Source organism: Limnohabitans sp. JirII-31, from assembly GCF_002778315.1.
Taxonomy (GTDB): domain Bacteria; phylum Pseudomonadota; class Gammaproteobacteria; order Burkholderiales; family Burkholderiaceae_C; genus Limnohabitans.
The window spans coordinates 1-57,671 of the sequence record NZ_NESA01000007.1; the positions used below are offsets into that span (position 1 = coordinate 1).

Annotated in this window: 52 protein-coding genes, 2 pseudogenes and 1 riboswitch (1 of these 55 running past the window's edge); of the genes and pseudogenes, 20 read left to right on the plus strand and 34 right to left on the minus strand. The window is 48.1% G+C overall.

Annotated elements, in window-relative coordinates; all coding sequences use genetic code 11:
* Positions 1-209 precede the first annotated feature (209 nt).
* Genes B9Z41_RS09820 through arsB form a run of 3 tightly spaced genes read left to right on the plus strand, consistent with a single transcriptional unit; the run spans position 210 to position 2,116 of the window.
* Positions 210-533 (plus strand): helix-turn-helix transcriptional regulator, encoded by a 324-nt coding sequence (locus B9Z41_RS09820; RefSeq protein WP_100146900.1) that lies wholly within the window; start codon positions 210-212, stop codon positions 531-533.
* A 4-nt stretch (positions 534-537) separates the two neighbouring features.
* A complete protein-coding gene (locus tag B9Z41_RS09825; RefSeq protein ID WP_100146901.1) occupies positions 538-1,062 on the plus strand; it encodes an arsenate reductase ArsC in 525 nt (174 codons plus the stop codon).
* Positions 1,055-2,116, plus strand: coding sequence for an ACR3 family arsenite efflux transporter (gene arsB / locus B9Z41_RS09830; protein WP_100146902.1), 1,062 nt, complete (start codon positions 1,055-1,057; stop codon positions 2,114-2,116). The genes B9Z41_RS09825 and arsB overlap by 8 nt, the downstream gene beginning before the upstream one ends.
* A gap of 16 nt (positions 2,117-2,132) precedes the next feature.
* Here the strand turns inward: arsB and B9Z41_RS09835 are convergent, their stop codons facing one another.
* The 16 genes from B9Z41_RS09835 to B9Z41_RS09915 form a co-directional block, all read right to left on the minus strand.
* Entirely contained in the window at positions 2,133-2,609 is a 477-nt protein-coding gene (locus tag B9Z41_RS09835) for a DUF2721 domain-containing protein (protein ID WP_158236164.1), read from the minus strand.
* Between the two features lie 916 nt (positions 2,610-3,525).
* Complete coding sequence (locus B9Z41_RS09840) at positions 3,526-4,197, minus strand: hypothetical protein (RefSeq protein WP_143474179.1); 672 nt, start codon at positions 4,195-4,197, stop codon at positions 3,526-3,528.
* A 328-nt stretch (positions 4,198-4,525) separates the two neighbouring features.
* Positions 4,526-5,044, minus strand: coding sequence for a thermonuclease family protein (locus B9Z41_RS09850; protein WP_233202627.1), 519 nt, complete (start codon positions 5,042-5,044; stop codon positions 4,526-4,528).
* Between the two features lie 14 nt (positions 5,045-5,058).
* Complete coding sequence (locus tag B9Z41_RS09855; RefSeq protein WP_143474180.1) at positions 5,059-7,236, minus strand: DUF2779 domain-containing protein; 2,178 nt, start codon at positions 7,234-7,236, stop codon at positions 5,059-5,061.
* A complete protein-coding gene (locus B9Z41_RS17145; protein WP_199172973.1) occupies positions 7,233-8,000 on the minus strand; it encodes a hypothetical protein in 768 nt (255 codons plus the stop codon). Before B9Z41_RS17145 ends, B9Z41_RS09855 begins: the two co-directional genes overlap by 4 nt.
* A gap of 14 nt (positions 8,001-8,014) precedes the next feature.
* Positions 8,015-8,266, minus strand: a complete 252-nt coding sequence (locus tag B9Z41_RS09865) for a hypothetical protein (RefSeq protein ID WP_100146907.1) — start codon at positions 8,264-8,266, stop codon at positions 8,015-8,017.
* A gap of 172 nt (positions 8,267-8,438) precedes the next feature.
* Positions 8,439-9,005: an HD domain-containing protein gene (locus B9Z41_RS09870; RefSeq protein WP_100146908.1), complete on the minus strand. Its 567-nt coding sequence runs from the start codon at positions 9,003-9,005 to the stop codon at positions 8,439-8,441.
* 35 nt (positions 9,006-9,040) lie between these two features.
* A complete protein-coding gene (locus B9Z41_RS09875) occupies positions 9,041-9,301 on the minus strand; it encodes a hypothetical protein (RefSeq protein WP_100146909.1) in 261 nt (86 codons plus the stop codon).
* Positions 9,294-9,926 (minus strand): hypothetical protein, encoded by a 633-nt coding sequence (locus B9Z41_RS09880; protein WP_100146910.1) that lies wholly within the window; start codon positions 9,924-9,926, stop codon positions 9,294-9,296. The genes B9Z41_RS09875 and B9Z41_RS09880 overlap by 8 nt, the downstream gene beginning before the upstream one ends.
* Positions 9,927-10,227: 301 nt before the next feature.
* Complete coding sequence (locus B9Z41_RS09885; protein WP_100146911.1) at positions 10,228-10,710, minus strand: hypothetical protein; 483 nt, start codon at positions 10,708-10,710, stop codon at positions 10,228-10,230.
* 198 nt (positions 10,711-10,908) lie between these two features.
* On the minus strand, positions 10,909-11,337 hold the full coding sequence (locus B9Z41_RS09890) for a DUF3293 domain-containing protein (protein ID WP_100146912.1): 429 nt from the start codon (positions 11,335-11,337) through the stop codon (positions 10,909-10,911).
* 29 nt (positions 11,338-11,366) lie between these two features.
* Positions 11,367-11,472, minus strand: a riboswitch (SAM-I-IV-variant riboswitch).
* A 26-nt stretch (positions 11,473-11,498) separates the two neighbouring features.
* On the minus strand, positions 11,499-11,978 hold the full coding sequence (locus tag B9Z41_RS09895) for a hypothetical protein (protein WP_100146913.1): 480 nt from the start codon (positions 11,976-11,978) through the stop codon (positions 11,499-11,501).
* Positions 11,972-12,490, minus strand: a complete 519-nt coding sequence (locus tag B9Z41_RS09900; RefSeq protein ID WP_100146914.1) for a macro domain-containing protein — start codon at positions 12,488-12,490, stop codon at positions 11,972-11,974. Before B9Z41_RS09900 ends, B9Z41_RS09895 begins: the two co-directional genes overlap by 7 nt.
* 6 nt (positions 12,491-12,496) lie before the next feature.
* Entirely contained in the window at positions 12,497-14,347 is a 1,851-nt protein-coding gene (locus B9Z41_RS09905; protein ID WP_100146915.1) for a DUF3857 and transglutaminase domain-containing protein, read from the minus strand.
* Position 14,348: 1 nt separating this feature from the next.
* Positions 14,349-14,957: a hypothetical protein gene (locus B9Z41_RS09910; protein ID WP_100146916.1), complete on the minus strand. Its 609-nt coding sequence runs from the start codon at positions 14,955-14,957 to the stop codon at positions 14,349-14,351.
* Positions 14,958-15,014: 57 nt separating this feature from the next.
* Complete coding sequence (locus B9Z41_RS09915) at positions 15,015-15,497, minus strand: hypothetical protein (RefSeq protein WP_100146917.1); 483 nt, start codon at positions 15,495-15,497, stop codon at positions 15,015-15,017.
* A gap of 180 nt (positions 15,498-15,677) precedes the next feature.
* On the opposite strand from B9Z41_RS09915, the gene B9Z41_RS09920 reads away from it, so the two are divergent.
* The 6 genes from B9Z41_RS09920 (at position 15,678) to B9Z41_RS09945 (ending at position 24,143) form a co-directional block, all read left to right on the plus strand.
* Entirely contained in the window at positions 15,678-16,265 is a 588-nt protein-coding gene (locus B9Z41_RS09920; RefSeq protein ID WP_100146918.1) for a SprT-like domain-containing protein, read from the plus strand.
* A gap of 252 nt (positions 16,266-16,517) precedes the next feature.
* Complete coding sequence (locus tag B9Z41_RS09925; RefSeq protein ID WP_158236165.1) at positions 16,518-17,486, plus strand: YafY family protein; 969 nt, start codon at positions 16,518-16,520, stop codon at positions 17,484-17,486.
* Positions 17,487-17,549: 63 nt separating this feature from the next.
* Complete coding sequence (locus B9Z41_RS09930) at positions 17,550-19,175, plus strand: hypothetical protein (RefSeq protein WP_143474181.1); 1,626 nt, start codon at positions 17,550-17,552, stop codon at positions 19,173-19,175.
* A gap of 11 nt (positions 19,176-19,186) precedes the next feature.
* A complete protein-coding gene (locus B9Z41_RS09935; RefSeq protein WP_100146921.1) occupies positions 19,187-19,948 on the plus strand; it encodes an OmpA family protein in 762 nt (253 codons plus the stop codon).
* The gene (locus tag B9Z41_RS09940; protein ID WP_100146922.1) at positions 19,945-21,309 is read left to right on the plus strand and encodes an EH signature domain-containing protein; all 1,365 of its coding nucleotides are present in this window, start codon (positions 19,945-19,947) and stop codon (positions 21,307-21,309) included. Before B9Z41_RS09935 ends, B9Z41_RS09940 begins: the two co-directional genes overlap by 4 nt.
* Positions 21,306-24,143: a DEAD/DEAH box helicase gene (locus tag B9Z41_RS09945; RefSeq protein WP_100146923.1), complete on the plus strand. Its 2,838-nt coding sequence runs from the start codon at positions 21,306-21,308 to the stop codon at positions 24,141-24,143. Before B9Z41_RS09940 ends, B9Z41_RS09945 begins: the two co-directional genes overlap by 4 nt.
* 64 nt (positions 24,144-24,207) lie before the next feature.
* Here the strand turns inward: B9Z41_RS09945 and B9Z41_RS09950 are convergent, their stop codons facing one another.
* Complete coding sequence (locus B9Z41_RS09950; RefSeq protein WP_100146924.1) at positions 24,208-24,405, minus strand: hypothetical protein; 198 nt, start codon at positions 24,403-24,405, stop codon at positions 24,208-24,210.
* 321 nt (positions 24,406-24,726) lie between these two features.
* Between B9Z41_RS09950 and B9Z41_RS09955 the strand changes: the two genes are divergently transcribed.
* The 11 genes and pseudogenes from B9Z41_RS09955 (at position 24,727) to dndE (ending at position 36,987) form a co-directional block, all read left to right on the plus strand.
* Positions 24,727-25,143 carry a helix-turn-helix domain-containing protein gene (locus B9Z41_RS09955; RefSeq protein WP_100146925.1) on the plus strand — a complete coding sequence of 139 codons (417 nt, stop codon included), beginning with the start codon at positions 24,727-24,729 and terminating at the stop codon, positions 25,141-25,143.
* A gap of 175 nt (positions 25,144-25,318) precedes the next feature.
* Positions 25,319-26,545: pseudogene (locus B9Z41_RS17220) on the plus strand (VIT domain-containing protein); the annotation flags it as partial.
* Positions 26,546-27,674: 1,129 nt separating this feature from the next.
* The gene (locus B9Z41_RS09965; protein ID WP_100146927.1) at positions 27,675-28,055 is read left to right on the plus strand and encodes a sel1 repeat family protein; all 381 of its coding nucleotides are present in this window, start codon (positions 27,675-27,677) and stop codon (positions 28,053-28,055) included.
* Between the two features lie 35 nt (positions 28,056-28,090).
* Positions 28,091-28,369, plus strand: coding sequence for a hypothetical protein (locus B9Z41_RS09970; RefSeq protein ID WP_143474182.1), 279 nt, complete (start codon positions 28,091-28,093; stop codon positions 28,367-28,369).
* A 64-nt stretch (positions 28,370-28,433) separates the two neighbouring features.
* The gene (locus B9Z41_RS09975) at positions 28,434-28,877 is read left to right on the plus strand and encodes a hypothetical protein (protein ID WP_100146929.1); all 444 of its coding nucleotides are present in this window, start codon (positions 28,434-28,436) and stop codon (positions 28,875-28,877) included.
* 1 nt (position 28,878) lies between these two features.
* A pseudogene (locus tag B9Z41_RS09980) lies at positions 28,879-29,220 on the plus strand (integrase core domain-containing protein); the annotation flags it as partial.
* A 111-nt stretch (positions 29,221-29,331) separates the two neighbouring features.
* Complete coding sequence (locus B9Z41_RS09985) at positions 29,332-31,944, plus strand: DNA phosphorothioation-associated putative methyltransferase (protein WP_100146930.1); 2,613 nt, start codon at positions 29,332-29,334, stop codon at positions 31,942-31,944.
* An 83-nt stretch (positions 31,945-32,027) separates the two neighbouring features.
* Positions 32,028-33,125: a DNA sulfur modification protein DndB gene (dndB, locus tag B9Z41_RS09990; protein WP_100146931.1), complete on the plus strand. Its 1,098-nt coding sequence runs from the start codon at positions 32,028-32,030 to the stop codon at positions 33,123-33,125.
* 3 nt (positions 33,126-33,128) lie between these two features.
* Positions 33,129-34,643: a DNA phosphorothioation system sulfurtransferase DndC gene (gene dndC, locus B9Z41_RS09995; protein WP_100146932.1), complete on the plus strand. Its 1,515-nt coding sequence runs from the start codon at positions 33,129-33,131 to the stop codon at positions 34,641-34,643.
* Complete coding sequence (gene dndD / locus B9Z41_RS10000; RefSeq protein ID WP_100146933.1) at positions 34,640-36,619, plus strand: DNA sulfur modification protein DndD; 1,980 nt, start codon at positions 34,640-34,642, stop codon at positions 36,617-36,619. Before dndC ends, dndD begins: the two co-directional genes overlap by 4 nt.
* The gene (gene dndE, locus B9Z41_RS10005; protein WP_100146934.1) at positions 36,616-36,987 is read left to right on the plus strand and encodes a DNA sulfur modification protein DndE; all 372 of its coding nucleotides are present in this window, start codon (positions 36,616-36,618) and stop codon (positions 36,985-36,987) included. The genes dndD and dndE overlap by 4 nt, the downstream gene beginning before the upstream one ends.
* Before the next feature lie 20 nt (positions 36,988-37,007).
* Here dndE and dptH read toward each other — a convergent pair whose 3' ends face one another.
* The 17 genes from dptH to B9Z41_RS10090 all read right to left on the minus strand — a co-directional run.
* A complete protein-coding gene (dptH, locus tag B9Z41_RS10010; RefSeq protein ID WP_100147082.1) occupies positions 37,008-42,095 on the minus strand; it encodes a DNA phosphorothioation-dependent restriction protein DptH in 5,088 nt (1,695 codons plus the stop codon).
* Positions 42,076-43,389, minus strand: coding sequence for a DNA phosphorothioation-dependent restriction protein DptG (gene dptG / locus B9Z41_RS10015; protein WP_100146935.1), 1,314 nt, complete (start codon positions 43,387-43,389; stop codon positions 42,076-42,078). The genes dptH and dptG overlap by 20 nt, the downstream gene beginning before the upstream one ends.
* On the minus strand, positions 43,390-45,036 hold the full coding sequence (gene dptF, locus B9Z41_RS10020; RefSeq protein ID WP_100146936.1) for a DNA phosphorothioation-dependent restriction protein DptF: 1,647 nt from the start codon (positions 45,034-45,036) through the stop codon (positions 43,390-43,392). It lies immediately after the preceding gene.
* 357 nt (positions 45,037-45,393) lie between these two features.
* On the minus strand, positions 45,394-45,885 hold the full coding sequence (locus B9Z41_RS10025) for a hypothetical protein (protein WP_100146937.1): 492 nt from the start codon (positions 45,883-45,885) through the stop codon (positions 45,394-45,396).
* Complete coding sequence (locus tag B9Z41_RS10030) at positions 45,882-46,346, minus strand: glycoside hydrolase family 73 protein (protein ID WP_100146938.1); 465 nt, start codon at positions 46,344-46,346, stop codon at positions 45,882-45,884. Before B9Z41_RS10030 ends, B9Z41_RS10025 begins: the two co-directional genes overlap by 4 nt.
* The gene (locus tag B9Z41_RS10035; protein ID WP_199172974.1) at positions 46,343-46,726 is read right to left on the minus strand and encodes a hypothetical protein; all 384 of its coding nucleotides are present in this window, start codon (positions 46,724-46,726) and stop codon (positions 46,343-46,345) included. Before B9Z41_RS10035 ends, B9Z41_RS10030 begins: the two co-directional genes overlap by 4 nt.
* A gap of 65 nt (positions 46,727-46,791) precedes the next feature.
* Complete coding sequence (locus B9Z41_RS10040; RefSeq protein WP_100146939.1) at positions 46,792-49,071, minus strand: host specificity factor TipJ family phage tail protein; 2,280 nt, start codon at positions 49,069-49,071, stop codon at positions 46,792-46,794.
* Complete coding sequence (locus B9Z41_RS10045) at positions 49,044-49,487, minus strand: NlpC/P60 family protein (protein ID WP_100146940.1); 444 nt, start codon at positions 49,485-49,487, stop codon at positions 49,044-49,046. Before B9Z41_RS10045 ends, B9Z41_RS10040 begins: the two co-directional genes overlap by 28 nt.
* A gap of 10 nt (positions 49,488-49,497) precedes the next feature.
* Complete coding sequence (locus B9Z41_RS10050; protein ID WP_100146941.1) at positions 49,498-50,040, minus strand: DUF1833 family protein; 543 nt, start codon at positions 50,038-50,040, stop codon at positions 49,498-49,500.
* Positions 50,033-51,397: a radical SAM protein gene (locus B9Z41_RS10055; RefSeq protein ID WP_143474183.1), complete on the minus strand. Its 1,365-nt coding sequence runs from the start codon at positions 51,395-51,397 to the stop codon at positions 50,033-50,035. The genes B9Z41_RS10050 and B9Z41_RS10055 overlap by 8 nt, the downstream gene beginning before the upstream one ends.
* Positions 51,398-51,577: 180 nt before the next feature.
* On the minus strand, positions 51,578-52,252 hold the full coding sequence (locus tag B9Z41_RS10060) for a hypothetical protein (protein WP_158236166.1): 675 nt from the start codon (positions 52,250-52,252) through the stop codon (positions 51,578-51,580).
* A gap of 19 nt (positions 52,253-52,271) precedes the next feature.
* Positions 52,272-52,853, minus strand: coding sequence for a 2OG-Fe(II) oxygenase (locus B9Z41_RS10065; protein WP_100146943.1), 582 nt, complete (start codon positions 52,851-52,853; stop codon positions 52,272-52,274).
* Entirely contained in the window at positions 52,850-53,437 is a 588-nt protein-coding gene (locus B9Z41_RS10070; RefSeq protein WP_100146944.1) for a putative 2OG-Fe(II) oxygenase, read from the minus strand. The genes B9Z41_RS10065 and B9Z41_RS10070 overlap by 4 nt, the downstream gene beginning before the upstream one ends.
* Positions 53,434-54,261 carry a hypothetical protein gene (locus B9Z41_RS10075; protein ID WP_100146945.1) on the minus strand — a complete coding sequence of 276 codons (828 nt, stop codon included), beginning with the start codon at positions 54,259-54,261 and terminating at the stop codon, positions 53,434-53,436. Before B9Z41_RS10075 ends, B9Z41_RS10070 begins: the two co-directional genes overlap by 4 nt.
* Before the next feature lie 9 nt (positions 54,262-54,270).
* The gene (locus tag B9Z41_RS16970; protein ID WP_143474186.1) at positions 54,271-54,831 is read right to left on the minus strand and encodes a hypothetical protein; all 561 of its coding nucleotides are present in this window, start codon (positions 54,829-54,831) and stop codon (positions 54,271-54,273) included.
* Between the two features lie 12 nt (positions 54,832-54,843).
* The gene (locus B9Z41_RS16975; RefSeq protein WP_143474187.1) at positions 54,844-57,501 is read right to left on the minus strand and encodes a hypothetical protein; all 2,658 of its coding nucleotides are present in this window, start codon (positions 57,499-57,501) and stop codon (positions 54,844-54,846) included.
* A gap of 13 nt (positions 57,502-57,514) precedes the next feature.
* Positions 57,515-57,671: the end of a hypothetical protein gene (locus B9Z41_RS10090; protein ID WP_100146948.1), read on the minus strand. Its footprint extends 323 nt past the window's final position; the window shows 157 of its 480 coding nt (coding positions 324-480); its start codon lies off the right edge, out of view; its stop codon occupies positions 57,515-57,517.

The following is a 57,671-nucleotide window of genomic DNA, read 5'->3' on the forward strand; positions in this document are numbered from 1 at the left end:
AACAGTTCGACTCAGGGAAATAAGGAGGGAAAACAGAGAAAATCAAAACAGGAGCTCTAAAAAGCACAAATCGGGTGGGTCAATATTCGATGCAAATCCCGGGTCAGATTTGGATGCAATTCAACACTGCAAGCACGCACAACAGTCAGCAGCAGCCAATTGGGAACCTTTGTCACAATTTTTTCACATATTTCAATTAATATCGAAGTATGGAATCAAAAGCGGTGATCAAAGCATTGGGCGCCTTGGCTCAGCCTTCGCGTTTGCAAATTTTCAGGGCACTCGTTGTGGCAGGAGAGACAGGACTCACACCCAGCGCTCTGAGCGAGTCATTGCATGTCGCCGCGAACACTCTTTCTTTTCATCTGAAGGAACTCGCACATGCTGACTTGGTCACACAAGAGCGTGTAGGCCGCAATCTCATCTACCGTGCGCAATTTGACCGAATGAACCAAGTGCTCTCGTACCTGACGCAAAACTGTTGTGAAGGTCAAGCGTGTCTGACAACTGCTGCCACTGAATGCAAGTGCTAAAAAAATGAACATCGATATCCAACCATTCAACGTGCTCTTTCTATGCACACACAACTCCGCACGGAGTATCTTGGCTGAGGCGATGCTGAATCACCTGGGACGAGGTCGGTTCAAAGCTTATTCAGCCGGCAGCAGTCCACGCGAAAACCAAAAACCCAACCCTATTGCCTTGGACACTTTGCGCATGGCTGGTGTTTCAATCGAAGGTTTATCTAGTAAAAGCTGGGATGTGTTCGCCAAGCCCGACGCCCCTCATATGGACTTGGTCATCACAGTCTGCGACAACGCAGCGGGAGAAGTATGCCCTTATTGGCCTGGGCAACCTGCCACAGCGCACTGGGGGTATGCAGATCCTTCCACAGTTGAGGGTGAAGACGAGAAGAAGCGTGAAGCGTTTGTTCAAACGCTGCATCTCATTCGCAAACGCTTAGAAATTTTTGTGAACCTGCCAGCATCCAGTCTGACACGTCTTGCCATCGAACAAACAGCACGTGATTTGACCCAATTGGATAAAGCATTCCATGAATAAGCAACCCGAAATAACCGCCAACATCGCGGCTCCAATGAGCGTATTCGAGCGTTACCTGACCGTTTGGGTCCTCCTGTGCATCGTCATTGGCATTGCCGTCGGTCAATGGCTTCCTGGCACATTTCAAATTATTGGTCGCATGGAGATTGCACATGTCAACCTGCCAGTCGGTTTGTTAATTTGGATCATGATCATTCCGATGTTGGTCAAAGTGGACTTCCATGCATTGGGGGAGGTGCGCCAACATATCAAAGGTATCGGAGTGACTTTGTTTGTCAATTGGATGGTCAAACCATTTTCAATGGCCTTGCTTGCTTGGTTGTTCATCCGTCATTGGTTTGCACCTTATTTGCCCTCAGATCAACTCGACAGCTATGTTGCTGGACTGATCTTGTTGGCTGCAGCACCTTGCACTGCGATGGTTTTTGTCTGGAGCAGGCTGACAGCCGGTGACCCTTTGTTCACGCTGTCACAAGTCGCTTTGAACGACAGCATCATGATCATCGCGTTTGCACCGCTGGTGGGCCTACTCCTAGGCATCTCTGCAATAGCGGTGCCATGGGACACGCTCTTAACATCCGTTGTGCTTTACATCTTGATTCCGGTGGTATTGGCTCAGGCTTGGCGGCAATCATTGCTGACAAAAGGTCAGGCCGCTTTTGACGCCGCCATGGAACGTATCAGTCCATGGTCTATCACAGCACTGCTCGCCACGCTGGTTTTACTTTTCGCGTTTCAAGGCGAAGCTATTTTGAGCCAACCTTTGGTCATTGGCTTGCTGGCGATTCCTATCTTGATCCAAGTTTTCTTCAACTCGGGCTTGGCATATTGGCTCAATCGCACTGTGGGAGAAAAGCACAACATCGCTTGCCCATCAGCATTGATTGGCGCGTCCAATTTCTTTGAACTTGCCGTTGCTGCGGCAATCAGCTTGTTTGGTTTTCACTCGGGGGCAGCACTGGCAACTGTCGTCGGCGTATTGATCGAGGTACCCGCCATGCTGTTGGTTGTCTCTGTGGTGAACAATTCCAAAAAATGGTACGAATGCAAGTGATACCTATCAGCCCTGTTCAGTCGACTCGATCAATTTGTGACAACGGTTTAAAACTGATGGTGTGTGACGCATACAAGATCTCAACCAGGTACAAGACACATGAACTGACAAGCGCCAAAAAACTGCCAATGAAGGTGATCGCAACCCAGTTGGACAAGTGAAGCTTGCCGGGCTCAATACTGACTGAAAAAAACAACTCAATCACAGTCAAGGCAATCAGCACAGCGCTAAAAACCAAGAAGGCTGTTGCGATGTTGATGATTAATTTTCGATACTCTAATGACGCCAGTTCAAGGTGATATTGCTCAATGCGCCTTGAGACAACGCCTCGACTGTCCGTGGAATCGTCGATCAGATTCTGTACTTTTCTGGCTCGATCAATGACTCGACCAAGTCGGTTACCCAACACGTTGAGAATACCCCCGACTCCAGTCAATAGAAACACAGGTGCGGTTGCCAATCGAATCGCTTCAGAAATTACACTCATATCCATCAAATCTATCCAAGCTATCGTTTTAGGGCTTTTATCACTGGGTATTGTTTGTAACATGTAACTTGGTCGTGAAATGGTGCAAAGCATCACATCAGATGCCCAGCGATCCGAAGCTGCGATAACGGAAGAAAAGCTTTAGCTTTTGGAGACCTTCGGAAATTTCCTTTTTCTGCTCTTTGGCATTGGAATGTCAAATTGGCGTAAAAATAATGAACCACGTAAGCCAAGCCCAACCAAGCCTACAAACGCTACAAGAACAACAAATAGTTTAATTACTTCAGTCATAAGGCCATTAGAAATAAAACTTAAAGTTTAATTTTAATACCTGATTCAGAATATGTATATGTCAATCATCGAGCAACAATGATTGCACCTCATGATGAAAAAAGCCGCTAAATATTGCTATCTAGCGGCTTTCGTCTTTACGGATGGTGGTGAATGGTTGACCAATTACGAACTCGCTATTTCGACTACTTAGCAATTAAAAGTAAATGAGAGGAAATGCGCGGCAAGAACTTAACAGCTAAATTGCACCAATCTGATGCATTTACCATTTCTGGATTTGAACCCAAGTCCACTATAGCTTTTAAGGTCTACGCCGCAGCGAAAGCGGTCAGTACTCGTCGCAAGTAGATGTTAATCTTGTAAAACTCCTCAATGCACAGGCATAGTGCGTTGGCATCCTTTTGATCTCGAAGTAATGCTCGGGGGACAGCACTCACAGGAGCCAAGGGATGTAATGAACCAGGCTCGTTGCGGGCATTGATCTCATCGGCAAATGACACGAGGTTTTCTTTTTCGATGCAAAAGCTCTTCGTACGTTCATTGAGCGGTGCAAAGCCCTACTCAGCGTATGTAAGGACATGAAATTCATGGCGCTGTGGCCATACTGAGCCTATGTGCGCTTTCTTGAGGATCACAGTGCTTTACTTTTGACAGCATTGAGACTTACAACCAATCGATCAGATTTGATCTTGAAATCACCCAATGAAATGCGCATTGATCTGATGGCATCATCCTTTTGATAGGTGACCTGTAGATCATCTCCACGCTCTCTGTGTTCCATGATTTCATCAGCCTCAGATACAAGAGTCGTCAACTTTGAGCCATCTGTCCTCACAAGACTAAGTGTCACTTTAGAATTATTTGAAGTGCCGCCCGCTGGAGCCCTAAGCTTACTCTCAAGGTAGATGACTCTGGTGTTGTTACTGGATCTGTCCAATGGAAGTATTCGGCTTAGGATTTGATTTTGATCCGGGAAGAGCCATTGAGCCTTCTCTTTATCGGTTGATACAAAGAGAAGATTTCGCGTCTCATTGTCACGGCCCTCGTACCCAGTCTTTTCCCCATTTGCATTCACCAGAAGTACCAGATTGTCCGCACCCCCATCGAAATGCGCCAAATGGACACGGAGGACGTCTTCGGCAGGTACAGCTGCACCTGCAGGTGGAATGATTGGTTTGCCTCGCGAGATTCCTTGATCTGAAATAAATGCCCAGCCAACCAGGCAAATTATCAGGAGGATGCATCCCGCTGGAATAAGGGTATTGAAGCGGTGGAGGTATTGAAAGAATTTTTCGGAGTTCATGTGCATCCCTGTTTTCATTACTGATTTAGCTCATGCAAACTCTATCCACCGTGAGGCTCATCGGATGAGCTCGGATGGTTCATGGCTCACCTCTGAAATTGTTCACAGCGAACCGCCGTGTACGCTTGACGCGTAATTGGGATTTCGTTTTGCCCAGGGTCGTTGATATCGAATCGTGAGAACAATATCTGACCGTTCTCAAATACACGCTTCAGATAGACCCACTCACCATCGGACGACCACTTGCAATACTCCTCGCTAGGGAAGTCGTACATATTGTCATGATCTATCGTCTGCATTGTGGAGACGTTGTTCTTTGATGATTTTCTCATCTGGCCACACCATCTTTGGTCCGTCCATGTCCATTTGCCGATACTCGTCTCCACATCCATGGAGAAGTTGGGTGGTCTTCTGCCCATAGTCCTTCATGAGCTGATCGCGCAGCTTGCTCGGCTTGCGAATATTTGAGACGATCTTTGACCATCTGCTCAGTGGCGTAATGCTTGTAATGCCAAGCCATCCCTCGAACAATTTGCTCAAAACAGGCATCGGTAATGTCACTAAGTAGCACTTTGCCGACCACACGGTCATACCGATCTCGCTTGTTCCACTGAACTTCAACGCGGCGTTGAAATACGAGCTCTGAGAGTGACTGCTTCGCTCGCTGACCAAACGGTTGAGCTTTTTCTGGCGCATCAATGCCCATCAGCCGAATGACAAACAATTTCTTGGAGTCATCGAGCACCTTGATCGTATCTCCGTCACTCACAGCGACCACCTGACCCACAATTGTTTCCGCGTGCAGCAAAGATGCACATAAACAAATGAAGGTGACGGCTATTTTCAAGTACCGCATCAATATCAATTCAACATTAAGATTGAAGATGTTTCGATCTTCATTGGCTGACCTCTCAATTCCATCAGACCTTGAACTAGCATGACCATAGCCAATGTGTCGAGTTCACAGTATCGAAGTAGCGCCTCTTCAATTTTGAGTCGCTCCTCAGGAGAAATTGAGCTGAATTGGGTGTAGTTGTACGCGGTCATCGCTAGGCCCCCTTGCGCGATCACTCCCTCTTCCTCGTCGTCTCCCGCAAGACGCATCAGCATCTCATTTAGATCTGGGTTCTCTTTCCCAAAAATGCCTGGTAGCGTTTTGTATGGATCACCACCTTTGGCCTTTTGAAGCCAAACATGGCCGCCCGCGTCCTTGAAATTCAGGCTATGGATGTCAAGACCTAAGCCGTACAGCCCAGGTCGTTCATAGAGCTGTGCAACCCCTTTGGCATCATGAAGTATGGCGGGAAGCACATATTTGAGGGAAATGCTTCCACCTGATTTTCTGGAGAAGTAGCCCTCTTGCACTAAGCGGTGCAGGTCAATCATGGATTTCGGACCAGCATATTCTCCAGATTGCCTTGCCTCTTCGGAGGTTGATTTTGTTATCAGATCAATGAATGCCAGCAGGTTCTCTGCATCTGGAGCATCAGCCCTTGAAGACTTCATGATCTCCCCCCGAAGGCTTCGCAAAACCGTGTTCTCGTGGTTGTGATACCGAAACACTGTCCCATTTAACTGCCCGTTGGGCATTAGTGCTTTTCTGAGTTGGCGGACAAATTCAATGCTTGGAAATTGACCCGAAGCTGTAGATATCCATTGGCTCGCGTGCCGGATTCGAACCTCCCCACTTTCCATTCGCTCCATCACATGGTGACTGAACTGGAAAGCCAAGGTCTGATACGGGTGCATTCCTTTGAAGAAAGGCAACGCAGGTGCTGACGTTTCAAAGTCAATCATGTGCAACGGCCAATTCCACGCATCCATCTCAGCCAGTCGAGACTCACTCAAGACAGATTCTGGCCCTGCACCTGATGCAGCATTAACCTGAGCCATTCGCCTTTCAAGCGAAGTCATACCAACTCCACTGGATGGATTTTTGGGTCGAATGTCATCTTCTTGAATATCAGACAAGAAGCCACGACCACATTTGAGGACGGAATCAGCCATACTTTTGCTACCTGACCCTCCGCCCCAGATGTCTATTGATAAGGGGTTCGATCGGTCATCCGCCTTCTGGGCTCCATGAATCAGCCCTTGGCTCAACGCCATTTGCCAACATTCATGAACACCACTTTGCAGCGGGTCTCCTTCTGAAGCCCTGTACTGGCAAGCCTTGCAATTTTTGGACAGGCCGTGAAAAACACGTTGGCGTTCGATTTGAATTTTCCCCGCCCACTGCATAAATGTGAGCATTGATTGCCTGGCAAATTGGGGAACATGTGCAGGGTTATCAATTGGTCTCTGTCTCAAATCACTCACCACATTTGAAACATTGACCTCTCGCAGAAACTTAAGGCTTCCGAGACAAGCAGGCGTGACGCCATCAGGAGTTTTGACTCTTGCACGAGCTCTACCGCTCTCTGGATCCTTCTCTGTGATGATGGGGAACATCTGGTGTAGCCCTGAAACATCGCATGCGACAGAGGAGTCCACCAAAAGCAGCTTGGGAATTACCTTGTAGCCCGGAAATGCCAAGCGGACGACTTCAGCTTGAAATGCTACGTCGTACAGGTACGGCAACCATTTCGACTCGTATTTACCCGACGCATTTCTAAATTTAGCAGCAACAGTTTCATCCGATACGCTCTTGGATTTAACTTCAATGATCTCAATGGACTTGGACTGTTCATCTCGAATCAGAATGTCAACTCTGATGAAAAATGGATGAACAAGCAAGGCTGCTTCTGCGATAACTGATCGTGATTCGGCTTCTAGCTTCTCTTGCGTTATGCGAATCGCCTCGTCGTAATCCAACGTTTCAACCGTGATCTCTTTCCCGATTGGGTCAGCATGGTACTTGTACTTGGCCAGCTCACCGATCTGATGGCCACCGTCTGCCAAGGATTGAAGGAAGTCGTTGTCGCTGTTTTTGTCGAAGTACAGCCCTCGCTGGTCTGCATAGTAAAGCTTAGTCGGACACTCTAGCGCCAGCTTGAATTTGGACTTCGTCAAATAACGAGGACGGGAAGATCGACTCAAGAAATTCTCCTCAATCCTTCATACGCGACATTCAATCCATTACCTCTGTAGATTGCTGGAATTTCATCCGAGTCAACGTTGTCCATACTGAACATTTCTGACATATCGGCAATGCCTACAGCCGCATAATTTCCATGGGCCGAGACTCTGCTAAGTTGAATTTTGATCTCTTCGATATTCTCGGTTATCCCATCATCTTCATCAGGGAATCGATAGGCTCGGACAATGACCCATTCTGGACCGTCATCCCCGGCGAACCAAATTGAGGGCTGGACTTCTGGGTTTCCATTCCACGACATTAATTCACGCCCAGCCTTTTTTAGATCATCTCGGACTACTTGCACAGCGAAGTCCTGAAGCTCCCAATCTGTCATCTCAACTTTCTCGTCAGATACAAATGAAATGGGATCCATAGCTCTACGTGTTTCTGCATCAATGAGCCCCCAACCTGGGGCTGTGGCCTGCCATCGGTCACCTTGCTTCTTCATAGGCATCAGACATGCATGACCGTTGCACCCCTTCGCAATAGTCATAAGCCCATCTGTGCTTCCAGGCACTTCAAGTAGGCCATCTTCATCCTTGATTTGGATGAAAAACAATTGATTCCCTAATCTGAACGAAAGATGCTCCAAAAAAGGCGGTGCAAGAGTTGCCTTAAGCCAACTCATGAGCTCACCATTCGCCATACGCTGGATGTGCGAACCAGCGGCATTCCAACACTGAGAAAATTCCTCAGTGAACTCGGCCATATGGATGTTATGCATTACGGTATATCTCCTCAGAAGCGATCTTCTTCGTCTTTATTGAATACTGCCCCCAACCCGCTAGCTGTGCTGCCCATTCTGGTACTGCCGTCCGAGCTGAAACTGCCCATCTGAGTGAAGACGGAGCCATCGCTGCCCACTGTTATGTTGCCCATCCGGTTGTAAACCGTCCCTTCGGATGAAATTGACGTCGTGTCAGACACCTTCTGAATTGACTCGCCCGAGTCGGAATACGCCCACTTTCCGAGGATTTGCCAGAAAGACATATTTGCTCCTTACTTCAATTGATTTTCAACATTAGAGCCATGTGCAGGCTCACACCGTGAGCCCATCCAGCCCTAACCTGCTTCCACTCCCTGTTTCCGAATTTGGTATTGGATGCAGTTGCCTTAGGAGTCTTAAAGCCCCGATTTGGGGCTTTTTTATCTCAATTCCAAGCTAGACGGCTAAAATTTTCATTTCATTAACAGCGCTTCGCAAAGCGCGAGCAACAGGTGTACCGCGTGATTCAAATATCTGCGCCAGGCTTTCGTAATACCAGAGCGTTTGATCCTTGCTCACGGAAAATCGGTCAAAGACCGTGTGCCCAATGTTCAACAGGTCTTCCACAATCGCTCGTGCGTTGTGCAGCTTGTCCGAACTTGAGACCAGCAGAACGTCACAACTGGCTGTTTTGAGGTGATCAAGGTAGGCTTGCTTTCTGGCTTGCCATGGAGGTTTTATTCCACTCTCATCGGGCACACCATCTGTGCAGCCAGCCACGATGTCCGCCACGCGGTCTCCGAATTTGGTACGGATTCGCTCGGCATACTCTGCACCTCCGTCTTCAACTGCATCGTGTAACAAAGCGGCCATTGCCTGTTCCTCATCAGCTCCATGGTCCAATGCAATTGAGGCCACGCCCATAGGGGGGGCGATGTAGGGAATGTTGGTGCCCTTGCGTTTCTGGCCATCATGGGCCTCCACGGCTAACGCTAGTGCCTGTGCGATCTTGTCTGTCATCATGATTGATCCTTCATGTCATTGTGTTTCATTCTTCTTCAGAACTGCCCGCCACCATAAGGTGATGGTGGACGCCCGGGGGTGTAGTTAAGAAAATCTAAAGCAAGGATCTTCAATCCATCCACCTCATCAACCGTGGGCAGTCCCTTTTCTCGGTCTAGGAGACGCTCCTTGAGCATTCTTCGGAAATCCCGCATTCCAGCCTCGGTCGCTTGCAGGCGATCTGTTTCAGAAAAAACCTTGTTTTCATACATATCCATCATGATCCCAAAGGCTTTCCAAATTTGGTCTTCATTCATCTTCGTTTTCCTCCTTGGTATCGAGCCACTCATCCACTTTGGCTCTGATCAGCGCACCGAACTCAGAGTAGAAACTGCTTGACGCATCGACGATGAACCAATGAACCCGGTCACGGGGATATCCGTCCCCCTCGAAATTGCAGTCAAGGCAATTGATCAGGTCCCAGCTTTTCAGAAAGAACTCAACCAACTCATCCAACTTCAATGGCTTTGTGCTGGTTCTAAGGCCTGTCCCACTGAGGGTGTCTCCACCGTATTCATCCACCACTCTGTAATGAATGCGTTGTCCCACCTGGCGGGCATAGACACAAGTCACATCCTGCGTGGTCGAAGCAATCGTGATTCGCGCAATCTCGACTTCCTGGCGCTCCCGTGTGGGCAAATACTCTCCCCCCATAAATGCGGGATGAACTCGCCCGAGCACCTGTCGATCCTCTTCGCTAAGCACCTCTTCGGTGACCTCTTGAGGTAGCAGGTCTTCCTTTCCGTCCTCCAGAGCTTTGGCGTAGATACGCCGCCGCTCTGCGCCCTTTATGTCAGAAAGCAAGGCAATTCCTCGCTCTTGCGCCCAAAAGTAAGTGGTAGGCCTGTACTTGAGATCGAGACCGTCTGTGTGGTTTCCCATGGTTTTCTCCTGTTTAGCGGCTTTATCAGATGAAGGGGGCCGCAATCTGGATCAAATCCCCCCAACCCTTTTCAAGGTTCAAATCCTCTTCATTTGCTGTTCTGGACTGGCCCAACGCCCTCGTCTGTCGATGGATCTGGCAGTACGTCCTCTGGAAGACGCCAGTTGAGGCGCGTGACCAGTTTGATCAGTCGTAGCCTGTTGTAAATCTGGATGTCTTTGACCCACTTGGGAATCGGTTCATTGAACTGATTGACATACAGCTTGCTGTGGTGCCACCAGGCCCATCCAACATTGGCACTCAATTTGCCAACTCCCGCTGGATCAGTGCTTGCAATTGTTCAAGGCCAGTTCGATCGATACAGGCCCTGAATCTGAACTGCTCATCCTCCGGGTTTGCTGATGACTTCCACTGACTCGTAATAGCCAGGAAGTAACCGCCCGCCAGAGACCGAACCTTGTCCAGAGCAACGATGTACTGGAAGTCGCCGTTATCGAACAACGTCGCCCGCGTACTCGGCTCGAACGGTTCATCATTGATCTTCTGGATTTCAAAGCGTCTCTGACGGTCCACCTCATTTAGCTTCGCGGTCAGTAGTTCACGATCCAACCCCAACGCACCAGGATCTAAATCGAACTCGCCTTCAGCATTCAGATAGCGATCCCAATCTGGATCAAAAAGGAATTCATGTCCATCTGCGCCCCGGACCCTGATCCGAGCTGAACCTGGCACGGTCTGGAGGTCAAAAACTTGCTCATCGATACGAAGGGTGAATTGCCCCATGATTTTTCTCCTACCCGCTGGATTGCGAACCTAGGCGTTCGCTGCGTGCGGGTCGGGGCGCAGACGACGCTTTAGCAGTATTTGTGAGTCGCCCTGCAAGTTGTCCTTAAATCGGCGACGCGAACTTTCGATCCGCACATTGATCATCACACGTGTGAGGCTCAATACATGAGCCTGGTAAAAATTACATCAACACGTTTACCTCAGAAAAATTAGTTGTGGTGTTCCATCAGATCCAGTCCAGATGATTGCGTTTTGGTCAAGACGAGCACCCAAGGTTTTTGCAGCCTCAAGCGTTAAACCATAAATCAAGTAACTTGGTTCACCGGGCCATTGATTCGAAGGATGTTTTCCAACGCCATCAACGAACACTAGGCTACGGGATGCAAGCTCTTTAGCCAGTGCCTTTTGTCTTTCTGTATTGGCTTCATCAGTCAGTTCTTGGCTGAAAGGATTGCACGCCGTCAGAAAGGCGCTGCACTCTACCCGCTGGCTCTTATGCGCGACAAGCAAGTCGCTACAAACTTTGCCAACCTGAAGCGTGAAAGGCTTCCCCTCCAGAACACGGAACTCGGTCTCCGTGTAGGCCTGGATGAGATCGGGATGAATATTAGATGCAGAAAACAAAAAACCCTCCGTTGTAGGAGGGTCGACGCAATTACCCGTTTGGTTGCTTCCTCAGAAGCCACATCAGCTTTCGCTAACCACCTTGCCCGAGTAGGCAGGTTGGCGTGGGCGTCGACCCATCTCCAAATGTTGCTCAAATTCTAGCAACGATTAATCACTTGTCAATCAACTACTTTTGTATAGATTGAGATTGCCTTTGATAGAGTAGTCTGGTTATCCTGGTACTTTTGCTTTTGTACTTGTTGGATAGCCAGCAATGACTGATGCGATATGCATTTGACGAAGACACCGTCTATCACCCTCTTGACTGCTAACTCCTGCAGATCTTTGATCAGGTCATGGTTTGCGAAAGTCAAATGCAAGTTCACACCGTGTAGATTTTTTATGTCGTGAGTCTTTTTTAGAAAATCGAAGGATTCTCCGTTGAAGATGAGAGTTCTCGCATAGTCTTTATTGACCAACAGTAGTGCCTCTGGGTGATTTACCGGCGTGTTGTCAGACAAAAGATCATCCACCTGAGGCAGGGGAGCTTCAGTCAATCCAAAAATGTTTTCGCTCACAACGATAAAGTCATCAAGTTGCAGGCTTGAGAGACATCGCTTTACCTCTGAAAAATTTACAACATATGACTCGATCAGCATGACGTCCTTTCGAGCTCGAGAGCAGATTCAAATAATTTACGTATCTCCTCGTTCACTACGCAAATTCGAATTAGCTCAATGTCGTGTTCACCTTTGGCAAACTCTTGCAAGCATTTGGCAGTTATTCGTGCAGCCAATACCGCCGGGAACTTAAACATGCCTGTTCCGATGGCTGGCATTGCCAAGGTTTTGATCTTGTTTTCTCTTGCCACATTCAGCATGGAAAAAATGGCAAACGCCATGTAGCGCTCTGGCTCAGTGTTGTTGATGTAGTGAGCAGAGCGAACATGAATCACCCATTTATTGGGCAAGTCAAAGCCTGGAGTGATTAGCGCAGCCCCGAGCTCTAAGGGGGCAAATGGCTGGCAGTACTCTTCTAGCTTTTTACCTGCCGCCATGTGAATTGCGCCAGCAACACCAGGCCCTAGGCGAAGGTTCGCATTTGCTGAATTTACGATGGCTTCTACGTCCGTCTGTTTGACGATATTGCCAATGACAACTTCAATCTTCATTGGTTTTCACTCCAGGAAATATTGCTGGCGCAGATCTCTCTGCAAGACTTTGGTGAATTGATCCCATTCCAAATCATCTTCTCTCCCACAAACAGATCGCCCCCTGTTAGCTTCAAATGTTCGTGTCACATGGATAGTTTTGCCTGTGATTTGATAGCTAACGAGATAACTAAGCGTTTTAGATTTGAATCTGACATCAACCGGAGCACGAGTAATACGGGACTCCTCTGGAAAATTTAATTCAATGATCTCTTTGTGAGAAGAGGATCCGCAAATGTGAGGGAACTTGCTTTTGTCTTGAGCTTTAACGCTAGCAAGCGTTTGGAATCGTCCCTGCGCCAGACCGACTGGCATAGACAAAGCGACAACGCCCGGAAGGTTTGCGACAGGGTCTAATGCGTAATCTGAATTTACTACCCAGTCAGCATTCAAATCTAAGGGGTCAGGATGCTGAATTCGTCCTGTCCCAGACTCGTTGAATCTGGCCAACATATTTCCAACCACCTCGTCCTGAAGTTTGTTCAAATTTCTGTAAATCCTAGCTCTAGACACAAGTTCAAAATATCCGAATTGCTCAACTCGTGAAGCGCCCGTGACTCGGCCATCTGGATGAAGCGTCATCTTTGTCGATGTGATGGTCTTATCTTTTTCCACATCATCAAGCGGTGTTGTGATCACTTGGCCTGTTGCGGTAATCAGCCCAGGTTTGCCAACATCTCCTTCTGGTAGCAGGCCCATTGGCGTGAACCGGGAGGTTGAATCCAAGAACAAGTTGAGCGACGGAACATACGTGATGACGTGGTCAAAAACCGCAGCGCTAGGCAGCTCTGGCAACTTGTAAGCTTTGTCTGAATTGATTAAGACCTGCGAGCTTTCAATGCCAACAGCACGCAGAAGAGCTTCAAGCAACGTTGCATGGTCTTTGCAGTCACCATACCTAGCACGGAAGATGTTTTGCGCTGGATGTGGAACATAGCCACCGGATCCAGCGAATACTCCAAGATATCGAATATTTCTCGATACCCACAGGTAGAGTCGTTTTACCTTTTCATTCTCAGTGGTTGCGTCTCCGATGACTTTGCGTGCATGAGCAACTAACTCAGGTGTCGTTGCGGACTTTGGTCGGGCACGGTCTTGATATGCCTTTGCTACATCCGCGTAGCTTTTGAAGCTACTGGCAGAGAACTGGGGTGCGTAATCCACATAGCTGACCATGTTCGATTCAGTCGGGTCTGCGGTTGGCTGGGAATATCGAAATGCATAGCGTGTCACGCCACTTTTGCCACTCGCTGTATCCCCTACTCGACCACCAGTCATACCCCGGCCACTAACGTTGATGTCTAGGGTCGATGCATGTGAAAACCTGACCTCGACGTCCTCATATTTCCTGTGGGGAGAGAAGTACTCGGACCACGTGAAGTTGTTGGGAAAATTTGGGGTGTGCTCGAAAGACTCAACGAGATAGTAGGTTTTGCTCCCGACCCTAACGTTGGGGAAAATGATGACCTTCACCTTGGACTCGCTATAGACGCCATTTGCAGCATCGTCTTGGTCATCTTGAGTACGAATGCGATCCGGTGTCACCACATCTTTAGTTCCGTCGGGATGAAGCGTATAAGCTTTGATCACTCGCACACGTTCATGTGCGCTGTTGTAGGTGATCTTCTGCTCTCCAAGCAAGGCGATGCCTTGTTCTGTCTCGACCTTGTTCACGACCTCCATCCGTTGTCGTACCGTCCAGTCCTTGTTCACATGAATCTCTACGAGAGATTTTTCAGTTGAAACCGGGGCTACGAATTCAGCCATCGAATTTGAAGCGAACCCGCAAGCAACTAAGAATGTCAAAACTTTCAGCATTTCAATTCCACTGAGTCAAAAATTCGCCAACTACTTTTCGATTTCGCACTAATGCGTAGCCAGAAATTACATCTCGCGGGCCTGCATATTGCGGGCCTCTGTGGCCTACCGCAGGGCGAGCCTGATAGCCTGCAGTTTGAAAGCTCCACATGACATCCCCAATCCTCATTTGACTTCGCAAGACTTTCCAGCCCTTATTGAGGTGACCAAATGGCAACTCTGAAACTCGTTTTTTAGGGTCAACAACTTTGCCCGCCGTCTCCACTTCGTGTGGATTGACTATCTCAACCAAGTCTTTCTCTGCACACTTGAACTTAGGCTCATCGTGATTGGCGGTTGTGGAATTTGGCTGCCCTCTCAATTCGTTGACCAGAACGGCAAAAGCAACCGGCCACACAGCGAATACCAAAGATCCTGTGGCAATGCTCTTAAAAAATTCCCGTCGTTTTTGTTGCGGCGTTTTGTCCTCTTCAAGCGCAACTAAGACGCTTTTCACAAAATCACTGCGCTTGTCCTTGTAGAAAAGTTTCACAAGCACCCGGCCAACAAGAACTAAAACTACGCCATTAACGAAGTAGCATGCCAACCAAAACCACAGGTCATAGTTCATTTCTTCGCTCCGATTAGTTCGACCATGAGAATGGTGGTGATCAATATGAACATTTGCTCACTTTCGACCAAATGTTGTCATCGCCCCAATCCGGTAGCCTTGCGGCGCATTTGGCTCTGCATGTCCGTTTGTCACTATCCGTTCGGATAGCAAGACCCCTTTGTCAATTTTCAAGAACAAGTCCATTTCGTAACGACTCTCGTATCCCCCGTGTATGTATTCGAGTAGCCCCCCCATTGGGCAGCGCAACTCTCCTGTATACCAATGTGCAAGCACGCCATCCGGATAGTCAGGAAAGATTTCCCCAAGCTCGATTTCCTTCGTACCTGAGGCTGTTTCCTTGAAACCTTTGAGCTTTACCAGATACAAACGCCCATCCTCAATCGTCCAGGTTCCTACATAACCTCGCCAGAGGGCTGTTGAGGGCGCTTGAAGCTTTAAGTCTTTGCCTATCGTTTCCATGTAGTAGTGGAGCGGCTCATCGCACAAGGAAAGCTCCTCGCCTTTGTAGATCATCTTTTCTGCAATTTGCGCGGTCATCTTTGCCTCGGTCGCGTTGTATTTAATGCACTCAGTGTTTCAGAACCGAGGCTCAATGCATGAGCCTGCCAAATAACTTTTTGAGCCACTTACTGTATAAAAACCCTCCTCCAGAGGCTCACGCAATTAGCCCCGAGCTCACCAAACTGTGAGCCTGATTAAATTTTGTTTTGAGCCCGTATGAACAAGCACACCACACGCGAAACTTGGCTGCTTGCAGCCGTTGACTTACTCCGTCCAGTCTTTCTGGCAAAACACCATCTCATCCCGGCAGATGTCATGGTCTCCTGCGGTTTCGCCAGTACTGGCACTCGCAGTCATCACATCGGGCAGTGCTGGTCTAGACAATGCAGCACCAATGACCAGAATCAAATTTTCATTTCCCCTGCGTTGCATGAGCCCGTCGAGGTCCTCGACACGCTTGTGCATGAGCTTGTCCATGCCGTGGACGATTGCAAACACAAGCACGGCAAAGAATTCAAGAAGATTGCATTTAGCCTAGGCATGAAAGGGCCAATGCGCAGCGCTGATGCCGGACCTGAGCTCAAGGAAAAGCTCACCCAACTTGCTAAGCAGCTTGGCGTCTACCACCATGGGAAGTTGCAGGTAACTCACCACAAGGCGGTTTCACGCGCCAGGGCACGCGCCAAATGCCCAGAGTGCGGGTTTCAAGTACCCATGTACCGCAAGTTTCTGGCTTATGGCCCTCCACTTTGCCCCAAAGACAAGATCGAAATGACCCCCGTGGGCGATTGGGAGGAAGCATGATCTTCGCCCTCACGTATGTTGCAGCGGTGTTTTTCTCCAACATTGGGGCGATTTCGTCAGAAATCGGCTTCGCCCATTACAGCCCCCGAACCAAACAGGCGGAGGTCGTCAGGACCGCTTCCGAGACAAATTTCATACTTTCTGACTATGGTGTGTGGTTTGAACCAAGGAAATTGGGACGGAAGGAGCGCTTGGCTCTCGCATTTACTAACTTGGCTGAAACTGGCCAATAATTGTCAAAATTGGACGCATATGAGTGAAATTGACCGGCTCTACAGCTACAGAACCCTTTTGACAGGGAGACGGGCTGTGCCACGCCATGAAATCCTATCGAAGCTTGAAATCTCATTGGCTACGTTTAAGCGTGACTTGGCCAAGTTACGAGACCGTCTGAATATCCCGATTGTCTTCGATCGGGATCTGGGTGGTTACAAGCTGGAGGTCGCGGACTCACGCGAAGAACTGCCTGGTCTGTGGTTTAGTCAGGAAGAAATCCTTGCCCTACTGACCATTCAAAACATGATCGGACAGCTCGAACCAGGCATCTTGGGGCCGAAACTCAAACCATTGCAAAAACGGCTGGATGAGATGCTGAACAGCCAAGGATTGAGCTCGCAAACCCTGGCTCAACGCGTCAAATTAGTCCATGCTGGTAAACGTCGTCTCCAACTCAAGTCCTTTGAAATCGTCGCGAAAGCTACATTGGAGAGACTCCAGCTAAAAGTCACTCACTTCAACCGTCAAAGTGGCGAGTCAGTACAGCGCGTGATCTCTCCGCAGCAACTGGTTCATTACCGAGACAACTGGTATGTGGATGCATGGTGCCACTTACGTCACGGGCTGCGAAGTTTTTCCGTCGATGCTCTTACAGACTGTGAACTGCTTGATCTTGAAGCCAAGGAGTTCGATCCTGAAATGGTTCGCGAAAGCATGCAGAGTGGGTATGGAATATTCGGAGGTCGCGTTAAGGACTGGGCCAAAATTACTTTCAATGTTGAACGAGCTCGTTGGGTTCAGCATGAGGAGTGGCATCCGGACCAGATTGGAAGCATTAACAAGGATGGCACATACACACTTGAAATTCCATATTCTGACGAGCGCGAATTGGTAGGCGACATTTTGAAATACGGATCAGATGTATCTGTCATCTCTCCGTCATCACTAGTAAAGCTAATCAAAGACCACCTTTCAGGTGCAATCAACAAGTACTCGAAGAATTAGCAATCAATGCAGTGATGCGAATTTCCGAAACAAACAAAGTATCCGAAAAATCTAGGCAAGCAAATGACCATAACAAATGAAGTTGCGAATTTCTTGAGCATTTCAAGCGATTTTGTTTTACCAATTGGAATCTCGGTTTCAATTTTGATATCGGCAGCAATGCTCTATTTCAGGTGGTCGTCAAAGATCACAGAAACAGAAGCCATCATGCGTGAACTGATCAAGTCGATTGGACAATCCGACATGAGCGGACTGGAGGCACTTGTATCAACGATCAACACAACAAAAGACCATCAGCTTAAAAGTTTGCTACTGGAAACCAGAGACAACCTAGTTGAAATTGAAGGAGATATCGGTCAAGAGTTTTACAGCTTAAGAAACTACGCCGACATCTGGACTGCGCGGGGTGTCCTGACGGGACGGATGAATTTATCTCTATTTGAGACGATGCCGAACATTTTGATCGGCGCAGGACTAATGTTCACATTCATATTTCTCTCATTAGCTCTAACTGATGCGGGTAGGGCAATGGATGACAACGCAGCGAGAGATGCAGCGATGAAGTCCCTCATCGCAAACGCAGGTGGCAAATTCATCACCTCAATCATTGGTCTTCTTTGCTCACTTTCATGGAACTGGAGAGCAAAGATAAAAATTGACGAGCTACAAAGCAGGATGTTCGAACTGCATACTGCATTAAGGAAAATCGCACCCGATACAGCAGCTCAGGCCATCGTAAAACGTCAGCATTCAATTTTCAAAGAAATGCTTGCCGAAAGTCGAGAGCAGGTTGGCCAATTAAAGCGATTTGAAACCGACATTGCAGTTGCAATCGCTAAGGCAATTGGGAATGAGCTGCAACCGTCCTTCAAGACTCTAGGAACCGAACTTGTTGATGCCATTAAAGAGTTGACAAATCGTATTGGCAATATGAACGAAGATGCGCTTCAAAAAATGATCGCTCAGTTCATCGAAGAGTTTAGAGGTACGTCTTCAGCAGAGATGCAGGAATTCAAGAATGTACTAGCGCAGCTTGCAATAAATCTTGAATCAGCCGGAACAAAAATCGGTACCGACTTGGGCAATGCGGGCGCATCCTTCGGTTCTGCAGCTGGCAACCTGGAAAGCGCAATTACTAAAACCAAGGAGACCGTTGAACAACTGGACACCAGCCTTCAGCGTGCAGGCACCGTTGTGTCAGAAGGCTCCGACAGGTTCGAAGTTGTATCAGATAAGCTCTTCACGAACCTGAGGGCAGTTGATGGGATTCTGGTCGGCGTAGATGCGTTTATCGAGAAGATTCAACAGAACATCGGAACATTGAACAACATTTCAGACTCACTCGATGACACAGTTGAGTCTCAAAAAGCAATAGCTATTGAGTTCCGAGACGCCATTCCTAAGATGTCTAAAGCGCTGTCAGATGCAGTATTGGAGATCAGTACTAGCTCGAATACTGCTGCCAATGCCCTTACCGCGATAAGAACTGAACTTGAGAAAACAACGGGGTCAATTGACCAAACCGTCGTGTCATTGAGCTCGGGAGTCGATCAATATACTGAGAAAGTAAAAGCGCTACATCTAATTTTGGATGAAAAAATTGGCGAGGCCATCTCAAAAATTGGATCAGCAGTTATGGACCTTACCGATACGATGGACGATTTAGTCGAAGCTCTACCCAAAAAGTGAGATAGCTGCGTATGCTTTTTATTCCCTCCTCGGCAAAAACTGATCAAGAAGAAGTTGAAGAAGCTGGCTATCTGGCTTCTGCAAGCGACCTCATGGTTGGTCTTCTATTTGTTTTTATCATCATGGTGGTCATTCTTTCTCAGCGAGTTGAGGAGGCTGAAAACGGAAGTAAAAACAATGACCCACTTGAATCAGCTGTCAGAGCCATCGGCAAAAAAATCCAGCAGTCTGGGGTCCCTGTAGTGATTGATCCTGCATCGGGGGTCATCACACTACCTGCCGACACGCTTTTCCCCAAAGGCCTTGCTGAGCTAAACACAGACGGGGTAGCAGTCCTAGATCGAGCGAAAGTGGCATTGAATGGGATATTGCCTTGCTACATTTACTCCGAACGCAAGAACAGAAGCAATTGCCCATCTAACCCGAACGAAGTTGAGATTGAGACCATCTTCATCGAAGGACACACAGACTCGACACCTCTGCAACGAGGTATTTATACCAACTGGCATCTTGGGCTTGATCGCGCTCATGCGGTCTACGATGTGCTCACAGTAGGTCCAATGCAAAACTTTAAAAATGAGCGTTCACTTGATGTTGTTGGCATAAGTTCTTATGCAGACAAACGGCCCAACAAAGATCAACCGAAAGACGATGCCAAAAATAGACGCGTCGAGCTGCGCTTTGTTCTTGCATTCAAGCCACAACCGAATAAGTCTGCACCAGACACCGGAAGCTTTCAAGATAAGTTTCAGAAAACGATGGGCACCAAATGAGCTTCACCGGCTTTCCAACCGAACTACCTATGATTTCAAAGGCGGTTCTTGGCCTTCTCACCGAGGCTGTTGGACCGCCGCCTGACATGCGATCTTTAGGGCAAAAAACACTCGAAGCATTTTTAAGCAATCCGAATGATTTCGACAGCATTAGAAAACGCGACTGGCGTCACGTTCCTTATGCCATCTGGATTAAAGATGCAGGAGGATTGCTCAACATCCCCGCAGCAATCGATCACTACCTGAATCGAGAATTACCCAAGGCGCTGGACGAAACACGCCGCCCTTTTAAATGGGGACGGCCTTTGGTGTTTATCTACATTGAACAGTACAACCCAAATGATGCGCTGTTCAAAACGATTTCAAAACACACCAAAGATTTCTTCAATTCGCCAAAAGTTAACAACGCCTCCAGCATAGTCGGACTAGCAAGAAGCCTAAATCTCTTTGATGTTAATGAAGGGCCAAGAAAGACTGCTGAAGCAATAGCGACTTCAAGACGAACACTACGCGAGTGGATACAAGTTCACGAGTTGTGGCCGAGCTTTGGAACCAGTCCATTCGCAGAAGCCGCCTTCAATTCCTTCCTGCAATCTGATGAAGATTTTCGACGCAGTGTTGACTTTATAAACACAATTTTCGAGTGGAGCACTACCGATCGAGGCGACCTGCGTTACTCTGCTTCTCGCACAAAATTGGCAGATGCTTTACTCTTGCCATGGCGATTCAAGCAACCTAATGATGCAATCCAAAGCAGACTCATCACCTTTTTGCTGAAACACTATGGTGATCCACGTATTGGCAAGAATCTTTGGCATGGCGTTAGTTCAGAGGCAATCAGAGTTCTGATTGGATGGATCAACGGCAGGACCCTTGAAGCATTCTTTCGCATACTGCAAGAAACTGCAGATAGCATTTGGCAGTACCGTCAGAAATTTTGGACAGCTTATTTCAAAGCTGGACACATTGACGAAGCATGGGTGGCGCTTGGCCCAGATGCTGCAGCAGTTCTAAAACGACTTGACGAAACCAAACAGCTCAAATACGCGAACCTACTTGGCTCGGAGTCATCTCAAAGCATTCTTCTCATTCGAATGGGCCAAATCATTTTTTGCGAATGGAGCCATAACGGTCGACTTCGTGCGCAGCGAATGGACTCGCCTGTTTCACCTGCAATGTACAAGACATACTACGAATCGGAGTCACTTCGATTTCAGTCCTTGGACTTCAACAATGGGATAACGCAAGACCCCGGTCTGGTGCATTTCAGCTCACAAAGCGGCGGCTGGCAAGATCGAGCTCGTCTCTTTATTCAAAAGAATATTGGGATACGCATGACTCAGGCAGAGGTAACTAGATGAACATAACAATTACGAATAATTTCATTAAATTTCAATTGCCACAGTCTTTGGACTTGTGGGCAGGCTCAGCAAATGGTGACAAGCTTGCATTGGCCGCAAGGCTACTTGCTGACTGTGAATTTGCGCAAATCGATTCCTCTGAAACAGTAATTCAACTTCCTGTAAAACTGGTTGCCGCCTGGCCTGAGGCACTCGCTGTCAGCGCTGGGTTGCCGCGAAATTGCCCATTTGGTTGCGACCTGCGCCTATCAAGTGGCCTTGGTCAAACGGGAACAACGCTTTCAGTGCGCTGGTTAAAACCTTCAACATCAGTGCCTTTGAGTCAAGCCCCTGCTATTGATGGCTTAAAGATTTCTCTAGGCACTCACACTTTTAGACTTCAGGAACCATACTTCTCGGTGCTTGAGTTAGTCGAAGAGTTTAATGAAGCGGGAAGAACTGACCCGCAGGAGCAATTCAGAATCTGGGCACAGATTAGAGCTGCGCTAGGTGAAAGTGCCGTCGGGAATGTCACCGACTCTTTTCTACGTATTTTCCGAGTCACCAGCGCTGATTCATTGACTTTTTCATTTACAACGGATGCACATGGAGATTTGCAAATTGATCCTGTGTTGCTCACATCACAATTCAATAGCGATGATGGAACGATGGGAAAGGTTCGCGCACTTCTTGAGTCTGAAGAGGCGACCTTAATTTCACGCCTAGACAATTTGTCTTCAGGAGCAAGTTCGTTTCCTCTCTCAAATGGCACATACGTGGTTGTGGACGAGCGCCTACAGAAGGCGCTTGCGGCAGTCAAAGTGCTGCGAAAAGCATCGCCCGAAGAGCGCAAGCGAGCTGTGCTTCATCCAGAAGCGGTTATCGCTGAAATGATGGGGGAAGACAACGATTCTCAATCGCTCCCTCCTGTTTTCATCGAAACAGAAACCTATTCAGAGCGTGTACTTGATGTCGCTGAATGGGTTGCCCCAATCGTCCCTTGGATAAAAGTTGAAAGTCAGCAATGGCTTCCAGCTGACACATTTGGTTTTCGTATTGGCGGCGCTGAAATTGCACTTACCGAGACAGACCTCGAGGCTGCCATTCATCAGGTGCAAGCTGCAATCGAAAAAAGTGAAAAAACTGCATTGGTCAACGGTCAGAATGTACCTGCAACCGCTGAGACTGTCTCTTCTTTGACGGAGTTGAAGGATGCAATAACGACAAGAAAAGATGCTTCCCTAAAAGGCGAAAAATCCAAAATCTCGAAAAATGTTCTGATCATCCAAACAAACTTTCAAGACTCAGATTTTGTTCACACATCAGTTTCCAGTCGCCCTGGCACTATTGGCCTTCCTGACTCTTTGAAGACCCAGCCTAAGCTGCATCAAGTTGATGGCCTCACCTGGTTGCAGTCGCATTGGACAGCAGGATCTGTAGGCGCCTTACTGGCTGACGATATGGGGTTGGGCAAAACATTCCAAGCATTAGCTTTCTTGGCATGGGTGAAGGAGCAAATGCATGCGGGGCTCATTGAAAAACGACCTATTTTGATCGTCGCACCAGTTGGCCTATTGCGCAACTGGGAAGCAGAACATGCGTTGCACCTTGCAGCACCAGGGCTAGGTGATGTAGTCCGAGCTTACGGTGATCACATCAAATTTTTGAAAAAAGGCTCGCACAAGCAAGGCAATGCTGGTTTGGACTCGGCTCAGCTTAGTACTGCCGATTGGGTGCTTGCAAATTACGAAGCAATCTCGGATTACCAATTGACGTTTGGAGCTATCAAATTTTCCTGCGCAGTCTTCGACGAAGCTCAGAAGATCAAAACGCCCTCTGCCCGAATGACCCATGCGGCCAAAGGATTGAATACTGATTTCGTTTTGGCGATGACTGGCACTCCCGTTGAGAATCGTTTGGCCGATCTCTGGTGCATTTCAGATGTCGTTCAACCCTCTTCGCTTGGATCAATCAAAGAATTTAGTGCCAAGTACGAAGGTGTGGACTCGACCGAGGCGATCAAAGGACTGAGAGAAAGAATCTGGCAGGAAGAATCAGAGATACAAAACAAGCCTCCTCTACTAATGCTTCGTAGGCTAAAAAATGAAAAGCTCAAAGGTTTGCCTGCCAAACACGAACATGTCATTCGAAAAGAGATGCCTGCTGAACAGGCACAAGCCTACAGCCACGCTATTGCACTTAAGCAAATCAAAGGCCCTCAGGGAACTTTGGGAACGATTCAGGCCTTGCGTGCTGTCTCTCTGCACCCAGACCTATACCATGGGACTTCTCAAGACCTCTCTCCAGAGAAATCAGCGCGATTTCTAGTTGCCTTGGATGTATTGGACAAGTGCTTTGAGTTAAACGAAAAGGCTTTGGTTTTTCTAGAATCACTGGAATTGCAGTCAGGCGATCAACTTCCTCTGATTCTTCAACAACGATACAAGCTATCTAAGCTACCACTCGTTATCAATGGTGAAGTCAACACATCAACTAGGCAAGATCGTGTTGATGATTTTCAAAGCCGGGACGGATTTGATGTAATGATTCTTTCTCCTAAGGCGGGCGGAGTAGGCATCACATTAACAGCAGCGAATCATGTGATTCATCTCTCTAGGTGGTGGAACCCTGCGGTTGAAGATCAATGTTCGGATCGAGCATACCGAATCGGACAAACCAAAGATGTTCATATTTACTACCCAATGGCGATCAATCCGAATGACCCAGACAGCAGTTTTGACTTGAAGCTTGATGAATTGATGACGCGAAAACGTGTATTGAGCCAACAGCTACTAGCGCCACCAACTATCACCAAACAAGACTACGAGTCTTTGCTCAACCAAGTCAAGGGCTAGCCTGCATTTGAGGTTGATTTCAAACATAGCCCGGTAGCAACGCTCAGCTGCTGTTGGCTTTTTTTCATTTCAGAACTTCGCGCACCTTCACAGCGAGTTCCATCACCTTTGGGTCGTTGCCAGATTTCGTGATCACCATTTCCAAAACAGATCCAATTGCCGTTTTCATGGTGGGGCTGTATCGCACATCCTTTAGCTTAGCCACTCGTGCGCACTCGTCTTTTGCCAGTTTGATGAGGCCGTTGATCGTTGTTGTGGTCATATTGTTCCTTTCGTCGTTGATTTCGTTTTTTCAGAAGACCACGTTTCCGGCTTGGTCGTCAACTTCTGATCTGCTTCGGCTAGCCACACCTACGGTGTGAATTTCCGACTTTTTTGAGCGGGAATTGATCCCGTCCCGGACGTCCCAAATTCTTCCGCTAGCCAGGCTCACGCCTTGAGCCCAGCCCTATCTACATTGACCCTTATTCAGTCTGCTCCTCTGGTTTGGGTGATGGTTCTGGGTAAAAGTGATCTGATTTATTGCGACAGTTTATTGTGACACTAAGAACTGTTACAATAATTCAAAACACCCCTTCTGAACATGAATACCAAGACATTTACCGCTGACGAGTTGAGCCAGTTGACGGACATCCCGAAGAGGACGATCCGCTACTACATCCAACTTGGATTGGTGGACAGACCGATCGGCGAAACCAAGGCCGCTCATTACGTTGATACCCATCTGGATCAACTCCTGCGGGTAAAGAAACTGACTGAAGCCAAGGTTCCGCTGGAACGGATTCGGCAAGTGATGGATGGGGAAGCTGAAGCCCCCCCAACCAGCACTAGGAAACCAGGCTCGATAGAAGTGAAAACGCACCTCTATGTCATGCCCGGGGTTGAGATACAGATTTCTGCTGAGGAGGCAGGTATGAGTCCAGAACAAATTCGAATGCTGCTCAAAGAAGTGATGGCAGCAACAAAAAGAGTGATGAAAAAAGACGATGGCGAAAGCTGATTGGTGGGCCTAGCGTGATGGGCAGACAGGTGATGCCTTGTAGATGTGAATCCTGTCTGTCGGTGGTACTTGCGGCCCTTAATGATTGAACAAGTACTGCCCCTTTCCAACCGCGAAACGAGGGACGCGGAATCTACATCTCCCCTCAACTAACAACACCAAGCTGGAGCGTTCAATGAAAACAAAGTCAGGTCTCGAAAACGAATATGGCCAAAGCGTTTCCCTCAAATCGGTTCACCTTGAGGGCAAGCTGGAAGGTCTATTGCTCACCATGCTTGTGAAGCAGCGTTACCTGAATGATTCAGAGGAAACGATCGAAGCCTGCTATACCTTTCCAGCAGGATGGGGCGCAAACCTGATGGGCTTCAGTGTGGAGCTCAATGGCAAGCGAATGCAGGCCGTGGCTCTTGCCAAGAAGAAGGCGGAAAAGAAATACGAAGAGGCGATAGACAGCGGTGACACCCCTGTCATGCTGGAGAAGTCTCCTCTTGGCCTATACACAGCTAACCTGGGCAACCTCAAGCCTGGCGAAGAGGCGGTGATCACCATTGAGTACGCCCAACTTTTGCGATTCGAAAAGGGCCGCGTGCGCATCACAGTGCCGACAGTGATTGGTGAACGCTACGGTGATTCAATTGCCGATGGACATATTGCCCCCCATCAAACGGTAGACACCGATCTGTTGGCCGAGTATCCGTTCACGGCAACACTCGACATCCTTGGGCAAATGGCTCATGGCTCCATTGCCTGCCCTAGCCATAGCGTAGACACAGAGCAAATTGAGGGTGGCACCCGTTTGCGGTTGGCCAAAGGCGGAATGATGGATCGAGATTTCATTGTGACCATTGAGGATGTCAAAGGCGAGTCATACGTCTCCGCAAGTGAAGATGACGGAGCCTTTGCCGTGGTCGCCAGCTTTTGCCCCAAGCTCCAAGAAAAGGAGCCCTCTCCTTTTGGACTCAAGATCCTTGTGGATTGCTCCGGCTCGATGCAAGGCGACAGCATTGAACAAGCTCAAGAGGCTATGCACGAATTGATCCTCAGGCTATCTGAACGCGACATGGTTTCGTACAGTAAGTTTGGATCAACCGTGGTGCACACATCCAATCAACTCGAAAAATGCACGCCTCGCTACATCAAGAACGTGCTTGCCAAGGCTGTTCATGAAACAGCGGCTGACTTAGGCGGCACCGAGCTGAATCAAGCACTCTCGTCCACATTCAAGATCAGCTTCGCAAAAGCCTACAGAGAGGGCTGCGATATTCTTCTCATCACAGACGGTGATGTTTGGGAAATCGAAGAGGTCGTGAAGCAAGCAAAGATCAGCAATCACCGAATTTTCGCGATTGGGGTAGGCAGTGCGCCAGCCGAAAGCTTGCTCAAGGATCTGGCAGAGCAAACTGGTGGCGCATGCGAGCTGGTTACCCCATCTGAGAGCATTGCGGAAGCCGTGTTACGTATGACTCAACGCATTCGTTCAGCTCGTACCAGCTCGATTGCCATCGAATGGGGGGGCGAAGTCTTATGGCAATCCAAGCTACCAAAGCAAGTCTTTTCGGACGAAACAATTCACGTGCATGCGCGGGTCAAAGATAAACCCACAGCAACGCCTACGTTGAAGTGGACAGTTGAAGGCGTACCAAGCCAAGATGCTGCTACTTCAATCGACTGGCATACGACTGGTGCCTTACCTCGGATGGTTGCAGGTGCAGAGATCTCCAGCATGAGTGACGAAAAGGCCGCTGAAGAACTGGCATTGAAATATCAACTGGCAAGCAAGTACACCAACCTGATTCTTATCCACGTTCGCGAGGAAGAAGACAAGTCCCTAGGTTTACCAAAGTTACAAAAAATTAAGAAAATGAGTGCAGCTGGTTGGGGGGGATTAGGAACGGTCCAGCAACCACGGGTTATGTACTCAATTTCAGCATGCAGAGTTCTTCGGACAGGAACCGATGGTGTCGCGTTCTCAGCTAGTGCATCGCCTGCTGTATTTAGGACTAATCGCACTGCTGCTGCTTCAAATGTAGATGCATTGGCTTCTGGTGGCATGGATGACTATGAAATTCCTGCCTTTTTGCGAAAGCAACCAGACTCCTCAAATTCGAAACCTGCTTTTGATGATGACAGCTTCACACCTGAGCAGCTCCTCGAGAAGTTCAACGATATGTGCCTCATCACCACAATGTTCAGCGACATCACCTGGGAACTTACTGAGTCGGTGTCTGACGGCTTTGTCTGGAAAGTCCTGTGCGATATCGCCGAGGGCAAAGACAAGATTGAACTACATTGGGCCTGCCTCATCAGATGGCTTGCAAATGAGGTCCCAGGGATCGTCTCTCTGACAAGGCACTCTCAGCGAATAATCAATGCTCAAGTTGCCAGCATTGATGCCGCCACCATTCAAGAGATTGAAGCCAAGTTTGTGAATGCATTCCCAGGTATTACGAAATCATCCTGGGGGCAAACTTCAGCCGCTGAAAAACGCTCACTACTGTCCCGCTTTAAGAAGCTGATGACTGGCGGCTGATATGCGAGGCGAGAGCATCACCCTTTCTCCTCTCTTTCAGTCTGTGCCGGAAGAGATTCAGTGGCATCAGACAGATGCGAATTTGGGATACACCAAGGCACAACACCGCCTTGGACTCCTCTATCTTGAATCTGCAATTGATGCAGGTGAGCTCTATCAAGCCTACAAGTGGCTCTTCATTTCCGTAGCTCTGGGCAACGAAACAGCTAGGTATGACCTCGTCGAAGTCAACACTCGTCTGGACTACGACCAGATCAATGAGGCATATCAACTGGCAGAAGATTGGTTCGAAGAGAAATTCGACGAGGAATTCGAGCGCGATGAAAGCTCGTGGTCGCTAGAGTTGTTGAAGTGGCGCTTTGCACTTCCATTAGTTAATTGAAAGGAAAGGCTGTGTCCTCACAACCAACTGAGATCATGTTCGACAAAGAAGCCATGAAGGCTCGTATGTCAGAAATAATTGAAAAGCTAACTCGTGATCAATGCGAGCACTTCACCTATGCGTTAGAACAGGTAGCGAGTTGCTATCTGAGCTCATCCAGTCACGGGGCATTACTCATTTCCAACGAAACGGAAGAATTTCAGTCATTGGTCGCCATCAATGCAAGCGAGATGCAGATCTCTGAGATGGTTGAATTCATGGCTGAAGCTATGCAAGGACGGCACTCCTCACCCGGTGGCATGTATGTCAATTGATCAGTAATAAACTAATCATCTTCTACCCAGATAACAACCGAACTTTTTGAAGAAGATTTAGCCTATGAGCCGTCAATTCCCAGAGCTTGAAGACATTGAGTATCTGACTGAGTGGGCCGAGCGCAAGATCATTCAAATGGCGAAAGAAGACCAAGCGTCTAATTTTGTAAATGTTGCCGAATTGGCACGCTCATTTGCTTTTTATTTGAACACCATGGAAATGGTTTGGGACTCCTCGCAAAATTGGTTGCGTCGCAGAATTTCAGACACCTACTACGCGCTGAGTGTTATGCGCCGAAACGAAGTGGGTTCGGAAGAATTTAGCCGCTCAGAAGATTTTTTGATTGATACGCTCAAACATATTTCTAGTTACTTCGAAGAAAACGGATGCTCTGATCCAAGTCTCAGCTGTGAAATTGAAATTTCATCAACTGGCGCTCAGAAAATCTGGCGTCCACCTTCAAGCTGGCTACAGCTGCACTCGGAAGATTTAGATGAGCTTGAGTAGTCCTCGATCGTTGGTATCGCCTAACGGTCCTGAGTTCACGAGCCGAGCCTTCATGGCTTGGGCCACAGCACATGGCGTGAGACATATCTTGATTCAACCAGGACGCCTCATGCAAAACGGCTACATCGAGAGCTTCAATGGGAAGTTTCGTGACGAGTGCTTGAACGAGCAATGGTTTGAGACCTTGCAGCAAGCCAGAACGTGCATCGCTGAATGGCGCAGGGACTACAACGAAGTCAGGCCACACAGCAGCTTGGGTCGGATACCACCGGCTCAATTCGCGCAGCAGCATCGGATTAATTCAAATGCTGCTGCAAATACAAACCATCAAGTTTTGGAATAACCTTGGCCCCTCGGACTAACTTCTAAATCAGTGGTACGGCTAGTGGGAGCAGGTCACACACCAGCGGACTAGTTCATCCAAATGCAAAATTAGCCTCAGGATCTTGAACTCATGAACCAATCAGCCGGAACGCAGAAAATTGGAAAACGGATCCTAGATGAAATTTATGTGCACCGCGATGCTGTTCATCTAATTGAATCCCCTACCTTTCATGAGTTATTAGAGAACACACTTGCACTAGCCACTGATGATCAAACGCTGAGGTTCAATGTCATTAAAGTGAACGAAAAAAAACAGAGAGTCTCACTACTTCACTACTTAGATTTTGATCAAGATCTATTTCCCACATTGCAAGAGTCGTGGTCTTACTCTCATGAACGAAAGGTCATCACGTACCGAGACTTCTCTAAGTCGTTCAATCCACCAATACTCCACAGGAAAGAGCTACTAGTTGGCCATTTGCATAGTTCATTTGAAAAGTGGTCACAACTAACTGCGCAGGCCGAATCAATTGGTCTTTTTGATACGCCCAATATCATTGGCTTCAAAGAAAACTGGACAAAATTAATTTTTGAAAAAGGTTTCAAACTCGAAGCAGGCAACTTTCTGCCATTAGGCAACGATGATGTAGATACAGCTGACCTAACAAAGTTCAATTCTGAAATCGGAATACAGAGACACTTAACCGCACTTAACAGGACGAATCTTTCAGCACCAATTCAACTATTGATCCGCCTAGGACTATTGAACATGGAAACTGTGGCATTTGACTACGGATGTGGGCGTGGCGATGACATTGCTGGGTTGAATGAAATTGGGATTAAATGCACGGGCTGGGATCCACATTACGCCCCAGATAATTCAATCGAAAATGCTGATGTTGTAAACCTTGGTTTCGTTGTCAACGTCATTGAAGATCCAGCGGAGAGAGTAGATGCAATTCATAAAGCATTCACTCTAACAAGGGGGGTTTTAGCAGTTTCAGTAATGCTTCACAGTGCAGAACGCACAGGAAAGCTATACCGCGATGGGTACATCACCAATCGCAATACTTTCCAAAAATATTTTACTCAGGACGAATTTAAGAATTACATCGAACAGATTCTTTCTCGTGAAGCGTTCATGGTCGGGCCCGGCATAGCCCTTGTCTTTGCGACCGAAGACGCTGAGCAAAAGTTTGTTTTTCAACGGCTAAGACGGCGTGATGTCGCAAAGCGACTCATCTATGCAAGACAGCCTATGCTTAGAGTTCGCAAACGCTTTCAATTTCAAGATAAACCGCCAAGACTTACCAAACTCGAACGAGAGTTTCAGCAAGTCAAGCCAGCTCTAGATCAACTTTGGGAGCAATCTCTTGATTTGGGACGCATTCCCGATGTAGAAGAAGTTAACTCGTTAGAAGAGCTTCAAAATCAATGCAGAACCTTTAGTAGAGCAAAGCGCCTCCTTCGAATTCACTATGATTTTTCTCTATTAGAAGCTGCCGCTGTTACACGCTCTGACGAGATTAGATTATTTTTCGCACTTCAAAAATTCTCCAAACGCGCGCCGTACAAGCAACTCGAGCCACGCCTGCAACGCGATGTAAAGTATTTTTTTGGAGATTACAAATCAGCGCAAGCCGCAGGTTTCTCGCTTCTAAAAGAATCTGCCGACACAGAAGAAATTCTCAAAGCTTGCAAAGCAGCTGAATCTAATGGAATTGGATGGCTTGAAGATGAACACTCCCTTCAACTTCATGTTTCTTTAGTCCCAAGACTTCCAGCAATCCTTCGTGTCTACGTCAGCTGCGGACTATTGCTCTGGGACAACATTAGCGACATTGATCTAGTCAAAATTCACATTGAATCAGGAAAGCTAACCTTACTTCAGTATCAAGATTTTGATGTTTCACCAATTCCTCTTTTACTGAAAAGAGTAAAGGTCAATTTGAGGAAACTTGACTATGACTTGTATGAATACGGGTCAGAAAAATATCCATCCCCTCCTCTTTACTTCAAAAGTAGGTATCTGCATGAAGACATGCATGACTACGCATCTCAAGAACAGTTTGAAAATCAGCTCGAAGCACTTATCGCAACAGTAGACGAAGCTGCCTTTCCAAGTCTTAAATCTCTTGAATCAGCATTGAACATGCAACGATTGCTTATCAAGAACTTTGAGCTCATCCCCAGTAACAGCATTCCAGAACTAGATCAACTTTGCGGTCTGAATTTCACATATAGAAACTTTATCCAATGCGGCTCTACTCAAACACGCCTGGGAATTGCCAACCTCCCACTCAAACCAGAGACTTATAACGCCTACAACGACTTAGCGAGGAACGTGATTGACCCGTTGATTGATTACTTCGGAGGAATTCGCCTGACCTACGCTTTTTGCTCCGCAATGCTAGCTAGCAAAATTACTGAACGCATTGCACCAAAGCTTGATCAACATGCTGGACACGAGCTAAATCGTGTTGGCAAACCAATATGTGAACGTCTTGGTGCCGCCGTCGACTTTATCGTTGATGACGAAGACATGGCCGAAGTAGCCCAATGGATAGTTGAGAACACGAACTTTGATCGCATTTATCTATATGGGCGAAACAAACCACTACACGTCAGTTACAGCAAAACACCCGCAAAGCAAGTAACGCTGATGCTTGCATCAGCCTCCGGGCGCTTAACTCCAAGAACTTTGACCAACAACAACAACATCTGCGAACTCATGCCCAAATAACCGTAAGTTTGTACGTTTAATAGACTTGATATGCCGTTGTTTGTATGTAAAATAACAAACAAGGACACAGAATATGCAAACGTATGTCAAACTTTGAGTACACATTTCCATCAATCAGAGGTGTACAAGCAGGCCGAGAGTACTACATCTCAATGTGCCCTCTTCGCCTCATTCCTCGAATTTTCCTGTTTGACGACGAAGAGTTAACACCGGAATTAAGGGCTCAGCGAACTCTAAACAGAAGTCGAATTCCAGAGATGTCACGATACATCCTTGAGAACAAACATGACTACGTTTTTTCTGCCATCACAGCCTCCATCAATGGCGATGTCAGGTTCACGCCAATAGGCAACAAAGCCAGCGACGATCGAATGGGCATTCTTCACGTAGACATGAAGAATCAATTCATCATTAATGATGGCCAACACCGGCGCGCTGCAATTGAACAAGCCATCAAAGAAGATCAATCACTTAGTGATGAAACTATTGCCGTAGTGTTCTTTGTCGACCAAGGCTTATCACGAAGCCAGCAAATGTTTGCTGACTTGAATCGACACGCAATTCGCCCATCCAAATCTCTCGGGCTTCTATACGATCAGAGAAACGATTTGGCCAAAGTCGGAAAACTTGTAGCTCTCAAGTCCGAAGCCTTTAGCGGCATGGTTGAACTCGAGCGAAGCACCCTGTCTGAACGCTCAAGAAAACTGTTTACGCTCAGCGCACTCTGCTCTGCAACTTCAGACTTTCTTGGTCCAAAGGAGTACAAGACACAAGAGGATGCAGCTGACGAAGCAATCAAGTTTTGGGATGAATTGGCAAAGCACATCCCCGAATGGCAACTTGTTCGTAAGTCAAAGATGACTGCTGGAGAAATTCGACGCGATTTTGTGCACTCCCATGGTGTCTTGCTACAAGCGTTTGGGAGGGTTGGCGCAGCACTTAACTCCGGCGAGAAAAGTGACTATACGGCGCTAACAAATTTGAAAAAAATCAACTGGTCTAGAGCCAATGCAAAAGACTGGGAGGGGCGCGTAATGCTCGGAGGCAGGCTGAACAAAGCAACTAACAGCGTAATTTTGGCATCCGCATTTATCAAGAAAACCATCGGCATTGAACTTTCACCCGATGAACGAAAAGCCGATGCCTCCTTCAACAAATCAAGAAAAGCAATGAGAGATTAAAAGATGGCTTCTAACCTTGCCCTAAAAATTACTTCAGCAACAAAAAATATTGCCGAGTTATATCGTGCTGACGAATTGCCCTGGATCGTTGGCTATAGCGGAGGCAAAGACTCCACAACAGTATTGCAGCTTGTTTGGCGGGCAGTTGAATCCATACCGGTAGAAGAGCGCACAAAAAAAATCTATGTGATTTCAACAGACACACTTGTTGAGAATCCAGTAGTCGCTCGATGGGTACAACTATCGCTATCAAAGATTAATGTTGCCTCACAAAAAGGCAAGATGAACATAGAAGCACGACGCTTGGTACCAAAACTAGAGGATAGATTCTGGGTTAACTTGATAGGAAAAGGCTACCCTGCACCTCGTCCAAAATTTAGATGGTGTACTAGCCGCTTAAAGATAAATGCATCTACTGACTTTGTTCGCAATGTAGCTACCGAACGCGGCGAAGCTATTCTTTTCCTCGGCACGCGGTCTGGAGAAAGCCAAGCACGTAAAAAGGTTATGGAGCGACACGAAGGAAGCACACGTGAGCTACTGAGTAGGAACTCAGATCCTCGATTAGATAGGGTTTGGATCTTCCCCCCTATCGCCGATTGGAGCAGCGATGACGTTTGGGAATACTTGATTGAGAATGAAAACGCTTGGGATCACAGCAATATCGAGTTGTTCCATCTCTATAAAGGTGCCACCCCAGATGCAGAGTGCCCATTAGTTGTTGACAGCACAACCCCAAGCTGTGGAGATAGTCGTTTTGGATGCTTTGTCTGCACGATGGTCGATAAAGACAAATCGATGATGGCGATGATTCAAAACGATGAAGACAAGAAGTGGATGATCCCGCTAGCACAACTGCGTGAGAACAAGTTGAGTACATCAGATGATTTCGTAAATCGCGACTTCAGAAGAATGGACCGGACTTTAACGGTTTACCAAAAGAAAGAAGGTCCTGGCCTGATCCATGGGCCATACAAACAGTCTTATCGAGAAGAGCTGTTGCTAGAACTTTTGAAAGCACAGAGTCAAATCAGAAAAGATGCTCCGCATGGTTTGGAAAATTTCGAACTAATCTCACTTGAAGAACTTGAAGAGATTCGGCGAATTTGGGTTGACGAAAAACATGAAATTGAGGATAGCCTTCCTCGGATTTTCAAACTCGCGACAGGAAAGAAATACCCAGCTACTGACTCTGATGAAAAACCACTTTTTTCTAAAGATGACTTAGACATCTTGAAAGAACTTGCATCTAGCGAAGATGACCCTGATGGCATTCACTACCAAATGTTGCGAGAGATGCTTCACACAGAACAAAACTATCGTGGGGCCTATCGGAGGCACGGAATTTTCGAATCACTAGAGAAAACCTTAAAACAGCACGCATTCATAAATGCAGAGGAAGCACTTGAATTTAAGTTGAGTCACACAGACCAAATTTATACCTACTCAGAAATTTCTTCTGAAGATGAGTTGAGTGGCTTAACAGAAATTGACCCCGCAGACGAGATCGTTAAATGATTCTGACAAAACTAACACTTCACAACTTCGGCATTTATGCCGGACGACATGAAATCGATATCACCCCAAAACCAGACCGCCCAATCATCTTGATTGGAGCGTTGAACGGCTCTGGAAAGACGACTCTACTTGAAGGAATTCAGTTTGCATTGTTTGGAAAATTTGCAAAATTTCTAAGCAAAAACAAATCTGCATACCTAGACTTCCTTACAAACTCGGTGAATCGTCGAAACTTGCAAGACTCAGCATCAGTAAGCGTTTCGTTTATTACGAAGCGAAGGGGACGACAACAGCAGTTTGAAGTTGTGAGAACGTGGTCTTTGAAGACTCATGGAGCATCAGCCGATACTGTTCAAGTATTCAAAAATGGAGAGCTTGACTTAGAGCTTTCTGAGCGCTGGCCGGAGCTCTCCGAAACATTTTTCCCCAGCCAACTTTCTGATCTATTCTTCTTCGACGGTGAGCGAATTGAGTCCTTGGCTCAACCTGCACGTTGCAGCGAACTAATTCGAACCGGACTGAATTCATTACTTGGCTTAGACCTTGTCACAGATCTTTCCAAAACACTACAAACCCTTGATCGAAGACTGAAGGTTGAGGGCGTAAGTGAGGAACATAAAGAAAAAATTCTCCGCTTGAACGAAAAAGTCTCGGTTCTTACCGATCAGCAGCAGAACTTAGATCATGAGATGTCTGAAATCCTAGCCAGACTAGGAGATTTGCAATCACATCTAGAAACACTCAGAGCGCAATTAAAACAACAGGGCGGCGATCTTTACGAGCAACGAGACTTGTTAGTTCAACGTCAAAGCGAGCTACTTTCCCTTGTTGCAAGCAAACGCTCAGAGCTAACAGAACTTGCATCTTCGAACCTACCTCTTACTTTACTTGAGGGGATGGTCAAACAATTAGAGGCACTAGCTAGAAATGGCCTCACTCTCGATCAAAAAGAAGTTGTTCAAGACGCGCTTTCATCATTTAGCTCTAGCGTTATTGGTGAACTTTCTGGGCGCTCGGAATTTACTGAATCACAAGTTGAATTTCTAAGAAAGATTCATTCAACTTTGATGGAAATCCAAAAGGATGATGACTCTAGGCCTGAAATCAACTTTTCTAAAGAAAGTATTTTTAGAGCTAGAACTGAAGGTACTCACAATCGCTCAATCGCCTTAAAGCAGTTGCTTGAGTTGGGAAAATTTCAAACCGAACTCGATCAAATTGATCGTCAACTTCTTGCAGTCCCAGATGCTGTCAAGCTTGAACCTCTCTTCATTGAAATTAAATCCACAGAAGATGACATCAGATCTCATGAAACAAAGCGAGATGGGTTGCAAGACCAGATTGAACGCGTTAAACGAGACCTTGAATCATCAACCAAGCAATTCAATACTGCCTCAGACGAAGTTCGAAAAAATGAAGCCGATGAAAAACAGCTGATCAAAATGCACGAACAACTTGTTCGTGGTCGTGAAGTACTAGCCAATTTTGAGGAAAAGATTAGGAACAAACACATTGCGAATTTGGAAAAACTGATCCGTGAAGGCTTTGAAATTTTGCTGAGAAAAAAATCGTTTGTTAGCTCAATTTCAATCTGCCCAGACACCTTCATGTTGACGATAAAAATCGTAGGCGAAGGCGCGGTTCCCGCCTCAAAATTATCGGCAGGAGAACGACAACTACTGGCCGTTGCAGTCCTGTGGGCACTTGCACAAGCCTCCGGTCGGAAGTTACCAACCGTAATTGACACACCTCTTGGCCGACTAGACAGCAGCCATCGCAAATCATTTGTACAAAACTACTTCCCTTACGCTGGAGAACAAGTCATCTTGCTATCTACAGACGAAGAGATCGTCGGTTCATATCACCGGTCACTGAAGAAACACACCTCACATCAGTACTTAATTGAATACGATGACAAAAAACAGTCTTCAGAAATTGTTAAGGGCTATTTCGAATACTCGAAGGAGGCTGCATGATTGATACCGTCCGCGTTTCTGAAAAAGGGAAAATTCAACTAATCACGCTCAAACGAAGAACTGGCATTCAGAACTGGAATACTTTGTGCCGTTGGGCGCTATGTATTTCGTTGAATGAGAATTCAGAGCCTCCAAATGAAGATATTCCATCAGACAGTTCAATTGAAATGACCTGGAAAACTTTCACCGGAGGAGATGAGGAAATCTATCTAGCCCTAATCAAGCTGAGAGCACACAATGCAGGAATTTCTCTTAGCAAAGAGTCCCTGACACGATATTTCCGGTTGCATTTGCATCGCGGCATTTCCTACATGTCAGGGAATCCAAAGCTGCTTAAAGTTGAAGATCTAATTAGGCTTGCAGCCTAGAAGAAGCGGGGGCTCTTCTATTAGAGCTCCCAAAACGCCTTGTCGCGCATTTTGCGAACATGCTTATCACCGTCGATGTAAAGACTGTAGTGCTTATCAAGTCGGCGGATTGTTTCCATCAAGCCTTCTTGCTCAGCCTTGTCATCCTTGTTGAAAATCGCCTTAATGTCGGCGTTTTTAATTTCGGCAACACGGTGAACAACCCACGTCAGGATGTAAGAAGCGTAGTTATTTTCTCCGGTCTTAAAGTGCGTTATATCTTGAGTTGAAAGAATCACCCCAACACCATACTCACGCCCTTCTTTCAAGATTTTCCTCAGACTCTGAAAGTCTTCTTTCATGAAGTTATCGGCTTCATCAACCAATATCATTTTAGTTATCTGACGGAAATCACCTTTAACAGTGGGCTTTCCTCTTTTTTGCATCTGGGAATAGAACAGATCAAGAGTTAGAGCAACTACTAAATTTTGAATCTGCGGTGAGTACCCCGCTAATTCGATCACCGTTACGTCGTCGAGCATGTCGTAAAGCGATTTAACCTGCTGTGCGTTCGGTTCGAAAATTTGATATGACACCAAGCTGTCCAGTGCCGCATACAAAGAGTCTTCTTCAACCTTATCTTGCTTAAGAAATAAATCCCAAACTGTAGCCAGCGTTGGAGCAGGAAGCTTCCATGTGGAACTGTCTGCTTGAACAATACCCGCGCCCTCGTATGCATCAAGAATCAGTTTTCTCAAGCGAAGTTGTTGCTTCTGACCAAGGCCAAATGCTTTAGCCATCGTTTCGGTAAAACCTGTGGCGATGTGCAATGGCAACATTGGCATGTCGCCATACAAGCTCAATGGGTTGTATGGAAGTCGATGAAGCTTTAAACGGTTAGCCTTCGTTGCACTACAAAAAGCGTCATCTACGTAGTCTGACTTGTAATCAAAAATCAACAATCCAATCGGAGCTCCATTCACATTTGAAGCCTTATTCCGCATCAACTGAGTTACCAATGACTTTGTGAATTGGGTCTTACCAGTTCCCATGGTCCCAATAATTCCAGTATTGGTATTCATGAACTTTGCTGTATTAGTTGGCTCCCAATACAGCGGTTGATTTCTGGCTGAATCATGTCCAATAAGGACCTGAAGTGGGCCCGCCTCTTCCAAAGCTTGGATAACAGGCTTACTCAAAGCTTCAACTACAGGAACTACTGGATTTTGAGACTCTTTAATAGGCTGTTCAGTGCGCACCTCTACAGCAGGAGGTTCACTTGATTCAGCTTTTGCAACAGGTTGCTTAGCCTGCAACTTTCCAAGCAACAAGTCCTCAGGAACATTACAAGTTTTAACAAGGTTGGAAAGTGCCTCGCCTGAATCTGCACTGATCAGGTCGGGTAGCAAGCCGTATGGCAGCTGGATCTGAATCAAGCTTTCTTTACGTTCGTAGACTGGAGAGAAAAACGTACTGGATTCAATATGCGCCAGAACGATTCCCTCTGCAAAATCGGACACAGAACCCAACTGATAGTCACCTTGTTGCCACCACTCTCGTCTATCAAGCAATTGATGAAGTCGTGTTTCATCCAAGACCTGATATAGCTTGAATTTTTCGACCTGCATCAGGACTTGACGAATAAATAGTGATCGATAGAGGCGTGAGGCAAGCGTGTCTGGACCGAGTACCTCTTCCTTCAGATAACGGCCTAACTCAAGCGCTTGCTGTCCAGCATAGCCAAAGTCAGGTCGCGAACCAGTTTTCACCTCTAAGGGAAGCAAATACAGTCTATCGTCTTTAAATCCTACAAAAAGTACATCATCAGAAATTGCCCCCTTTCTGTAGCCATGAACTGCACGGGAAAACTCGCTATCGCTCATTTTCAAACCGATGTTGCCCGATACGCGAATCATCTCCGCTACAGATAAAGGAACCCAACTGATATCAGAGTCACGAAGCATTGCACTGACAAACTTGTAAGCGCCAATGATTCCGTGCTTCTCTTTACGTTCAGTAGCCTGAGCTGTCAACATTTTCAACAGCCATTCACCATTGAAGGCATTGAACTCAGAAAGTAGTCTCTCAGTTGTGACACGACTATCTTTGTTTAGTAGATGTTCAAACAGATCGACCTGCTTAGTCACTGTAATTGCGTCATATCCAGAACTGCTTGTGTACTGGTCAGAGTAATGGATCAACACAACATCTTTTTGAGCCGTGAAGAAATCCAAAGTAACTTTTGGATCGATGATTGTTGTCCAGAGGGCACTGTCATAGGACCTAGTTAAAAGCTCTTTGAAATCAGAGCTAACAGCCAATCCAATTCCTAACCCATGGTACTGAGCGTTTGGAAGAATAGACGGTCCCCACAGAGATCCTATTGATTGCGCTAATCTAAGCGGTTGATTAGCCTCAACATCTACCTTTCTCAATCCGAATGATGTGAAGTAAGAGTCGCCCTGAGTTTCAGCCGCCTCACCTGATATCAAACCATTGCATAAAACGCCACTCAATGACTCACGTATTTTTACGTTAATGCACTCAACGGGCGCATTATTTCTAAAAAACGCCAGATGGGCATACTTCAGGCTTTGACCTTGATGAGGCGTTTCAAATTTACTGTAAGTGAGTCGACCGCGAATCAAATCGATCAAAAGGTCAGACTCAGCTCGGTAGTCACTCGAATTCAGTTCTAGCCAAACTTTCAGCTCGCTAAGTTTTCCTGATTCAGCAAACTTGTCGAAGTCGTTCTGCTGCAATCTATCGTCATAAAGATTCACATGTATTGGAATTGACTTCTCTTTATGCTTTTTGAAGTGATCAATCACCCCAAGGAACAATTCTTCTGCTTGCCCTTGGTGAATGGCATTGATGATCAGCGGCCCCGTGTTGCCAGCAGAAAAGATTCGCGAATAAGCATAAATGAACTCTGAAAGTTTGTCCTTCACCAAGCGACGAACAAAACTATGGCTTACATCTTTTTGAGGAATGATGTCGAGCCAGAACCTGTTGTCACGTACGGGTGACAAATAAGCATAACCGTGTACCGCGTGTGGCACAAATGGCATCAATCCAGACGCAACTAATCTATTAAGCGTAACGTCTGGCAGTTCTGAAAAGGAGAAACTATCTGAAGATTTTTTCTCTTTTTCAATTGATGACACTAAATCCAAGTGATAAGAGAGGACGAGCGGATGGATAGGCATAAGACGCTCTTTTCCATCACGTCGATGCAATCCAATTCGCATCAACATTTTTTGCTCAGTCGTCAGTACGCGATCGATCTCAATCGCATTAATCACATCTTCATAAGCATTCAACACGTCACCGACAAGCCCACGATACTCCGGCCCCCAAGCTACTAGACTAGGAAGCGTTTTGTACTTGGTGTAGTAATCAAACAAAGCCTTGTAAGACTGATACACATCAGGATGAGTTGCCAGAAGCGATTCAAGTCCAAGATCCTTATCACTATCATTAACAGCCAGCAGACCTTTGGCAACCAAGTCGGCCTCATAGTCCAACAACTGTTGGCGAACTCCAATAACAGTGTGCTCTGCATTTTCAAAAACAATTCGATGCTTGCTCCTCGAATACTCGGCATTCGCTTCATCATTAAATAATTTGATGACTCGCTCTTTTTCAAAGAGCAGTGGAACGCTAATAGTTTCCTGAGCGCTTGGCCCTTCGATGTTTATTTTTAATCGATGCTGACCAGAAAGAATGATGAACTGAATCAGTTCATTTTTAGTCGCCTGCTCTTCAAAATCAACAAGCGCAAACTTAGAGCAATCAATTTCACTTCGATCCTCTTGCAACTTAAACTCGAGGTCGCCTAGGCTTGCTATACGGAAGTAATTTTCCTCAACCTGAAGAGTCACCTGCTCTTTTGCAGGCTCAACTCTGAAGCAATTTTTTGCCTCTTCCAAGTGGAAGGTGTCTTGGTGGACGAGCAAGCATCTAAATTTGTACTCTTCAGATGTGTTCTCCCTTTTAAGCTCAACACTAAAAAACGTTGGGCTCCCAGAAAATGGGACCGCTAGTCGAACCCTAGAGTTTTTACCTCCCATGCGACTAACTGAAGGAGTCAGGGTTTGCTGAAGAAATTTGTTGTGGCGCAGAACGACTTGATTGTCTTGAAGGTCATTTCCTTGAAAGACAAACTCTAAATTAGCCAATACTTCGCCAGGAGGCACTTGAATGAGAACGCTCTGCTCTTTCTGGCCAGCCTTCGTGCCACTCTTAGCACGAGTAAATGAGCTGCCAGTTGAGATATCAATTCGATCAAATTGAAGACCTTGTGCTTTGTTACTCTCTTGTGCACTAAGGTAATCTTCAAAGGGAAGACTTTGCCAGTCTTTTCTGTCGTAGAAATGTTCTTGAATAAACTTTGGACTGAACTTGGGCAGTACAGTTTCAAGAATGTCACCGTAATGCTCTACCTGCTCTTCGATATGACGGCGAAGCTGTCTATTTGCATCAATTCGATTACGCACTTGATTGGGCTGCCCACCAAGCGTTAAGAGAATTGGATCTTTAAACAGACTCAATTCGGCGAAATTTAGTTGCCCGCTCTCTAGCGAGTGGAACAGTGGTTTGAAGCCAAAAACTGTGGCACCTTCTTCCACAATGATGTCAAGCTGATCATCAAGAAGGCACTTAAAAAGTGAAGCAGTTCCACTACCAGGTGGAATTAATGCTTTAAGTTTTTCTGAGAATGTTGCGGGGTGCCAAATTGCATCTCTTGTCGCAACGTCCATGGCGCTATTAATCAGCGTATCCAACATGCTGTTGTGAATAATGAACAAGGCCGCCGATGAAAAAGCATCATTTCGGCTGGCAATTTGATCACGCAAGTGAGAGATGTAATTTTCAGTAAACCCATTTCCATCTTCATGATGAAGCACAGGAATCAGCTTTGTCCCATTGCATTCAACATATGGATGCTGATGCTCACGGTAGGTAATAGTCTCCCCCCCCGAATGCTGGAGGAAAGCCTCGTAAAGAAGGCTTGAGTTATCGACATCAGGAGACTTGAACTGATAGCGAAAACCTGGCTGTATAGCCTCACTGGCCCATTTGATCAAACAATTGGCAAGAAATTTTTCAAACTGTTTTGAGGACATAAACCGCATCTCCGCTATCACTCATACGCTCAACATTCCCCATGCGTTCGTAAAACGCGACCAAGGCTTGCTTCGTTTGGTTATCCACATAAAAACCTCGCTGCTCAAATTCAATAAGCAACTCATGCAACCTTAGTTTTGGTCTTACACCTATGGCCAAATTAGTCATCAGGAGCAAATAGTCTTGGTTAAGTACAAGTACGCGACCTGATCGCCCCCTAGACTGGATGAAGTCAGTACAGATTTTGTCTTCGAGCTCTTTGACATACTTCTTGTTAACACTCGCTCTTTCAGTTTTGGAGTCTTCAAACTGCTCGATAGCGACTTCTTCCATTTGTCTAAAGACTTGCTCAATAGTTTCAGGGCTCGTCCGGGCTTTTAGTCGACGGTCTGCAGTGAAGTCTTCAACGTATTTTTTCAATTTAACGAAAACATCATCCTTTTCTGCTGAGTTTTCAACATCAGAATAGATTTGCCACAGTGGTCTTTTCTTATCTCCAACCTGCAACACCTCAAGCGCAGACAAGACAGGAAAGAGAAACACGCTCATTGCTGCAAATTTTTTGTACCCATCATGCTGAATCTTGTAACGCTCAAGACTTGCCTTCTCTGTGTCCAAAATGAAATAGAGAGGCTTGCTTTTGGGTTCACCATCACGCCAAGTTCTGACATTCAATGCCAACTGAGAACAATACGAGAACGCATAAAGCTTCAATGTATTACCAAACTCTTGAAGTAAATAGTTTGGATGAGCCGCAAGGAAATGCATGTCTCTCTGAAATGCTTCAGCAAGATAAGGTAAATAAGGCTGCTCTTCACCGAATGGATTCTGAGTCAGAGGCTCAATCTTCTCCTTGAGAACATCAAGCATCTCTTGCTCGATAAAGTTCAATCTATCTTGAGGTGGCGTTGGAATTGAAAACTTTGCCAACAAGCTCGTAAATAGTGTTCCCAATCTCCAATTCGCAGGGCCCAACTTGCTTTTTCCCATGTTTGCGAACTGAGCATTGAATAAAAGAAACAGCGGAGAAAATTTGAAAATATCTTGATTCTCAAAGTAAATGCGATCGAGCACATCCCAAAATTCAGGAGATTCGAGGGACGAGAGTAAGCGACGTTTGCAGTCCTCACGGAACGCTTCAAACTCATACCTACTTACTTGACTTTTGAACGCATGACTCAAGACAAGGCCTGTGACCTTGTCCCAGTCAAATTCGTTACCTTTGTTACGCAAAGGAAAGTAACTATCCAACAGGTTATTGCGGACTTTGAGCTCACTTGAAATCGGAAACATTTACGCCCCCTCGCTAACGACGATCATTCCGTCATCTTGTCTTGCGGTGTAACGCACATCGCCGTCATAGAACTTCAAGGTCATACTTGATTTCGCCATATCAGTCACTTGCTCAACAATTTCATCAAGCAACACAATTGCATTCTTGTCGTACTTGTTGGGTCGATATCCATCTTTTAATTTTTGGAGAAGTTCAAATAAATTCAAATTAATTGCAATTGGTTTTATAGATTGATCGCCCACTTTTAGATATGCCATGAAATGTGAGCTGGTGATGTGTGCTTTTTTATGAATTGCTTCGTAATCGGGCTTCAGTTCAACAGGGGCCGTCAACTTGACTTTGCCAAACGAACTAAGAAAGAGCTCGCCTTGAACATTTAGCAACTCAGGGGCATTCCTGTTTGCATATCTTTGAATTCCATGGATGAGATCAAGTGAATAAAACTTACGAAGCTCTTTCTTCTTGTCTGCGCTGTTGTCAAACTCGTTATGAAGTCGCCAAACTTGTGCGTAACTTTCCAAGAGTTCTTCTTCAAAAATAGATTTGAAATCGTGATGGAAATTGTTGCTAAATTCTTCATTTCTCATCAAACTAAAGAAACGAATCAATGAAGCCGCACTTCCTTGTTTAATGTTGCTCCTGTCTACAAACATGCCCTCGTAAGCCATTGCATCTAGGAATGCATTCAATCTTTCGTCAGGCAGTGAAAGCTCGTATTTCAAAACAAACTGATCAAGCTCTCTTGTGTGAATTTTGACGGGATCAAATTCAGTTAGACGAGCGACAAGTTCGTTGTCATCTCCGATGAACAAGTTGTCAAAGAGATATCCAGGCCCAACTAAAAGATGATGAATTAAGTCCAATAGCGCCCGAGTTGTAATGAATTGATCTTTGATCAATCTCGCTTTGAACAGTTGAGTGATGATGAGCTCTTGAACACTTTCAAGTGATAGCAATTTGTAATTTGCGACTACTCTTTGATCACCCCGACGCATCTCAGCATCTTTCTTTGCGACAAGAAAAAAAGGATTTGCTAGATCGGCACTAGTTAGCTTTTTCAAAAGCGTGCGAGCAAAGGCTGAGTAAGAACCACCTTCTTTTTGGAAGTTGAATCTCGCGTATTGTTCAAAGTCAAGGTAGTAGACGTTTCCGTCAGGAATAGGACGCAGGTTTTTGTTTAACTGACCGCTTAGGAAACGATCAATGGATTCTTTTATCTCTTGGTGACGCGCATCCCCCTCATTGGAGTAGTTTGCAAGCATCCCGATGTTGATTCCCAGAACTAGAGGCTTAGAACCTCGCTTGTGGTCATCAAACTTCTCATCAAGGGCCTGAATAGCTGATTGATGAGGCGCAAAGCTATGGGTTGCATCTAGATGAAAGTCAAACTTTTGCTGATATTCGCTAAAGCATCTCGTCAAAATTTCAGACTTCCCATCGCCACTGCTTCCACACAGAAAGACAATTTTTTGCCCTTCAAGCGAGGCGAGAAGCTTCCTCAGATCCGTCTCGATGTCTTGCTGAACAAACAGCCAAGCTTTCATGTCATCGAGTTCGTCCTTTTTACGGGTAGAAACTGTCGTTACTGAAAATGGGGAGGATTTGGCAAGTACGCCAAGGGCTTTTGTGAGGGTAATTGTGCTCATGGCTTTGGCATTGACTTTGCTTATTGAGCAATTCTATAGAGGAGGCTTCAACAGCCTTAAAAGTGACATTACTTCGACTCAGGTTCGCTCTTTTCGACCGCAACCTTCCAAAAACGCCCAGCCCCGAATCAGGCATGAAGGCCAGTCACTGAATTAACTCTTTCGTAATACTTCATGCCATAAGAATATCAGACCAAAAGCTCATTAGATGAGCCCAACAATAAAAGCTCAATTCCTACGAACTTGGACATTGTTGTTTGTTGTGTTGGTTTAGTGGATTGAAGTGACGTCTAAGGTTTTCATCACAGAACTCAATCCCCGTTCCATGAGCCTGCGCGCCAGGCTCATGTTTAACTTTTAGCGGTCAAGAACCACTTGCCTTCGATACCAACGCTGGATTTCCAGCAACATAAGCGTAGTCTGCGCTGAATCACTGCTGAGCTGTTCACAGCTCACTATTGCCGAAACTCCTTCGGGAGTAAGTACAAAGTGGGAGCCGGTTGAAGCAACTCCTGCGGCATTACTGGAAACTGCGGACAAATCACTTGAGCTGATTTCGGTCCTGTTGAGCACCCGCCCAGATACAACAGCACGACTAGACAACATACTAGACTTCTTGCGATAGTCATCAGAGATCTCCTTAGATATTTGGTTTTGAACTTGAGCCACATCGGCAGCGTGTTGCTCTTGTTTTGCTTGTGCGATTTGCAGGGTTTGTTTCTCAGCATCCCACCGGCGCTGCAGACGGGATTGCCCCATCTGCAGGCCTAGTAAAAACGCCATGAGAAGCAACAGCCCATTGAGAAACAAGGACTTGTTCAATTCGAGTAACACACGAATCCAGCTCATACGCACTCCCCGTCCAGTGAAGCCAGGCTGTAGGTACCAATCAAACTAATGAGCTTGTCGGCATAGTCAGGGTCCGTGGCGTAGCCTGCATTGAGGAGCGCGCGCGCAAAGGTCTGCGCCGAGACACACAGGAAGCAGTCTTTGTAGCGAGGGTTACGCTTCAAGAATGCAGCATGGTCATCGACACTAGCTTGCCACGTCGGGTACTTGCGCCACTTGGCGGGCACGACGACCCACTGCCCTCGGATGAACTCCTTGGTGTCAAGCGTCACGGCCTCACCACGCCACAAACTGTCTGCCTTGATCCCGAACAGGTTATTGGCCGTCTTGGTCAGCCCTGATTCACCCCAGCCAGATTCCAGTGCAGCCTGACTCACGGTGATGCTGGCCGGTACACCCGAGGACTTGTGACAAGCCCGCGCGGCAGGCCCAATGAGAGCAATGAAGTCTTGTGGTTTCACAGCATCTCCCTCACGTCTTTGGCAACCTGGTCGATGGATGCATCTCGCCGCTGCTCAATGAAAGTAAAAAGCCAACGGACCATGGCCCATCCGGGCAAGCCGCATGCAAAGATCAAACCGCCCATGGCGCACAGGCCCACTGTTGAGAACGCCCAGTGGTGAAGCTGGAAATACTCGATCGTGGTTGCACCGCCTCCAATGCTGGAAACCACAGTACTGATCAATCCGACCGTCCATTCGCGCTTATCGCGAGGTGGCGTCATGAGCATGACAACGACTGCGGCAAGCGTCGCTCCACTGGCTGCGGCAGCAGCCGTTCCGCCAAAGGCTTTGTATGCAGCGGCGGCTCCTGCCACTCCGCTGCTCGTTGGTTCTGGCATTTGAAAACTCCCAAAAAAATACCCGCCTGAATCGCATCAAGGCGGGTTGTGAACAAATCGTTTGTTTATGTTTGATCAGCGGTATGGACTGCCGCGCTTTCTGCCACGCAGGTCACCTCCACCAAGTCAGCTCGAGGCTTGACGCTCATCACGCGCGCCATCTGGGCCCAGGTCTGCCCTACCCCAAATGCAAAATGCGTTCGCTCCTCACCGCCACCCGTTTGGATTGCAATGCTCGGCGCTTGCTGCAGCACTGCATGTCGCTCAGTCGCTCCACGCATCACACCAATCGGGTCAGTGACGGAACCATCCACGCGCCTCAAGGCGATGTAGTGATTCGCCCCTGTCTGCCAAGGCAACCGTTCAGAACAAACCAACACCTTTGATGCACCATCCCAAGACAAGGCCTCACCACTCACGCCCCAGTTGGGCATGTCATGGCTGATGGCCACCAAATCCCCGTAGGCCGGGATCAGCCCTTCAAGCTCTGTCCTAAAAGTGATGATCCGTCTGCGGTACCGATTCGCCGCTGCGATGTACTTCCCCTCGCGCATCGCTTGGAACTTGTCGGTACAACCAAAGAGCTTCAGGCGGGCAGGCTTTGACAGGGCCGAACCCGCAAGGGCTACTGTCACCTCATCAGGCTTCCAGCTCTTGGGATTGAAGTACTCCACCGTAACCGCATCCGCTGTCGCATCACCTGGCATCACGTACTGAATCTTCAAACTGCTGCGCACGATGTTTCGGGTGGAGAACAAGGCCACAGGGATGGTCTTGGGTTCATCTCGAACAATGCGCACAATGCCGCCTTGCAGGAACGGAACTGCACGTCCAGCTCTGGCAATCTGCCCCATGGCGTCCCAAACCGTTAGGTTCTGGTCAAACACGCCATTGAACGTATCACCACGCGCAGACCACACGCCGTCGAGTCGACCGAGTGCATTCAAGTCAATCTTTGCATCAGGCAACCCTGCCCCGTAGCTCGAGCGCGCTGCATCTGCAAATGCCCAAGCAATCGAGCGAGTAGCTTGAGGTGAACTCCATCCTGTGGTTTTTGACCAAACAGGGAGCTTTCGTGTGACCAAGCAGTTCACCAAACGAGATGACCGTTGCGACAAGTTGTCCGTCGCACGCATGCGTAAAGCCAGCAAGGTCAAATCAGGCGGCAAAGTTGGATTGACCAGGTAGCCCTTGGCCTGTCCCCAGCGAAGCTCATGCCCAGCACGAGTACTGGCGTCTTTGGTGTCTAGCCTTTGAACACGCACCTCGTAGCGCCCGGCGCCCACTCCGTATTTATAAGTTCTGCGCTGAGCTGTGTTGGTGGCCGCCGAGTAAGACTCATCTGCAAGGTGAAGCCATCCGGAAGTGGCATCCCCATCGTCATTGATGGCTCTTGCCTCAACCCGCCATTGAACGGTTCGACTATCCAGCGTTCCACCATCAGTCGCGTAGTACAAGCCACGCATCATCACAACGTCAATGCCAATCTGATTAACTTGGGTCCCCGCAGGGTTGAGCGCAAAGGGGCCAATGATGCTGCCGCCCGTATCAGCGACAGCAATCAATTCCTGCCCCGTCACCTCAGCCGCTGTCACCACATCGTTGTTGAACAAGGTGTTTTGACCACCCGGCTCAATGACTTGGGCTTGCACTTCTTCGAACGAAGAAATGGGACTGTCATCAATCGACAGCTCTTCAAACTGGAAGTGTCCAATGCCGATCACATGAAGCTGGTGTAGGTACTCCTCGTTGTCGACGTACTCCGTATAGGGCATCGCTGCCAAATCTGGATAAATCAGATGCTGCCCATACACAACAGGAATCGGCTGAGACAGTCGCCCATAGTTGCCACGCGCCTGCAGTGAGTAAGTTGGACTTGGTGAAGATGAGCTGGCTGTGGCATTGGGCAGGCTCTGATTGGGTAACGGCACCAAGGCATTCACGATGATGGAACCTGTCACAGCAATTGCGGTTGATGCCACCGAAGTCGCTACTGCGCCTGAATATCCGAACGATGCGGCCAGCTCAGCGCCATAGGCGTTGGCCACGACCAATACGGCAATCATCAGAACCGTTTGCAACGGGTTCTTACCCCCGCCTCCACCGCCTTGCGGGAGCGACACCAGTGCGATGACATCTCCAGCCTCAATGAGGGTCACGCAGCGTTCAGCCATCAGCACAGGCTTACCGTTCTTGAGCACCAGCGTTGGTTGCTCAAAAACGATCTGCTCTTGGTTCATCCATTGGCTGATGGTTGGATTGCCCTGAACGTGATGGACATCACGCTCATGGGGATCGAATGGGTTTCGAAGCCAAACTACGACACCGTCATTGCTGCTTGACATGGTTCACCTCGAAACGCATAAAACCCCTCGACACGCCAACCATGACGGTCAAGCGCCCACAAGTCCTGGAACACCACACCCACGCCTTGCGCGCAATGCAGCACGCCACCACCATCGATGTCTAGCCAAACACCGACATGCACCGGATATCTGGACTGACGCATCAGAACGGCATCCCCATGTTTTGGCGTTGGAACGCGCTGCCATCGTTTTCGCTCAGGGTGCTCGTTGAATGTCCTGAGCACAACCCGCAAATCCAGCGCATCCACAGAGATGAGCGGAAGCTCACGTCTGAAGTGACTTCTCTGCACCCATAAAAAAAGGCCCCAGCAGTCAAATGACTCGGGGCCTCGCGCGCCTGCTATCCATAGGCGACCGATGTATCGGTGCGCCCAGTAGCCGTCTGTTGGTTTCATGAATTACCCATCACCGGGCAAGTCCCGGAAACTCTGTCGAGGTGTAGAGCCGACCCGGAAATGCTTTGTTTCCGATATCGACCATTCGCGCTCTTGCAGTCACACGCATCACATCCGCCTCCACCTCAGTCAGCACCAGCGTGATGGGAGGATCCATCTGAGGCCCCTCCATATCGTTTGACAAGTACGGTCGATAAGTGACTTCGATAGAAGCTTCTGACTCGGACGCAGCATCAAGGTGTTTGACGATCTCGCGGGAGACGTTGTCCAAGGTCAGCACGACCTCAGGAACCGGTGCAATGTCCACAGGTGGCAAATCCAAATCAAACCCCATGGCCACAAACCTCACTGTTTGGCTGGGGTTCAACGGTGCCGAGGCTTCGAGGCGCGCAAAGAGGTCTTGTTGGTCTCGCACCACTCGGATGGCTGTCGTCACGCCCGACTCATTTTTAAAGTCAGGGTGACGCAGCTCCAAGGTATGCAGGATCACCACATCCGATGGCGCACTGGCATACGCCTCTCTTATGGCATCGGATAGGGAAGCATCAGGCATGAGATACACCAATAGGAATGACACGTCGCTCTGGCACACCTTGACTTGCCTCCACAGACAAACCAAAGATGTCAGAACGACTCTCAGGCAAATCGCCTTCAATGCGATAGACAGAACACCCTGTCAGATGTTCAAAGGCAGCGACAAAAAATGACACATGATCCGAGTAGGCGTTATCACATGCGGCTTCCCACAAAGGCCCCTCCAAAAACATACAAGCACCCTTGCACGCCTGAAGAACGGGGCAATTCACGCACTCTTGGCGATGACTCCAGTGGGTCGAAGTTTTAACCGCCACAGAACTCAAGTCAGACAGATGACCCGCCTTGTGTGATTCCCCATTCGGAGCCATAGAGACCGCACTCACGTTTTGGCAAGTCAGCACATTGCCATGGAGATCAACGGCCAAGTTGTCTGCGTTGTCCATCCCGCATTTCTGCCCTAAAACCGATGCAGGCTGTCGCTCCAAAATACTCTTCACCCAATCTCGCATGCGGGCTCTTGCGACATCAAGAGAAACGATTCGCCCACGTCGAATTTCATCTAGTGACTGGCGACGAAATGCAAATGCCTGGTCGTCAGATTGCAACGAGTTGGCCAGACCACCTGCGTCATACGGATCCACGAATGCCCCCTCACCAATCACAAGAGTTGGATCTCCTGTGAGTTTGAGGAAGAACTGAGCGATCGCCTCTCGGCTGGTGTTGGTCCGGTGCACCATGGCATTGAACGAAATGCGCCGCTGCGGAGCCAAACGCTCATACAGATCCAAGATCCCGGCTTTGGCTTGTGCGTCCTCCAGCGGATCAGGTCCACGTGCTGATTGCCCGGGACCGTCGTGACTTATCCCCACACCAAACCCCATCTCATCAAGCCACGCATTGATTTCGGGGGTGAGAAGCGTGCCGTTGGTCACCATGCCAAATGAAGCATTTGGAAACTTAGCGCGCAAGTGCTCAGCCAAAGGTTTGAGCGTCTTGATGTACACCAGCGGCTCGCCACCCCAAAACTCAATCCGTTGCGGAGATTCACTCAAATTCGCCTCAAGCAAGGCCATGAATGCAGGCACATCATCCTTGGTCGTTTCCTCGGCATGGGGCACAAACCTTTGACTGCAATAGTCACAGGCATAGTTGCAAGAAAGACCAAGCTGAATTTTTAAGACAGCTGGCGATGACTTAGCGCCGGGCGAAGATTGGCTAATCGCCTCAATAGCTCCAACGCTCCAACTTTTATCCACATATGGCAATGGCCATGGCGAACCGTCCGAGTCAAGCAGTTCACTTGTTTGGTTGTCGTAGCTGAGTGAAACATCCTGCCCACGACGATCGTGCGCTTTCAACTGAAATCGGGCCATTACAAGTTCTCCTTTACTGTCGAATGCTCTAAATCTTGAAATGCTTCTGGACAGACCGCACGACAAACCTCTTGCGCGCTTTGAAATGGCAACTTAGCCAAGTGGTACTCACGACGAGAGCGCACACGCTCACCGTCCATGACTTCAACAATCAGCAGGACTTCTTCCTCACTGATTTCTTCAACTGATGCTCGTAGCATTTATGTAACCTTCACTTTTAGACAAATTGCAATAAAGCTCACAGTAGTTGTGAGATGCGACGCGCAGGGTGACAACAAGCAGCGTTCGTGTGCCCTGCGCATTAAATGGATTACTCTCGTGCCAAACCCTTGAGGGGTGGATGACCACTAGGCCCGGATAGGTTTCGATGTGGCGCAGCTTTTCCCAAAATGGAAACCCCGCCATGGGGCGGGGATCTTGAAGAATGAGCTCACCGTCACCAACGGTCCAATCGCGTTCTATAGGTGAGCGCCTGTCATGGCCACAATCCAAATAGAGACACAACACATGGTCACAGGTATGGTGATAGTGAGGCTGCGCGCGCATACCCTGTTGGTAATGAACAGGTATGCACCTAGCTTCAATCAAAAGTTCTTCAGCGTTTCTGAGCCCGTGTGCTTGGGCGAGATAGCTTCGATAAAGCTTATCTACCCATTGACGAAACTGAATCCACACCGAGGGAGCCAGCGCCTCATGGATTGAGTGAAACAAGTTCAACTGAACCCTTAGCTTCACGCCCACATCAGGCAAAGAATGCTCCGGTGGATTGGCTTTGTGGTTTTTGAAACGCTCGACAGCAAAGACCCTGAGTTGCTCAATCTGTGAGTCAGACCACGGAGCTTTATCGGTCAACACAGGCGTTGGCCAAAGGTTCTCAATCATTGCCCACCTCGCAAGCAAACGCCACCGCAATGCGCAGAGCATTGCAATACCGAGACATGGGTCGCACCGAATGTGGTTTTGTCCCATCAATGCAAACCAATCGATTTGGCTTAACCATTGCTGCAGCCTCGATTTCGCCGTCTTGGTCTAAAACGATCAAATCTCCACCCCAATCCGGATCCCATTTCTCAACGGGATACCAAATCACAGATCTCGCCTGTCCCGCAAACTCCTGTGGAAAGTCACGATGCAATGAGGCTTCGTCTCCAAACGATTGCACATTGACCCACACGCGGGTGAGTGAGACGCCTTTGAAAAATTCAGCCTGCACAAGGCGCGCCACATCAGCCAATGGGCTAGCCTCACGCAAAAACGCCTCAAACGTCAGGTCATGTCGCCATGCCCCAGCGTCATAGTGGTGCTTGTAGGTACCGGGAAGAACAAAGTTTCGGTGCCAAAAAACTCCCGAAGAACCCGAGTGCGCCTTCCATCCATAAACAAGGGGTTGCCCTAGCAGCCAGCTTCTGGTTTGGCTGACAAGCTTTGCATCGATGAAGTCATCCAAGATGTTCATTGAACGACTCCCGAATTTGTCGACACCTTGAATTCAAAGTGGATTTCCACTGAGGGTCGCTCTCCGTTGTAGGGGTGAGAGTGATGCGCCAAATAGCTTGGAAAGACCAAAAGCATGCCAGGCTTGGGGTGGATGATTTCTGAACGCCACCCCTCCCAAGGCAACTTGCGGCTTCCGTACGCACCGCTTGGATTTACAAGAACAAATGCTCCGGAATAGTTTTGGCGCTCAGGGTCTGGGCGCGCATCCGTATCCAACCAATAGACAGCCGAGAGATCTGTGTCTTCAACATGAAGTGGGATGAATTGACCTTTATAGGTAATCACCTCTCGGGCTGTAGCCTGATCAATAGAACACGCATAGTTATCCACAATCACTTTGCGAACAAGCTCGTCAAGCCCTTTGAATTTCCCATCCCCTAGTTGAGATAAGAGGCTTTGGCGATTTTGGCGTGACCAAGGCTGACCGTTGGGATTCAACGTTGCGTGCACGGCTAGCGCATGTAAATGCATCTGAGCCATCTGCTCTTGCGCAAATTGATGAATGCCTTGGTAGATTCGACAAGCAAAAATGTCACGTGTCATGTGATGTTCACCTCTAAATCTGCAGCCCCAAGGAAAAACTTGAAACCCGCCTTGATCCGAGCTTTGTCACCCGGCTGCAGTCCTAGCGCCATGAACTTAGCTGTCGCAGTTCCGTTTACCGTTCTCACGCGTGACTTGGGCAAATACCCGTTCACAGCTTCGAGATAAATCTCTGCGTCCTTTTCAAGCGGAGCTCCATCAGCGTCAACGATCTGTAGCTCGAATTCCACGCTTTCATTTGCCGGACATTCAGACGCTCCCGAGATACTCACATCAGGCATCACGATCAACTCGCGGACATAAGACGATGCGGAATATGACGTTCGAATGATGTCGGCCTCTTCCAAGCCGTAAATCTCACAGTCACCACGATCAACATCTGGACTGATGTTGGCGGTGATGACACAGTCATCAAATTGACTATCGGCAAATGGGACCGCAAGGCCAACCGAGAAGTTATTGCGATAGGTCGTCAACGAAAACTCAGGCGCAGACATGCGAGTCGGCAGTGTGACGGTGTACAGCGGAATTGGACGACTCCAGTCACGCTGATCCCATCGATATGTCAAGTGCCACGCCTGACGGTCTGACCAAGCTCGGTTTGCTTTGAGCTCAGAAAATGAAAGGACCGAATCGGCAAGGAGTCGATATTCCTTGCCCTTGTTGATAAACGTTTCTCCTTCGAAACGGCTGTTGCTTGGCCACTGCTGGCTTGCCAAGCCCATCTCAAACGTGATCGTTTCAGCCACCTTATCCACATAGATGCGGATGACATGATCAGGAACCGAGGCCATTGTTTGGGGGCGTGTGATGTATGCCTTCATGCGTCCCCCTTAGCAACAACCGCAGCAGTTGCAATTACAGTTGCAGTTGCAATTTGTGCGGCAGTTAAAGGCCCCGCAATTGCAATTGCGGTACCAACGGTGGTATTCAGAACCACCGATTTCATTAGCCGCTTCGTAGTAGCCGTCGTAGTTGTAGCTAACTGGCACTGCATTAAAAGATTGGGTCGTGCCACCTGCCCCGTCATAGCTACCCCAATTGGCACAGTTGGTTGTAGGAACGCCACTCACACCCCATGTCCACCAATTGCCATTGGGTGGATTCCAGTTTCCATTGCTTGCGCAATTTCCATTGGGCAAATAGCCGTTGCAGTTGGCCGCCCTATCGTCGTAATACTGGCTTGAACGGTTCATCTCTCCGATGTCTTGTCCATCCGCCATCTTGTAGCCCGTGTTGCGGGCATCATCGCTGGTCACACTACTCTTGATGAGTGCACCATTGCTCATCGTGACGGTACCGGTCATCGTGCCGCCCGTCTTATCCAACTTACCGTTGAGCTCTGCTTGCAAAGCATCATCCAGCCCCGCTTTGGGGATGCGTGTAATTGCCATGAAATCTCCTGATCAGATGTAGCGCACCACAATCCGCGCGTTGGCGGGAGGTGCAGAAGTAAATCGAAGTGTTGCCCCTGAATTCACAAGGACATAGGCTTCAAGCGAGTCTTGAACTACGTAATTGATGGTGACCATCAACTTATGGACACTAGATGCTGCGGTCGTTAAAACAAAGTCAGTGGCAGAGCCATTGGCCATGAAAACTTGAGGCGCAACGTTTGAGCCTCCTGCTGCAGCCGCGTACCCTTGCGCCTGATTCATGTAGCTCTGCGATTGCGTCGCAGAGTTAGCAGAAGCTGTAGCCGAGGATGCAGACTGACTTGCGCTTGTCGCAGAGGCACCTGCAGATGCAGCTGCCGCCGCAGACTGTTGCGTTGCAGTTGCTGCGTTTGCAGCAATGGATTGCGCGTAATACTTGGCCGAATACTCCGTCGCACCAGATACAGGCCCGGAAGTTTTGTTCGCCCACTCCTCAGCCGCCGCTGCACCAGATTGCGCCTCCTTATCGAGATAACGAACGCTGATGCCAACACCATTGGCAGGAGCTGACGAAAACCTCAGCGTTGTCGTTGCAGGCGTTGTGTAGGAATCAAGCGGCGCTTGTGGAACCCCTGCCACCGTCACCATCAAAGCGCCGGGATAACCGACTGGTCGGCTCAGCGCGAAATCTGTCTTGACCCCGTCTCCCGTAAAAATATCAGCTGGAATCACAGTGTTGGCCGTTACTGCTGCTGCAGAACCTGCCGCTTGCGACGCCCAATACTTTGCAGAGTATCCGGTGCCGTCTACCGTTGCAGACGTTTTCTCTGCCCAATCTGCGGCACGAACGGCCTGCGCCTGAGCAGCCGTTAAAGCCGTTGACGCATTACCCGCACTGCTCGAAGCAGCATTGGCAGAGCTTGCAGCCGCAGTCGCACTTGCTTGTGCATCAGTCGCTTTTACTCCTGCCGTGCTGGCAGAAGTAGAAGCAGCCGTCGCGGATGCAGTGGCGTTGGTTGCACTACTCGCGGCATTCGTAGCAGATGCGGCTGCAGCAGTTGCACTGGTTTGCGCATCAGCGGCTTTGGTAGAAGCTGTGGTAGCCGAGCCCGCCGCCGCACTCGCCGAACTTGCAGCCCCTGTTGCTGAGGTCGATGCAGCGGTGGCTTGCGTTGACGCCACCCCCGCAGAAGCTGCCGCATTGGTGGCTGATGTCGTTGCATCTGTTGCTTTCGTACCCGCTATGGTGGCCGATGCAGATGCGGCGGTCGCGCTCGTCGCTGCATCGCTTGCTTTTGTTGTAGCTGTGCTGGCAGCTCCTGATGCGGAGGTTGCAGAAGCGGCAGCGTTTGTTGCGCTACTCGCCGCATTGGTAGCTGATGTCGCTGCCGAATTCGCACTCGTTTGCGCTTCACCTGCTTTAGTCGAAGCCGTAGTGGCCGAACTTGCAGCAGCGCTCGCCGAAGTGGTCGCCGATGTCGCAGAGCTCGAAGCACCAGTAGCTTGCGTTGTTGCCACCACAGCAGATGCTGCCGCATTCGTCGCAGAGGTCGCCGCGTCCGTTGCTTTAGAACCCGCCGTGGTAACTGAACCAGCTGCTGCCGTTGCACTGTTTGCAGCATCACTTGCTTTTTGTGTCGCAGTTGCCGCAGCCGTGCTGATTGACTGTGCGTAGTATTTGGCGGAGTAATCACTCCCCGAAACAGGGGCTGTGGTTTTAGTCGCCCAATCCTGAGCCGATGTGGCACTTGAACCGGCCTGACTTGCGGAACTTGCCGCTGCAGTCGCACTCGCTGCTGAGTCAGTAGCCTTTGTACTTGCGGTAGTTGCGGAAGCAGCCGCCGCCGTGGCACTTGCAGCTGAAGCTGTTGCAGAGCTCGCCGCTTCACTCGCTTTGGTTGAAGCAGTTGCAGCAGAAGTTGCTGAATTACTTGCTGATACGCCTGCCGCATCTGCTTTCGAAGATGCGGTTGTTGCGCTGGCTACAGATGCAGAAGCACTCGAGGCTGCACCACTGGCAGATGTAGCCGCAGCACTGGCGCTAGCTGCTGCTGCTTGGGCTTGGTACTTTGCTGAGTACTCGCTACCTTGAACTGGCCCATTCGTCTTGCTGGCCCAATCCATTGAGGACGCAGCGCCCGTTTGACTCTCTTTGTCGAGAATGCGGGCCGTGATCTCAACGCCATTGACGGGTGGAGAACTGAAACGCACAGTGGTCGAGTTTGCCAAGGCGTAGGACACGAACGGAGTTTGTAAAACTCCAGCCACTGTGATTTGAAGCGCACCAGGATGGCCGACCGGGTAGTCAAGCGTGAAATCCGTCAACGCCCCAGTTCCAGTCCACGTTTTGGTTGGAATCACCGTCGCGCTGGTTGCCTTGTTCGCTTCATCAATGACGCGCGTCAAAGTGACACTTGCATCAGCCGCTTTCGTTGAAGCAAGCGTTGCACTTTGAGCGGCGTTGCTCGCCTGATTGGTGGCAACCGTGACTTGTTGCGTTAGCTCAGTTCTTGAAGCTGCCAAGTCATCCTGAACACCTTTGATCGCTTTGGCCACCGTCTTGACCGGACCACCCTCTGTCACGACATCTGTATGGTCATTGCCATGGACGATCGAATGCAGAATCGTTGCGTCAGCAGTTGCCTTATCAACCACTGCTTCAATTTGTTGCTGTAGGTTTAAGGCCATGAAAAGCTTTCAATCACCAGTTCTCGGTGGGCAAGTGTTGATTTACCAAAATGTCAAAGTTGTCAGCTGATCGCTGCAAGTCTTCAAGTTCGCTGTCAAGCAAGATGCCAAGTGCACCCTGCGTCAAAGTCGGGCGATTTCTAATCTCAAACTCCCCCGTCACTTCCCAC

Bases quoted from the DNA above. Each gene is read 5' to 3' on its own strand.
- B9Z41_RS10040 (WP_100146939.1), bottom strand. From the start codon at position 49,071: ATGTCAAGCAGCAATGACGGTGTCGTAGTTTGGCTTCGAAACCCATTC.
- B9Z41_RS10035 (WP_199172974.1), bottom strand. From the start codon at position 46,726: ATGCCAGAACCAACGAGCAGCGGAGTGGCAGGAGCCGCCGCTGCATAC.
- B9Z41_RS09975 (WP_100146929.1), top strand. From the start codon at position 28,434: ATGAGCCGTCAATTCCCAGAGCTTGAAGACATTGAGTATCTGACTGAG.
- B9Z41_RS09885 (WP_100146911.1), bottom strand. From the start codon at position 10,710: ATGGGGCAATTCACCCTTCGTATCGATGAGCAAGTTTTTGACCTCCAG.
- B9Z41_RS09915 (WP_100146917.1), bottom strand. From the start codon at position 15,497: ATGACCGCGCAAATTGCAGAAAAGATGATCTACAAAGGCGAGGAGCTT.
- B9Z41_RS09935 (WP_100146921.1), top strand. From the start codon at position 19,187: ATGCTTTTTATTCCCTCCTCGGCAAAAACTGATCAAGAAGAAGTTGAA.
- dptH (WP_100147082.1), bottom strand. From the start codon at position 42,095: ATGTCCTCAAAACAGTTTGAAAAATTTCTTGCCAATTGTTTGATCAAA.
- B9Z41_RS10050 (WP_100146941.1), bottom strand. From the start codon at position 50,040: ATGCCTGATGCTTCCCTATCCGATGCCATAAGAGAGGCGTATGCCAGT.
- B9Z41_RS09985 (WP_100146930.1), top strand. From the start codon at position 29,332: ATGAACCAATCAGCCGGAACGCAGAAAATTGGAAAACGGATCCTAGAT.
- B9Z41_RS10070 (WP_100146944.1), bottom strand. From the start codon at position 53,437: ATGACACGTGACATTTTTGCTTGTCGAATCTACCAAGGCATTCATCAA.
- B9Z41_RS09880 (WP_100146910.1), bottom strand. From the start codon at position 9,926: ATGGGAAACCACACAGACGGTCTCGATCTCAAGTACAGGCCTACCACT.
- B9Z41_RS09920 (WP_100146918.1), top strand. From the start codon at position 15,678: ATGAACAAGCACACCACACGCGAAACTTGGCTGCTTGCAGCCGTTGAC.
- B9Z41_RS09970 (WP_143474182.1), top strand. From the start codon at position 28,091: ATGTTCGACAAAGAAGCCATGAAGGCTCGTATGTCAGAAATAATTGAA.
- B9Z41_RS09865 (WP_100146907.1), bottom strand. From the start codon at position 8,266: ATGTCTTTCTGGCAAATCCTCGGAAAGTGGGCGTATTCCGACTCGGGC.
- B9Z41_RS09820 (WP_100146900.1), top strand. From the start codon at position 210: ATGGAATCAAAAGCGGTGATCAAAGCATTGGGCGCCTTGGCTCAGCCT.
- B9Z41_RS09835 (WP_158236164.1), bottom strand. From the start codon at position 2,609: ATGGATATGAGTGTAATTTCTGAAGCGATTCGATTGGCAACCGCACCT.
- dptF (WP_100146936.1), bottom strand. From the start codon at position 45,036: ATGAGCACAATTACCCTCACAAAAGCCCTTGGCGTACTTGCCAAATCC.
- dndD (WP_100146933.1), top strand. From the start codon at position 34,640: ATGATTCTGACAAAACTAACACTTCACAACTTCGGCATTTATGCCGGA.
- dptG (WP_100146935.1), bottom strand. From the start codon at position 43,389: ATGTTTCCGATTTCAAGTGAGCTCAAAGTCCGCAATAACCTGTTGGAT.
- B9Z41_RS16970 (WP_143474186.1), bottom strand. From the start codon at position 54,831: ATGGCAATTACACGCATCCCCAAAGCGGGGCTGGATGATGCTTTGCAA.
- B9Z41_RS09905 (WP_100146915.1), bottom strand. From the start codon at position 14,347: ATGCTGAAAGTTTTGACATTCTTAGTTGCTTGCGGGTTCGCTTCAAAT.
- B9Z41_RS09875 (WP_100146909.1), bottom strand. From the start codon at position 9,301: ATGAATGAAGACCAAATTTGGAAAGCCTTTGGGATCATGATGGATATG.
- B9Z41_RS09930 (WP_143474181.1), top strand. From the start codon at position 17,550: ATGACCATAACAAATGAAGTTGCGAATTTCTTGAGCATTTCAAGCGAT.
- B9Z41_RS16975 (WP_143474187.1), bottom strand. From the start codon at position 57,501: ATGGCCTTAAACCTACAGCAACAAATTGAAGCAGTGGTTGATAAGGCA.
- B9Z41_RS09825 (WP_100146901.1), top strand. From the start codon at position 538: ATGAACATCGATATCCAACCATTCAACGTGCTCTTTCTATGCACACAC.
- B9Z41_RS09910 (WP_100146916.1), bottom strand. From the start codon at position 14,957: ATGAACTATGACCTGTGGTTTTGGTTGGCATGCTACTTCGTTAATGGC.
- B9Z41_RS10075 (WP_100146945.1), bottom strand. From the start codon at position 54,261: ATGAAGGCATACATCACACGCCCCCAAACAATGGCCTCGGTTCCTGAT.
- B9Z41_RS10055 (WP_143474183.1), bottom strand. From the start codon at position 51,397: ATGGCCCGATTTCAGTTGAAAGCGCACGATCGTCGTGGGCAGGATGTT.
- B9Z41_RS09940 (WP_100146922.1), top strand. From the start codon at position 19,945: ATGAGCTTCACCGGCTTTCCAACCGAACTACCTATGATTTCAAAGGCG.
- B9Z41_RS09900 (WP_100146914.1), bottom strand. From the start codon at position 12,490: ATGAAGATTGAAGTTGTCATTGGCAATATCGTCAAACAGACGGACGTA.
- B9Z41_RS17145 (WP_199172973.1), bottom strand. From the start codon at position 8,000: ATGCATAACATCCATATGGCCGAGTTCACTGAGGAATTTTCTCAGTGT.
- B9Z41_RS09840 (WP_143474179.1), bottom strand. From the start codon at position 4,197: ATGAACTCCGAAAAATTCTTTCAATACCTCCACCGCTTCAATACCCTT.
- B9Z41_RS09950 (WP_100146924.1), bottom strand. From the start codon at position 24,405: ATGACCACAACAACGATCAACGGCCTCATCAAACTGGCAAAAGACGAG.
- dndE (WP_100146934.1), top strand. From the start codon at position 36,616: ATGATTGATACCGTCCGCGTTTCTGAAAAAGGGAAAATTCAACTAATC.
- dndC (WP_100146932.1), top strand. From the start codon at position 33,129: ATGGCTTCTAACCTTGCCCTAAAAATTACTTCAGCAACAAAAAATATT.
- B9Z41_RS10065 (WP_100146943.1), bottom strand. From the start codon at position 52,853: ATGAACATCTTGGATGACTTCATCGATGCAAAGCTTGTCAGCCAAACC.
- dndB (WP_100146931.1), top strand. From the start codon at position 32,028: ATGTCAAACTTTGAGTACACATTTCCATCAATCAGAGGTGTACAAGCA.
- B9Z41_RS10045 (WP_100146940.1), bottom strand. From the start codon at position 49,487: ATGAAACCAACAGACGGCTACTGGGCGCACCGATACATCGGTCGCCTA.
- B9Z41_RS10025 (WP_100146937.1), bottom strand. From the start codon at position 45,885: ATGAGCTGGATTCGTGTGTTACTCGAATTGAACAAGTCCTTGTTTCTC.
- B9Z41_RS09925 (WP_158236165.1), top strand. From the start codon at position 16,518: ATGAGTGAAATTGACCGGCTCTACAGCTACAGAACCCTTTTGACAGGG.
- B9Z41_RS09945 (WP_100146923.1), top strand. From the start codon at position 21,306: ATGAACATAACAATTACGAATAATTTCATTAAATTTCAATTGCCACAG.
- B9Z41_RS09955 (WP_100146925.1), top strand. From the start codon at position 24,727: ATGAATACCAAGACATTTACCGCTGACGAGTTGAGCCAGTTGACGGAC.
- arsB (WP_100146902.1), top strand. From the start codon at position 1,055: ATGAATAAGCAACCCGAAATAACCGCCAACATCGCGGCTCCAATGAGC.
- B9Z41_RS09895 (WP_100146913.1), bottom strand. From the start codon at position 11,978: ATGCTGATCGAGTCATATGTTGTAAATTTTTCAGAGGTAAAGCGATGT.
- B9Z41_RS09870 (WP_100146908.1), bottom strand. From the start codon at position 9,005: ATGATGACAGACAAGATCGCACAGGCACTAGCGTTAGCCGTGGAGGCC.
- B9Z41_RS09965 (WP_100146927.1), top strand. From the start codon at position 27,675: ATGCGAGGCGAGAGCATCACCCTTTCTCCTCTCTTTCAGTCTGTGCCG.